The sequence below is a fragment of the Allofournierella sp. genome (assembly GCF_048388525.1).
Lineage (GTDB): Bacteria > Bacillota > Clostridia > Oscillospirales > Ruminococcaceae > BQOK01.
Window position 1 is genome coordinate 1 of the sequence record NZ_DBGCTQ010000032.1, and the last position, 40,550, is coordinate 40,550.

Annotated in this window: 35 protein-coding genes; 8 read left to right on the plus strand and 27 right to left on the minus strand. The window is 56.6% G+C overall.

Features of this window, described 5'->3' with window-relative positions; genetic code table 11:
• From ACMLHZ_RS02635 to ACMLHZ_RS02705, 15 genes are all read right to left on the minus strand, one after another.
• Window positions 1-1,076 (minus strand): hypothetical protein (locus ACMLHZ_RS02635; RefSeq protein WP_418666258.1); only part of this gene is annotated, 1,076 nt, incomplete at its 3' end.
• 34 nt (window positions 1,077-1,110) lie between these two features.
• Complete coding sequence (locus ACMLHZ_RS02640) at window positions 1,111-2,556, minus strand: lipopolysaccharide biosynthesis protein (protein WP_418666259.1); 1,446 nt, start codon at window positions 2,554-2,556, stop codon at window positions 1,111-1,113.
• The gene (locus ACMLHZ_RS02645; protein ID WP_418666260.1) at window positions 2,546-2,980 is read right to left on the minus strand and encodes an adenylyltransferase/cytidyltransferase family protein; all 435 of its coding nucleotides are present in this window, start codon (window positions 2,978-2,980) and stop codon (window positions 2,546-2,548) included. The genes ACMLHZ_RS02640 and ACMLHZ_RS02645 overlap by 11 nt, the downstream gene beginning before the upstream one ends.
• Window positions 2,964-3,914 (minus strand): hypothetical protein, encoded by a 951-nt coding sequence (locus ACMLHZ_RS02650; protein ID WP_418666261.1) that lies wholly within the window; start codon window positions 3,912-3,914, stop codon window positions 2,964-2,966. Before ACMLHZ_RS02650 ends, ACMLHZ_RS02645 begins: the two co-directional genes overlap by 17 nt.
• 11 nt (window positions 3,915-3,925) lie before the next feature.
• On the minus strand, window positions 3,926-4,762 hold the full coding sequence (locus ACMLHZ_RS02655; protein WP_418666262.1) for a LicD family protein: 837 nt from the start codon (window positions 4,760-4,762) through the stop codon (window positions 3,926-3,928).
• Window positions 4,763-4,776: 14 nt separating this feature from the next.
• Entirely contained in the window at window positions 4,777-5,424 is a 648-nt protein-coding gene (locus tag ACMLHZ_RS02660) for an HAD family hydrolase (protein ID WP_418666263.1), read from the minus strand.
• A gap of 24 nt (window positions 5,425-5,448) precedes the next feature.
• Window positions 5,449-7,035, minus strand: a complete 1,587-nt coding sequence (locus tag ACMLHZ_RS02665) for an aldolase catalytic domain-containing protein (protein ID WP_418666264.1) — start codon at window positions 7,033-7,035, stop codon at window positions 5,449-5,451.
• A gap of 1 nt (window position 7,036) precedes the next feature.
• Window positions 7,037-7,693: a cytidylyltransferase domain-containing protein gene (locus tag ACMLHZ_RS02670; RefSeq protein WP_418666265.1), complete on the minus strand. Its 657-nt coding sequence runs from the start codon at window positions 7,691-7,693 to the stop codon at window positions 7,037-7,039.
• 16 nt (window positions 7,694-7,709) lie between these two features.
• Complete coding sequence (locus tag ACMLHZ_RS02675; protein ID WP_418666266.1) at window positions 7,710-8,828, minus strand: polysialyltransferase family glycosyltransferase; 1,119 nt, start codon at window positions 8,826-8,828, stop codon at window positions 7,710-7,712.
• Between the two features lie 40 nt (window positions 8,829-8,868).
• Window positions 8,869-10,251 (minus strand): O-antigen ligase family protein, encoded by a 1,383-nt coding sequence (locus ACMLHZ_RS02680; RefSeq protein ID WP_418666267.1) that lies wholly within the window; start codon window positions 10,249-10,251, stop codon window positions 8,869-8,871.
• Window positions 10,252-10,304: 53 nt separating this feature from the next.
• Window positions 10,305-11,309, minus strand: a complete 1,005-nt coding sequence (locus ACMLHZ_RS02685) for a glycosyltransferase family 2 protein (protein WP_418666268.1) — start codon at window positions 11,307-11,309, stop codon at window positions 10,305-10,307.
• On the minus strand, window positions 11,275-12,132 hold the full coding sequence (locus tag ACMLHZ_RS02690) for a glycosyltransferase (protein WP_418666269.1): 858 nt from the start codon (window positions 12,130-12,132) through the stop codon (window positions 11,275-11,277). Before ACMLHZ_RS02690 ends, ACMLHZ_RS02685 begins: the two co-directional genes overlap by 35 nt.
• 23 nt (window positions 12,133-12,155) lie before the next feature.
• A complete protein-coding gene (locus tag ACMLHZ_RS02695; protein WP_418666270.1) occupies window positions 12,156-13,538 on the minus strand; it encodes an undecaprenyl-phosphate glucose phosphotransferase in 1,383 nt (460 codons plus the stop codon).
• A 40-nt stretch (window positions 13,539-13,578) separates the two neighbouring features.
• Entirely contained in the window at window positions 13,579-15,693 is a 2,115-nt protein-coding gene (locus ACMLHZ_RS02700; RefSeq protein ID WP_418666271.1) for a Helicase associated domain protein, read from the minus strand.
• Window positions 15,694-15,985: 292 nt separating this feature from the next.
• Window positions 15,986-16,810, minus strand: coding sequence for a tyrosine-type recombinase/integrase (locus ACMLHZ_RS02705; protein ID WP_418666272.1), 825 nt, complete (start codon window positions 16,808-16,810; stop codon window positions 15,986-15,988).
• Between the two features lie 213 nt (window positions 16,811-17,023).
• Between ACMLHZ_RS02705 and ACMLHZ_RS02710 the strand changes: the two genes are divergently transcribed.
• Window positions 17,024-17,293: a hypothetical protein gene (locus tag ACMLHZ_RS02710; protein WP_418666273.1), complete on the plus strand. Its 270-nt coding sequence runs from the start codon at window positions 17,024-17,026 to the stop codon at window positions 17,291-17,293.
• A gap of 57 nt (window positions 17,294-17,350) precedes the next feature.
• Here ACMLHZ_RS02710 and ACMLHZ_RS02715 read toward each other — a convergent pair whose 3' ends face one another.
• Together ACMLHZ_RS02715 and ACMLHZ_RS02720 are read right to left on the minus strand one after the other, a co-directional pair.
• A complete protein-coding gene (locus ACMLHZ_RS02715) occupies window positions 17,351-19,498 on the minus strand; it encodes a Tex family protein (RefSeq protein WP_418666274.1) in 2,148 nt (715 codons plus the stop codon).
• An 18-nt stretch (window positions 19,499-19,516) separates the two neighbouring features.
• Complete coding sequence (locus ACMLHZ_RS02720) at window positions 19,517-21,850, minus strand: YfhO family protein (RefSeq protein ID WP_418666275.1); 2,334 nt, start codon at window positions 21,848-21,850, stop codon at window positions 19,517-19,519.
• Between the two features lie 200 nt (window positions 21,851-22,050).
• Between ACMLHZ_RS02720 and yfbR the strand changes: the two genes are divergently transcribed.
• Window positions 22,051-22,647 (plus strand): 5'-deoxynucleotidase, encoded by a 597-nt coding sequence (gene yfbR / locus ACMLHZ_RS02725; protein ID WP_418666276.1) that lies wholly within the window; start codon window positions 22,051-22,053, stop codon window positions 22,645-22,647.
• 49 nt (window positions 22,648-22,696) lie between these two features.
• Here yfbR and dusB read toward each other — a convergent pair whose 3' ends face one another.
• The gene (dusB, locus tag ACMLHZ_RS02730; RefSeq protein ID WP_418666277.1) at window positions 22,697-23,671 is read right to left on the minus strand and encodes a tRNA dihydrouridine synthase DusB; all 975 of its coding nucleotides are present in this window, start codon (window positions 23,669-23,671) and stop codon (window positions 22,697-22,699) included.
• A 109-nt stretch (window positions 23,672-23,780) separates the two neighbouring features.
• Between dusB and ACMLHZ_RS02735 the strand changes: the two genes are divergently transcribed.
• Genes ACMLHZ_RS02735 through tsaD form a run of 3 tightly spaced genes read left to right on the plus strand, consistent with a single transcriptional unit; the run spans window position 23,781 to window position 27,827 of the window.
• Complete coding sequence (locus ACMLHZ_RS02735; protein WP_418666278.1) at window positions 23,781-26,303, plus strand: DNA polymerase I; 2,523 nt, start codon at window positions 23,781-23,783, stop codon at window positions 26,301-26,303.
• Window position 26,304: 1 nt separating this feature from the next.
• Window positions 26,305-26,784, plus strand: coding sequence for a ribosomal protein S18-alanine N-acetyltransferase (gene rimI, locus ACMLHZ_RS02740; RefSeq protein WP_418666279.1), 480 nt, complete (start codon window positions 26,305-26,307; stop codon window positions 26,782-26,784).
• A 29-nt stretch (window positions 26,785-26,813) separates the two neighbouring features.
• Complete coding sequence (gene tsaD / locus ACMLHZ_RS02745; protein WP_418666280.1) at window positions 26,814-27,827, plus strand: tRNA (adenosine(37)-N6)-threonylcarbamoyltransferase complex transferase subunit TsaD; 1,014 nt, start codon at window positions 26,814-26,816, stop codon at window positions 27,825-27,827.
• Between the two features lie 73 nt (window positions 27,828-27,900).
• Here the strand turns inward: tsaD and ACMLHZ_RS02750 are convergent, their stop codons facing one another.
• Window positions 27,901-28,320 carry an Hsp20/alpha crystallin family protein gene (locus ACMLHZ_RS02750; protein WP_418666281.1) on the minus strand — a complete coding sequence of 140 codons (420 nt, stop codon included), beginning with the start codon at window positions 28,318-28,320 and terminating at the stop codon, window positions 27,901-27,903.
• A gap of 318 nt (window positions 28,321-28,638) precedes the next feature.
• Between ACMLHZ_RS02750 and ACMLHZ_RS02755 the strand changes: the two genes are divergently transcribed.
• On the plus strand, window positions 28,639-29,976 hold the full coding sequence (locus tag ACMLHZ_RS02755) for a replication-associated recombination protein A (RefSeq protein ID WP_418666282.1): 1,338 nt from the start codon (window positions 28,639-28,641) through the stop codon (window positions 29,974-29,976).
• Window positions 29,973-30,857, plus strand: coding sequence for an NAD-dependent epimerase/dehydratase family protein (locus tag ACMLHZ_RS02760; RefSeq protein WP_418666283.1), 885 nt, complete (start codon window positions 29,973-29,975; stop codon window positions 30,855-30,857). The genes ACMLHZ_RS02755 and ACMLHZ_RS02760 overlap by 4 nt, the downstream gene beginning before the upstream one ends.
• Before the next feature lie 78 nt (window positions 30,858-30,935).
• On the opposite strand, the gene ACMLHZ_RS02765 is transcribed toward ACMLHZ_RS02760, so the two are convergent.
• From ACMLHZ_RS02765 to ACMLHZ_RS02790, 6 genes are all read right to left on the minus strand, one after another.
• A complete protein-coding gene (locus ACMLHZ_RS02765; protein WP_418666284.1) occupies window positions 30,936-32,150 on the minus strand; it encodes an NADP-dependent isocitrate dehydrogenase in 1,215 nt (404 codons plus the stop codon).
• Window positions 32,151-32,228: 78 nt separating this feature from the next.
• Window positions 32,229-33,416 (minus strand): PLP-dependent aminotransferase family protein, encoded by a 1,188-nt coding sequence (locus ACMLHZ_RS02770; protein WP_418666285.1) that lies wholly within the window; start codon window positions 33,414-33,416, stop codon window positions 32,229-32,231.
• Between the two features lie 25 nt (window positions 33,417-33,441).
• The gene (locus tag ACMLHZ_RS02775) at window positions 33,442-34,638 is read right to left on the minus strand and encodes a cation diffusion facilitator family transporter (protein WP_418666286.1); all 1,197 of its coding nucleotides are present in this window, start codon (window positions 34,636-34,638) and stop codon (window positions 33,442-33,444) included.
• Between the two features lie 97 nt (window positions 34,639-34,735).
• Window positions 34,736-34,945, minus strand: a complete 210-nt coding sequence (locus ACMLHZ_RS02780; RefSeq protein WP_177564071.1) for a DUF896 domain-containing protein — start codon at window positions 34,943-34,945, stop codon at window positions 34,736-34,738.
• Window positions 34,946-35,002: 57 nt separating this feature from the next.
• On the minus strand, window positions 35,003-35,185 hold the full coding sequence (locus ACMLHZ_RS02785; RefSeq protein WP_418666287.1) for a hypothetical protein: 183 nt from the start codon (window positions 35,183-35,185) through the stop codon (window positions 35,003-35,005).
• Between the two features lie 527 nt (window positions 35,186-35,712).
• Window positions 35,713-36,657 (minus strand): AEC family transporter, encoded by a 945-nt coding sequence (locus ACMLHZ_RS02790; protein ID WP_418666288.1) that lies wholly within the window; start codon window positions 36,655-36,657, stop codon window positions 35,713-35,715.
• Window positions 36,658-36,771: 114 nt separating this feature from the next.
• Between ACMLHZ_RS02790 and ACMLHZ_RS02795 the strand changes: the two genes are divergently transcribed.
• A complete protein-coding gene (locus ACMLHZ_RS02795; protein ID WP_418666289.1) occupies window positions 36,772-37,398 on the plus strand; it encodes an epoxyqueuosine reductase QueH in 627 nt (208 codons plus the stop codon).
• Between the two features lie 96 nt (window positions 37,399-37,494).
• On the opposite strand, the gene ACMLHZ_RS02800 is transcribed toward ACMLHZ_RS02795, so the two are convergent.
• Together ACMLHZ_RS02800 and ACMLHZ_RS02805 are read right to left on the minus strand one after the other, a co-directional pair.
• Window positions 37,495-39,774, minus strand: coding sequence for a M56 family metallopeptidase (locus tag ACMLHZ_RS02800; RefSeq protein ID WP_418666290.1), 2,280 nt, complete (start codon window positions 39,772-39,774; stop codon window positions 37,495-37,497).
• On the minus strand, window positions 39,771-40,157 hold the full coding sequence (locus ACMLHZ_RS02805; protein ID WP_418666291.1) for a BlaI/MecI/CopY family transcriptional regulator: 387 nt from the start codon (window positions 40,155-40,157) through the stop codon (window positions 39,771-39,773). The genes ACMLHZ_RS02800 and ACMLHZ_RS02805 overlap by 4 nt, the downstream gene beginning before the upstream one ends.
• Window positions 40,158-40,550 lie beyond the last annotated feature (393 nt).

Below are 40,550 nucleotides of genomic sequence, written 5' to 3' on the forward strand. Positions count from 1 at the left end.
CCCCCCCGTTGAAAGGAATGTATTATAAAAGCTGTACTGAATCCCATAAGCTCCGCTGTGCCGAGCCCCACGATATTAAAAAACAGCTGTTTTTTCTTTCCTTTTGCTAAAAGCAAATCCGTTAAAAGGAAGATCATTGATCCCAGGATGATCGTAGACAGATATTCGTATCCGCACAAGCTTTTAATGCAGATCGCTGCGAATGCGCCGCCCCAACAAAGGACTTTTTTGGTGGGACGATACGATAAATACAATCCGATGAGCATCGGCATGAACCATGTAAACTCTACCCAATACAAATTCCGTGCAAAATTTACTACAAAAGGGTACAGCCAGAATACCGCATACCAACATATTGCCATCAGCACATTATATTTTTTTCGCAAAACAAGGCAAATGGAAACAACTACGATTGCCATAAAAAGGCTATTCACAAAATACAAAAAAGGAATCACCGCTTCGCCCATTGCTTTTGTGCACCAATATGCCAGTTTCCCTTGCAGGCCGAATTGGCTCACATAGGGATCCTGCAGATATATCGCTGGCACACGCTTTCCCCAGAGATCGTATATTTTGTATTCCCATATTTGTCCACACCGCTCCGAATCGATCGGTTCCTTTTGCTCCAATCGGATGTACGTCTGCTCATCTTTTTGCCAAACGCTTTCAATGTTCCGGCGCTCTCCATTTTTGAATTCCACCGCTCCACCCGCCGTGATATACTTTTCTGTCCAAGGATTCGTTGGAATCGCCATAATTGGCTGCTCTAAGCCTATACCTGTTTTAAAATTCTTATCTGTCAGAAAATATGTATAGAGTTTCTCCGTGCGGCCTGTTACAAAATAGTCCCAATTTCTCTTTCCCACCACAGACTGCACGCGTCCTAAGCCATACCATTCCAGTGGATACGCCTCCCCTGCCACAGCGCTCACAATCGCTTGTCCCACAAGAGATTCCGAATCCGCTTGATAGGATGGAAAAGCTGTATTATAAGGATCAAAGGGGTTTTTCAGATAGGTGAATACTAACAAAAGCACCAGCCCACTTAAGATAGCGCACTTCTTTGCAGTTTTCATAATCCTCCAGAATTCAAACGCGAAACCTGATTTGTTAGCTTTTATTCCTGAATCGTTCGATCAGTAAAAAGATATTTTTTCGCTTATACAATATAATGCAGAATATACTTCCTATGAGCAAGTAGCGAACAACGGGCCAGTTGTAAACCAAAACCAACATTGTCATTAGAACTAAAACTATACCTACCAATATGGCTAAAAATCGAAAATCAAAATAGCGTTCTTTTACATTTCGCTTTTTCAAAATAAGCTTTACGCAGATATAATGGCAGACCATAAACATAAAATAGCTTGCCAAGGTAGTGTACCCCGCCGCTAAATAGCCGAAGGCCGGAATTAGTAATGCATTCAGCACCATATTCAGCACTGCCACAAAAATGGATGCAATCATGGTAAATCTGTTTGCTTCGTAAAAAAACTCGACATTAATAAATTGCTGGTAAATAAAATTAAATATCACCGCGATTGCAAGCGGTGGAATCACAAAAATAGCTTCGCTGTATTTTTGCGGTGCCATGACCCGAATAATTTCAGGTGCGAACAGAATTAAAAGCAGATTAACCACCGTCACTCCCAATGTAAGTGCTCTGTTTAATGCAATATTATCCTTCCCCTCTCCTTTGTCCATTTTTTGAAACAGCCAAGGGGTGAGAGACGAATTCAAAGCTGAATTAATAAATAGCAGGATCATGGCCGCAGAATGTGCAACGCTATAAATTCCCGCCTGCGATTTTCCGCAGTATGTTTCAATCATAATGCGGTCAATGTAACTTAAAAAAGTGGCTGATAAGTAGTAAGGAATCAGTGGGATATTCGCTTTTAAACCATATAGCCAATACTCTTTATTATAAAATGTTTTTCCCGTACCAAAAAGCAACACTAAAAATACAACCCCAGCTATGGACTCCACGATAGCTTTTGAAAAAATCGCCGCTTCAGCTTTATATTTAGTGAAATGCATGGCGACGATTCCTATAAGAGGAGTCACCGCTGATATTCCTAAAGTAACGGCAACCATTGCCTTATACTTATAGTTAAACCGTTGTTTGGCAGACCAGAATCGCAGAAAAGGCAAAAAGAACAAGTATGTCCATAAAACAATGCATAGGGCGTTGTTAAGTCCAAGCCATATTTGCCATATCTGCGGCGCCAAAATATAGCTTGCTGAAATTACTAAAGCGGTCACTATACACAACCCTAGTAGGGAAGAAGTAAAGCGGTCCCGATCTTGCTTAAACTTTACAAGTCCAACAGCAAACGTATTTCCATGTAAGTATAACGAAGTAAACACAAACAGTATTTCCACCCATGAAACAAATACAGAATAAGTTCCATACTGCTCTGTACTCATCACTCTTGTGTAAATAGGAATGACCACAAAGGCTATCCCCTTTTGCAGGAAACTGCAGATCATAAACCACAGCGAAGCTTTTACCGGTTCTCCCATGTATTTATATTTGGATATAAAATTATTCCTCATAGGCCTTTTTCCCAATCTGCCGCCGAATAATTGTTGAGGATACGCCTTTTGTATGGGGCAAAAATACAAGCTTTACACCTATTTTTCCTAATGTTTTTTTATATTCTTCGTAAAGCGCTGAATTTTCCCAGTCATCCCCATGAAACATCGCATCAAATCTTAATTGTTCCCATGCAGCGTATTTATTCATATCTTCCTGCCAAACCACACGATCCACATAGCGAATAGCTTGTACAATTTCAAACCGGTTTTCTTGGCAAATGATGGGGTATTTTTTTTTATACTCTCTCGCCAACGCATCCGTACTAACGCCTACAATCAAATATTCGCACTGTTCCTTCGCCCTGCGCAAAATATTCAAATGTCCAACATGGAACATATCGAATACGCCCGTAGTATATCCGATTTTATAAGGTTTTTTCATTGCTCCCGTCTCCTTCCGAAAACCCCAGATCGGTCAAAAAGGCATCTGCACCCTTTTCTTCCCATTCCCGCATTTCTTTGGTTTTATTGACAGTAGCCACTATAACCTGAGCTCCTACCTTATGAATCGCTTCGAATGTGTGCGGATTTGTAAAGGGCTTTCCGTGATCACAGGCTACCGCCTTAATTCCTGTTTCTTGCAAAAACAATGTTAGTTGTTCCAGCGGAATTTGAATGTCCCGCATACCGTAAATAACGCTGTGAAAAGAAAAATCGGCCATCATTTTATAAAAGTAAACAGGGCTGTGCGCTTGTGGAATCATTCTCTCCCAAATTCCCACGCCCTGCGTGCGGCATAGCATTTCCAACAGCGCAAACCGCGCGCGAACCGTTTCATCGTATATATAATGCAAGCTTTTCACTGAAACAATAAAATACGCGTCAGAATATTCTTTTGCTAACATGACCAGTCCGTTTAAATCCAAAGGCGTGTATGCGTCATTAAGCCGCACCCGCATAAAACGTGCGTATTCCATAGGCTTCTGTTCAGGAATTTCACGCACTGCTTCCGAATAGGGGATGAATCTGTTTTCGTCTATTTGCCGCCAGTCATGGCATAAAACCGGCAACCCTTCTTTTGTAAGGCTGATGTCCGTTTCGAAAACGCGGCAGCCTTTGCGATAGTTTTGGAGAAAAGCTTCTTTGGAATTTGTGTAAGCGATCCCATCTGCCGCTCCCATTGCATGGGCATACAATGAGCCTTTCTGCCAGGAATAATCGAATGCTTGTTTCAGATTGCCGTTTAAAATCAATCCCTTGCGAATTGTTAAAAGCTCTTCATATACTTTTCCCATCTCATAGCTTTGCTCGCTGATTGCCCGGCTGAGATAGCTCAGTTTTCTTCGTTTGTTCCAGAAGTAATTTTTTATCCCCATTTTATTTTTCCTCACAATTTGACCTGGAATGGCACATGTCCCCTACGTTGCTCTTCAGGCGGAAGCTTCATATAATCCCCATACAGTTGTCTCAGAACTTTATCCCACTCCTTGGGGGCACGATAAAGCTTTCCGCGGTAATATACTTTTTTGGCCGGCTCATACCATCCTTGCGGCATCGTTTGCTTTTTGAAGTCATAGTGACTTGCCCAACTCACGTAATTCTCTTCAGCTTTACCGTTCCAACTTTTCATTAGTTTTTCTGTATGAATACGCATGCCTTCATATGAAAAAAAGGATAGTAAAAAGTGCAGTATCTTCCCTTTGAAATGCAGTTGCTCATAACTATTACGCACTCTATTGTTTACCATACGTTTCATCAGTGCGATCCTTTTTCCCAAGAATTGATATCTTATTTTATTATGAACCGGGGCGTCATCCAGTGGAAAAATGTCAATCCATAATTCCTTGTATTTTAAATCAACGTTTTTTTCATGATGTAAACTATATAGCGTTCCACTTTTATTGAGTCGAAGTACAAACAATCGGAAACAAGGATCATTTTCAAAACAGTGAATATGAAAAGGTTCTCCCTCTGGTCGAGCAAGCATAAGCTCTTTAAAGTGCTCAAAATCATTTCGCGGCATCGCAACATCAATGTCATCGTCCCAGGGAATGGGCCCCTGATGTCTCACTGCGCCCAGCAGCGAACCTGCAATAAGATAATACTTTAATCGGTTGGCTTCACAAATCCGGGAAAACTCATCTAATATCTGCTGTCCCGTTTCATGTACTTGTTCGATAATTTTTTGATCCAAATGCATATTTCTTTCCAAAAAATGTTCCATGTTTTAAACCTCTTCTACAGAAATTTCAAAATATCTGCCGGGCATTGCGCTGCGCCCAAGGTCAGAGAATTCTGTGGAACATCTTTAACCCCTTTAAACCCATATCCATACGTAACGCCGATAAAGTTCACTTGTGCCTGGGCAGCGCCCTCGCTGTCATGCTGTGTATCTCCGACCAACACCGCCCGGCAGGGTTCTTCTATTTCCAGGCAATATAGGCATTCCAGAAGGATATCCCGCTTACTCTTAATTCCGAGATCATCCGCACCTTTCATCGCTTGGCAATACTGGGCAATCCCTTTTTGCTGCAGCAGTCTGACTGCATAGTCTTCTCGTTTATAGGTTGCTACGCCTATCTTTATATTTCGGCTTTTAAATTGATTCAAAATTGCAAAAACCCCATCATAGACATTGGCTCCTAACAGGTCCACATTGCTATAACGATCACGAAAAATGCCGGTAGCCCGCGCCGCTTCTTTTTCGGTGAGTCCGCAATATTTTATAAACGAATGTTTTACAGGCGGCCCAATAAACTTTAGAATTGTTTGTCTTTCTAATGGCCGGATTCCCATTGTCGCTATCGTGTATTTAACCGCGCTCAATACTCCGGGGGCAGTGTCCATAAGCGTACCATCCAAATCAAAAACCACTGCGGAATACACTGCAATCTCCTTTATTTTAAAATTTCACAGTTTGTAAAGCGAAGGAGTGATAAAGAAAAGTTCTGCCATCTTCGACAGTTCGTTTAAGCATTTTTGCGCTTTCTGATTGATCTCTCCATAAGCAGCCGGGTCCCCTCCCATAAACTGGTATTTATCAGAAAAATTTTCTGTTCCTGCACAAAAGCCATCCATACCTGCAACAGCGATCTTCTTTTGCCCCGCATGCACCAAGATATATAAAAGCACTAATGTAGTATTATCAATCGCAGCGCTGGTTTTTACAGCATTTCCTATACAGAAAAGCCCTTCTGGGCTTGCTTTGGCGTCCGGCATGTTCGAAGCAAGCAAGCAACTCACCATATTATTCTTTTCGCGGTGATATCGTTGATATCGCTTTTCGTTTTTAAAGAAGATCGCATCGGCAGGGATTCCGTCGTACAAACGATTCAGATGAATCACATAGGGCTTGGTTTTATGAATGTATTCTTTGATGCTTTCTGTGTTTTTTCTGACACTGTTCCCTGTTGCAACAATTAAAACCGCTCTTCCACCAATTTTTTTCAGAAGTCTATCATAGCTTTGCTTATCATCCCATTTTGGCTTCAATTGGGCCGCCGCATAGGCATTTTCAATATAATCTCTATCGAAACTCGTCCGTTTGGCGGTGGGAATAAATTGTAAAATTCGTGCGATAGAACGCACAGAGATCGTCTTTTTCTTAATAAGATGATCCACATATTTTGGGTGACAGCGATATACCGCCGCCAGATAATATAGAAAGGAGTATCCCCACTTTCCGTCTTGTTGGTATTTGCTGATTTCAGTATCAATCAATTCACTGGCAATTGATAGATCATATTTGTTTTTCTCCCTTAAATTACAGTAATTCATCAACAATTCAAGACCCGCATTCCCAGCTGATTTCCCCATCCCATACAGCGACGCGTCGATTATTATCTTGCGCTGGGTGTGCTGCTCTATTAGAGCTACCGCGTTTGAATAGGCCAACTGAAAGTTGTTGTGAGCATGATAGCCAATTACAATCTCCGCGGGTAAATTGCGATCGAATAGCGTATATAAATGCATAACATCATCTTTTTGCATAAAACCGTATGTATCCACGATTGAGACCGCATAAGGCCGCATTTCTTCCAGCTTTTTTAAAAGGGCAAGCAGCTCCAAATCTGAATAATCCGTAATAGAAACAGGCTGTGCAAACACTTTATATCCCCTCTGCTGAATCTGCCTGCACAACTCAAGCGCACTATCAATGTTTTCCTTTTTAAAAGTAACGCGGATGCCGTCCACATCTCTTTCGTCTCTGCTCCCAATTTCATCCATTTGGCACTGCCCGTAATCCAGAATCATGACTTTCATGGTATTTGGCGCGGATTTTCCCTCTAAGATCCATCGTGCATCCTGTGTGCAGGAAAACACAGAACGGTTTCGATCATAAATCGTTCCTTTACGGATATATCCAAGCTCAATAATATCTACTCTGGCATCCACAAGTCCACAGTACAAATTTCGGATAGCCGTTTCACCAAAATCCCAATTATTTATAAAACCGCCGTCCCGCAAGGTGCAATCAAGCAAGCATATTTTATTCATTTTATTGTTTCCTCAAAGTGTTCATATAAATAGCATTCGCTACTTCGAAGTCATCCGGGTAATCAATATCAATTTCCTCAAAGCTCCGCGCTTCACAAATATACGGCTTACATCCCACACGGCGCCCATATTTATGAAAAACCTCTTTCGTAAATACAAATGCATCCGAGGTTTCTACATATAGCGGCTCAAGATCTTGTGTTCTTGGCAAATGTGCAGGATCAAAATTCAAGGGTTTGTTCCCCGACCAAACAAACTGCTGCATTTTTTGCGCTATAAACGCTGAATCATATTCTCCGCTTTGAACCGCACGAATACAATTATCCAAGCTGCTGCTGCGTGTAAAAGGACCGGTCGCATGGGTTGTATAATAAATATCCGCATCTACCGTTTTGAGGAATTCTCTTAAAATATTATTTGAGTTTATAGAGTCTTGGTCTAAAAATTCCGGACGTTTTTTAAAGCAGACCCCCGGCAGTAAATAAGGAACAATTTCTTCCGAACTACAATAGACATATGCTTCTGTGGTCAGCCGGGAGCCTAAAACCGCTTTTTGAATAAGATGTATCAGTGGCGTCCCATCATCGAAACGTTTCATATTCTTCCCGGGAAACCTTTGACTGTTCAATTTGATGGGTATCATTGCGACTACTTTCATTCTGTTTTCCTCTTCTCTATATCAGGCTTTTTAAAACAATGGCAATCTGATCCTGTCCCCTGGCAATCTTCACCTTTGTGAGCAGGCCTTGCTGATTTTGGAACTGTTCAATCGCATTTTTTATATTTTGGGTTACTTTTTCAAATGTCTGTTGATCGGTTTTCGTTCCATGTATCTGTACACAGGGATATAAATAAAGAGCTGGTATGTTTTGCCTTAAAAGAGCAGAAGCCACGATTGGGCAACTTGAGCTCACAGCCATCAATACTTTATCGGAAAAATCAAAATTCAGCTGAACAACTTCCCAGGGGACGTTTCCATCCGAACTTGTTTTTATTCCTACCTTTTCATACCGATCGGATTGATGGCGGGGATGTGGCTTTACCAGCAGATTTTCTTTTCCCACAATCTCTGCAATTTTTTCCACCAACCTCTCTTCGTCGCATTCAAACCACCCTTCAAAATAAATATATTTCGCAGCATATTTATTTTCTGTAGGGATAAAATCAAAAATAGAATTGATTAATTTCACCAGTTCCTTATCGCTCGAAAAAATCGGTGGAATTTGCACAAGCTGATACGGCATTTCTCTCTGTATTAACCCAGGAAAAAAGCAATAATACTTTTTAAGATATTTTGTCCAATCTTTTTTAATCCCCAGTTTTCTTAATTTGAAAATGCTTTCCTTTCGGCTGAAACGTCCATTGCTCACTTTTTCTGTTCCATATGAAAGAAATCCCTCTTCAAACAGATTGAGCGTCAGCCTGGAATTGCTTTTTACCAACACATCAAACAAACTGATAACTAAAAGATCCAAATTATAAAAAAACAATCCGTCATAATTAGGAGTTTCCTCTATCTGTTTTGGATAAAAACGGTTTTCGCTGCTGAATCCTAATTCAAAAAAATCCTTTATCTTTTCTTTGGTCGTAGCTTCATATATCATTTTTCTATTGTATATCGAGAGCACCCGACCAAATACCGCAGCTTTTTTCAATCTTTGAGCAAGTTGCTCATTTCCCTGCGAATGATCTGTTATAATTATATCTACTTGGTCATCTTTTAAAAACGTTCTCCGTATTTGCACGGCAACAATCAGTTGATAATTTGTATTAATTACCATTAAATACTTCATGCAAGCAAATCTCCTGTGTTTTTTCTCGGCTCCTGAAAGCTTATAAAAAAGCCTCTTGTTTTCTTAAGGATATTTCTCTTTTTTTCGATCGAGCTGCAAAATAAAATCCCAATATAAGATATACGCACACATCGGACCCCTGAAACTGGATCATTCCCAAAAGCATATAGGTTCCCACGAATGCTGCATACGGGCATTGAACAATTTTATCCTTAAGGTTATGTATCAAAAACTTCAGCATCATATAAAGGTATATGCCCGCTCCCACTATCCCGCTATCCAACAAAAATTGAAAAATCAGGTTGTGTACATTGCTCTCCCTAAAACTAGTTTCCGGTGAAACCTTTTGGAGTGCAGCAATTGCATTTCCCGCGCCATACCCCCAAGGCCGTTCAAAAAATGCTTCAGGAACCAATTTCCACATCTTTATTCGTCCATTGGAACCTGGATCCTTGCCGATTGTCTCTAGTCTGGGATCCAGGTGGTATTCTATAATATTTCCATTTTCATCTTTTCTGTAAAAAGTGGCGGTTCGGATCAGAGGGCTTCCTTTAAGAAGCTGCATGTTTTCTACGTCGGGTTCCCTTGTATCGCTCACACTCAAAAGTGCTGTACTATTTATAAGCGGGAGCTTATAAAAAGAGAGATACCCCACCGTCAAAATTAAAATCACACAGAAGGAAAAGCGTATTTTGGAAGATGCATGAATTATCATCCAGACTGTAACGATTGCGCAGGCAACCAGTCCTGCACGAGAAGCATAAATCAGGCTGACCAACCAGGAAAACGCCATATAAAAACTGCTGAGCTTTGGCCGGGTGACTACAAGCGCGCCAAAAATTGCAAACCAACTTGCCTCTATATTGCTTCCTCCATAAAAGAACCATGGCATATCAGTGGGATGAAAAATATCCTCTTGATAGTTGGGATAAGTAAGTAAATAGTTTCTATACAAAATAATCTTAAAAAGCATTGCAACCATCAGAATAACCGCTGCCATCTGCCCAATACTCAATAGCTTTTTCAGGTCAAATCTTTCCGGCAGATTCATTAGTGCAATACAGATATATAAATCTAAAATATAAGAGAGAGCTGTGGCGGACACTCCCATCTGGGGAATATTTATAATGGATGCCCCAATCAACACCGCAAAAAAAGCCAATAAACTTTTAGGAGGCAATTTATACTTTCGAATAGGAAAAAATACTGGCAACAACAGAATAGGTGTAACATGGAACCAATTTATTCGTGTTAATTCGTGGAGCCTGCCGAATGGCAACGTTTGAAACATCGCAGATGCCAAAACGATAAAAATTGCTATATAATAATAGTTGCATTTTATTAATACAGACAATTGTAATTTTCTCAATGTGATGTGCCGCTCACTTTCCTCGTGTTTATAATGTATAAAATGTCTAGCCACAGCAACTTCACATCTCTTCAAGGACACTTTTGCAAAAAACATTAGAATCGTTTTTATCCAAGCTGTTTTCCGGTAAAACGAATCCCTATATTATAAGTAACGCGATACAGCTCTGGCGAAATTGACATCAGCAACGTGCGCAATCGCACATTTGTCAATGCACCCGAATTCTTTGCCGAACGAATTCCATTTTTTCTGAACCATCGTCGAATCCGCTTTTGCTGTTCCTTCAAACGGGATGTGGGCTTTTCTACGCGGTGAGCCATAAGATATACACTCATATATTCCCTGGCGATCAGACTATCAATATCTAATTTGATTTTTGGATACCATTGTTGTAGGCTTTGCGTGCATATGGTAATGGCCTCATAGTAATCATGACATTGCTTTTCTTCAACTTTTTTACGTGCAGTAATACTTCCTCCGTGCATTACATAATGATATAACACGGCATCAACAAAGCCTACTTTTTTACTCTCATGCAACAGCAGATATGTGTGACGTAGATCTTCATGCAACTTGCCTGTTTCGAATGGATGCTTTAGATATAAAGTTCTTCGTCCAAGCTTACCACAAGCAATTACTGAATTTTTTCTGCCCCGAGCCATTTCGGCGCAGGCCTGTTCAGAATCCCAGCTTTCTATCTCAGGTTTTCGCGGCTTCGGCAGACATTTCAGATTTTCTTTGGCCGGTCGCACCTTATCAAAACGCGCCACTGCAATATCTGCCCCTGTCTTACAGATGGTCAGATATAATAATTCCAGATAATACGGTTCTATATAATCATCACTGTCAATATAAGTGACATACTCCCCTAAAGCTCGTTCTGTACCTGCATTCCTTGCCGCTGACAAACCTACGTTTTTCTGATGAATCACGTTTATACGGCTGTCCTTTTGAGCATAGCTGTCACATAGCTTTCCACAATTGTCTGGAGAACCATCGTCGACCAGTAACAATTCAAAATTTTCAAAACTCTGCTTCAAGACGGAGTCGACACACTGCTCCAACCATTCCTCAGTTTTATATATGGGAACGATAACGCTGATCTGAGGCATTTCTAAACTCCCGTTTAATACTAGCTGTGAAAAAAAAGTAATGATGCTTCCAAAACATATAGGCAAGGCCCTTGATATGTTCCCAATTCATTCTGCTGAAAAATCTTTGCTTGGAGAGACGTTGCCATTCGTGAATAATTTGCGCTTGGGGACAAAATGCAACTTGATAGCCTGCTTTCCATACTCGAATGCAGTATTCTGCATCCTCCGGCGCATAAAAGATTTTCTCGTCCAGCAACCCCGCCTTTTTAATTGTTTCCGGACGTATCCACCAACAGGCCGACATCAAGTAGTCGACAGGGTAACTTTTTTCTTCGTGCTCTTCAGGCAGCCATTGCAGTCTCTCTCCCCATATTTGGCAACATTTGAGTGGTATTGCTTTAAAAAGCTTTTCTGTAAAGGTTGGAAACCGCCTTCCGGAAACTTGAATTTGTCCTTTTGAATTCATCATCCGCGGGCCAACAATTCCATATTGGGGGTTTCTCTCCAGTTCTTGCGCAAGAATTTTTACTGCTTTCTCATTAATTAGGGTGTCTGAATCCAAAATACAGATATAATCCACATCCGTATCTATGCTTTTTAACGCAGCATTTCGTGAAATTGTAGTTCCTTTGTTCCGTTTATATGTGATTACCCGTAAAGTGCACTGTGTTGGACATTTTTTGGCTAACCGCTCTAAAATAGAAGGAGTATCATCATCCGAACCATTGTCCACTACTAAAATTTGTGACTCATAATTTTTTAATGTATAAATGGATTCGATACAAGCTCTTATATACTTATCAGAATTCCAAGCTAAAATTATGAACGCTATCTTTTGCATTTTACCGAATCCTTTTTCCTTCCTTACACTTCTGCATTCATCATTCCTCCGAACAAGGTGCGGAGCAAAATGGTTATATCCAATCTTAAGCTCCAATTCTCGATATACCAAATGTCATACTTCACCCGCTCCTCAATGCTGGTGTCTCCCCGCAGCCCGTGCACCTGCGCCCACCCTGTGATCCCGGGGCGCACCTGCTGGCGCACCAGATACAGAGGGATCTCTTCCTTAAAATGATTCACATGGAACGGTACCTCCGGCCGCGGGCCGACAAGGCTCATCTGCCCTGCCAACACATTAAAAAATTGCGGAAGCTCATCAATACTGAATTTTCGGATAAAGCTGCCGAATCTTGTTTTGCGCGGGTCGTTTTTGGTGCTCCAGCCGGTATCTTCTGTGCCTGTTACGCGCATGCTGCGGAACTTCCACATTTTAAAGGCCCGTTTGTCCCTGCCCACCCGGTCCTGCTTGAATAAGATGGGCCCCGGGCTGCTCAGCTTCACGCCAATCGCCGCAGCCAGCATCAGCGGGCTCGTCAGCACGATCAGCACCAGCGCCCCCACAATGTCCATTCCCCGCTTCACCACGGCCCAGCCTAGGTTGTCCAGCGGGGTGGCGCGTATGTTCACCAGCTTTGTTTTTCCCACCGCATCGATGGTGGGATGGCTGGGGAAATAGTCGTTGTAAAAGGGAATGATGCTGATACGCACCCCCTCTTTGTCCGCTGCGACCAGCACACTTGGCATGTGTTCGATCTCCTGGGGCTCCAGCGCCACGACCAGTTCGTCCGGGTCGCGTTCCTCCAGGATCTTTTCCAGATCCCCGTAGCCGCCCAGGTGAACCCCTAGCCCCCGCTCTTCTTCCCCGCTCACATAGCCGTCCAGCATAAAGCCCAAGTGGGGGCTTGCCTGAAGATCCTGCGCGTACTGGCGGGCAAAATGCCCGCTGCCCACCAAGATCACGTGCTTTTGGTTATATCCCAACTTGCGGTAATGCCGCAGCACCAGCCGAACGGCCGTTCTTTTGCCGATCACGAACAAGCTGGAAAACATCCAGAAAAGAAAGACCGCCAGCCGCGGAAAATCTACGATCCGGGTAAAATACAGCAGCGCCATCAGAGCCAGAACCCCCACCCCGTTGATCAGCAGGATGGTCACGATCTCATCGCCCGGCTCCTTGAAGCGGTACGAGCCATACATGCGGAAGCAAAGATACGCCACCACCAGCAAAACGCTGTAACAGGCCGCCACAGCCACATAGGCGCCGCTGTGCAAAGGCAGAATGCTTTCTTTGCCGTTCAGCACCTCGAACCGCACCGTCAGGGCGGCAAAATAGGCAGCAAACACCAGCACCGCATCCGAAAGGACGTTGAACAAATTGATCAGTTTTTGATTTTTGCGTATCATTTTTGTCGCATCCCTTCATGGGTTTGAAGAACCCTTTTCCTTACCCCAGCCCGATCTCCGCCAGCCCCCGCACCCGGCCGGGCGTCAGCCTGCAGTTGCTCCTGTCCGGGTGTTCCAGGGCATACTGCTGGCGGCGCACCCATTTGCCCAGGGCCACGCCGTCCGGGGTGGTGTAGGCCACCGGCAGCTTTAAATTGCCGTGCTGTTCGTAATACCGGCGTGCCGCCTGGTACCCCCGGCTCCAACGGCGCTCGGCGTTTGTCTCCCACCGCATGCCGATGGCGTCCAGCCGGGCGATCTGTTCCTGGGTGAGGCCCGCGCCGGGCATGGTGCCCGCCCGCAGCGCCCGCTGCTTGAAGATCCATTTCCCCAGCGCAAGGCCCCCGGGCGTGCAGTAATCCAGCGGCATTTCCAAATCGCCGTGTTCGGCATAATACTCCGCCGCCGCCAGATAGTTCTGCTCCCACCGCAGGCTGAAAGGCCTCCAGATCATTCCGATGGCGTCCAGCCGGGCGATCCGCTCTTGTGTCAGCACACTGGCCGCCGTGTTGCCTGCCCGCCGCTGCCGGCAGTTGATGATCCATTTGCCCAGGGCAAAGCCGTCTGCGGCCACATACCGGGCCGGCACGTCCAGATTCCCAAATTCCTCAAAATAGGCGCACGCGTGGGCGTAGCCCCGCTCCCAGCCAAGCTCCAGCCGGTTCTCCCACTGCATGCCGATGGCGTCCAGCCGGGCGACCTGCGCTTGGGTCAGCACACCCGGCACCCGCCCGCTGCGCACCGCCCGCTGGGTGCCCAGCCAGCTGCCCAGCGAGAGCCCCTCCCCGGTCTTATAGCGCTTGGGCGCCAGCAAATCGCCGTGCTGCCGCCGGTATTCCACGGCCGCCGCATAATAGATTTCCCAACTGGAAGCAAGGCTCTCGCCCAGCTTCTGGAACAGTGCCCGGCACTCCTGCACCTCGTCGATGACCCGGAAGCGCTCGGTCACCACCTCGCCGCCCAGCCCCTGGCCGTACAGCAGCTGCACCGCCGTGCGCATCTCCTCCTGCATGGCGCTGATGCTGTACAGGTTCTCAAAGTTGTTCACCACGTCGAACACCACGGGCTGCCGCCCGCCGGCTGCCAGCGCGCGCCCCAGCTGCTGCTTGTACACAATGGGCGAAACGGTGGGCCGGAACATCACCACGCCGTCGATCCCTTCCACATGGATGCCCTCGTTCAGCATGTCGATGCACAGCAGCAGCTTCAAATGATCGCTGTCGTCCTGCTTAAAGTTCTGAAAATCCGTGCTGGCGTCCGGGTCGTCGGAATATACCCGGTACAGGTGCGGCGCCTCGTCCACGCCCGCAAACCACCCGGGGGCCGCCTGCGCCATCTCTTCCAAATGCTCGCGGCTGGCGCAAAAGCAGATGTATTTGCCGTTCCGGCGGGGGATATGCCTGCGGAACACCTCGCCCAGGCCGTCCGCCTTGTCCAGCGCGCGCCGCAGCGCTTCCAGATACTTTTCGTTCTGCCGCTCCAGCCCCGCGCCCCGGGCGCCGCGCACCCGCTCCTCCAGGCGCGCCAATTCTTTTTGGCAGGCATACACCGAAGTCACATACACCGGCGCGGGCAGAATGCCCCGCACCACCGCCTCGCCCAGGCTCATATAACTGGCGATCTGCCCGCCGAACAACTCCTCGGCCATGTCCCGCTGGTTATCCAGATAGCGCACGTTGGTGGCCGAAAGCCCCAAGAGCGGTGTGCGCGGATACTGCCCCAGCAGGCGCTGCACTCCTTCGCCCCACTTCTCTGCGCCGCACCGGTGAAACTCGTCCAGCACGATCCACTTGGGAGCCAGTGCATCCAGCTCCTCCTCTACCAGTGTCATGAGCTTTGCATAGGTAAGGAATTGAATGTTTTCAGGCTGCCAGCCGCTGGCGCGCTGCAAATTTTCCAGCTGGGTGCGCACGATATACTCGCTGGGGGTAAGCCACAACACCCGGTCGGTCGGGTGCTGCTCGGCCAGGCAGAAGCCAATAAAGGATTTGCCGGTCCCGGTGGGATGCACGATGGCCGCCTTTCCGCTCTGCCGCAGGCTGTCCATCGCCGCCCCATATGCTTTTTGGTTGTGTGGATACAGCTCCAGCGCCACCGCTTCCACCTCCTTCGCCATGGCAATGCCAGCCACATAATTACTGTTATGTGGCTTTGAACAATCTATAAGTACATTTATTATAGCATAAAACACGAAAAACTCCACCCTTTGTGTTTTAATTAGCACGATTAAACAAGAAAACAGCACACCAAACAAGCGCATATTCCCAATATGCGCTTGTTTGGCGTATCACTTTTTCCATCAGAACATTTCAGCGCCCTTGCAGATACAGCAAGGGCGCTTTTTTGTGGTAGCAAAGCCACATAACAGTAATTATGTGACAGATTTCGACAATCTTCCCCGCCATTTTCTACTGCACCAAGCACAGCCGTTCGATCTGCCGGAATTCCCGTTTCCCATCCGACAGGGTATAAATGCGGGTGGTGTCGATGCTGCTGTGCCCCAAAAGATCGGCCAGCCGCAGCAGGTCTTTGGATGAATTGTAATATGTGCGGGCAAACAGGTGGCGCAGGTTATGGGGGAACACCTTTTCCGGCGCCACCCGCGCCCTGCGGCACAGGCGCTTCATGGCGGCCCATATGTGGCTGCGGTCCAGCGGCGCGCCCCCCGCCGTAACAAACAGCGGGCCGGTGTACCGCCGTTTGGCCTGGGCGTACCGCTGTAATTTGCGGCACAGCGCTTTGGGCAAAAGCGCCACGCGGCGCTTGCCCTTGCAGGCGATCTGCACCCGGCCGGTATGCATGCACTCTGCCGTCACAAAGCGCAGCTCGCTCACCCGCAGCCCCGCGCCGCACAGGGTTTGAAGCACCAGCCATAGGGCGGTGCTTTTTTCTTTTGCCGCATCCAGCAGCCGCAGATATTCCGCCCGGCTCAGCTCCCGTTCCGTGGGGCGGAACAGCGGCCGCTGGATCTTCAGTGCCTTCACCCGGCACCCTTCCAATCCCGAAAACTGCAAAAACCCGTTCAGGGCCGCCAGCATACTGTTCACGCTTGCCGGCGCGTACCGCTGCACCAGCCACTGCTTATAGGCGATCACCCGCTCTTTTGTGACTGCCGCTTCCCCGCCCTGCCAGTTCAAAAACACACCCACATCGTGCCGGTATTTTGCGATCGTTGCCCTGCTCCGCTCCTGCCCGCGCAGATGCTCCTCATATTCTTCCAGTGTCTGTTTCATGGATGCCACTCCTTTTCTTTTGATTTCCCTCACATTGCTTTAAACCTTCCTTCTATTGTATTTGGTTCTTTTTTCCTTTCAACTTTATTTCCATAATTTGGCCTGGTTTTCCACGCGGTTTTTCGGCGCAAGGTTTCTTTGCGTGACTTATCCCAGCGCCTGTTTTATAATAAGATCAAGCAAAACGCAGCTTGTCAGAAGGGGGGGCGCGCCATGCAGCCCATTGGCAAAACCATCCGGGCGCTGCGCCTGCCCCTGCGGCTGCCCAGGGCTTGGCGATCCGCCTGCCTGTGTGTGCCCGGCGCGGTGCTTTTTGTATGGGCCTACACCGCGCTGCCCGCGGCCCTGCCTTGGCTGCCTGGTGGCGTCTTTCCCCTGGCTTATCCGCTTACGGTACATCTCTATTTGTATCACGCCGCCTCCCCGCTGTTCGCTCTGGCGGGCGCTGCTCTGTACCTGGGCGTTGCCCCAAAGCCCAGGTAAATCACAAAAACACCGGCCCGGAACGCATTCACAGCGTTCCGGGCCGGTGTTTTTTTCTTATTGGCTCAATCCCTTCATAGTCAGGGCGATGCGCTTTTTCTTCAGATCCACGTCCAGCACCTTTACCTTCACCACGTCCCCCACCTTCACGGCCTGGCTGGGGTGCTTGATGAACCGGTCCGAAAGCTGGCTGATGTGCACCAGCCCGTCCTGGTGCACGCCGATGTCCACAAACGCGCCGAAGTCGATCACGTTGCGCACCGTGCCCGTCAGCTCCATGCCGGGCTTCAGGTCCTCCATGCCCATCACGTCGGTGCGCAGCAGCGGCGGGGGCAGCTCGTCCCGCATATCCCGCCCGGGGCGCAGCAGCTCGGCAATGATATCCTTCAGGGTCGGTTCACCCGCTCCGGTCTCGGCGCACAGCCGCGCAAAGCCGATCTCCTTTGCTTTATGCGGCAGCGCGGCAATGGCCTCGGTGCCGATCTCCTTTGCCGCAAAGCCGCACAGTTCCAGCAGCTTTTGCGCCGCCGGGTAGCTCTCGGGGTGCACGGCGGTGCCGTCCAGCGGGTTCTTCGCGCCCGGCAGCCGCAAAAAGCCCGCGCACTGCTCAAAGGCCTTGGGCCCCAGGCCTTTCACCTTTTTCAGCTGGGTGCGGCTGGCAAAGGCGCCGTTCTCCTCGCGCCAGGCCACCACGTTTTTAGCTGTGGAGGCCGAAAGCCCCGCCACCCGGGCCAGCAGCGGCGCGCTGGCGGTATTCAGGTCCACGCCCACCGTGTTCACACAGTCCTCCACCACGCCGTCCAGCGTGTCGGCCAGGCGCTTTTGGGGCATGTCGTGCTGGTACTGGCCCACGCCCACGGCCTTGGGGTCGATCTTCACCAGCTCGGCCAGCGGGTCCTGCAGCCGGCGGGCGATGCTCACTGCGCTGCGCAGGTTCACGTCGTACTGGGGAAACTCCTCAGCGGCCAGCTTGCTGGCGGAATACACGCTCGCGCCCGCCTCGCTCACCACCATATACTGCACTCCGCCGCCCAATTCGCGGATCACCTCGGCCGCAAAGATCTCGGTCTCGCGCCCGGCGGTGCCGTTGCCGATGGCAATGATCTCCACCCCGTGCTGTTTGATCAGCGCCTTGATGGTGCTCTTGGCCTGCTCCACCCGCTTGAATTCCGGCACCGGGTAAACCACCGCTGTGTCCAGCACCTTGCCGGTGGGGTCCACCACCGCCACCTTGCAGCCCATGCGGTACCCCGGGTCCAGCGCCATGGCCACCTTGCCCTTGATGGGCGGGGCCAGCAGCAGCTGCCGCAGGTTCTCGCCGAATACCTGGATCGCTCCCTCGGCGGCCTGCTCGGTCAGGGCGGCGCGCACCTCCCGCTCAAGGCTCTGGTGCACCAGGCGCGCATAGGCGTCCTGCACGGCCTCGGCCACCTGTTCCGCGCTGGCGCCCCCGCTTTTCTTCACAAACATATACCGGGCGATGCCGCAGGCGCGCTCGGGGTCCACCTCCACGCTCACCCTCAAAAATTCTTCCCGCTCGCCCCGGTCCAGCGCCAGCACCCGGTGCCCGGCGATCCGGTTCACCGGCTCGGAAAAGTCGTAATATTGGGCGTAAACGCTGTCCTCCTCCTTTGCGGCCCTGCTCTTCACCAGGCCGAACGCCCGGTAAAACTTGCGCAGCTCGGCCCGCAGGGCCGCGTCGTCGCTCACCTGCTCGGCCAGGATGTCCCGCGCGCCCGCCAGGGCAGCCTCCGCGTCCGGCACCTCTTCGGTTATGTACCTTTCGGCCTCCGCCCGCACGTCCAGCCGGGCGTCCTGTGCCAGCAGCGCCTGGGCCAGAGGCTCCAGCCCCCGGGCCTTGGCCACGCTGGCCCGGGTCTTGCGCTTGGGCTTGTAGGGGCGGTAAATATCCTCCACCTCGGCCAGGGTCTTGGCTGCCGCCAGCGCCTTTTCCAGCTCTTCGGTCATGGCGCCCTGCTCGGCAATGACCCCTGCCACCTCGCCCTTGCGCTTATCCAGACCCCGCAGGTATTCCAGCCGCTCGGCCAGGGTGCGCAGCACCTGGTCGTCCATGGCGCCCGTCGCTTCCTTGCGGTAGCGGGCGATAAAGGGGATGGTGTTGCCCTCGTCGATCAGCGCGATGGCCGCCGCCGCATACTGTTCGGGCAGGTTCAGTTCGGCGGAAAGAATTTTTGCATACTCCATGGGTGATAAAACTCCTTATTACGCTTTTTGTTGCTTTTTGCGTTTGGAATGGATTTGCAGCGCCATATAGACCAGCCAGGCCGCCAGGCTGCACACCGCCACTGTCAGGCTGGCCCCCAGGCCCGCGGTGTGGTATTCCAGCCGGATGATATTTTCTCCCGCCGGTGCGGGAACCGCCATCAGGCCGCCGCTCACCTTCAGCACCGGCGCTTTTTGCCCATTTACCACGGCGGAAAAGCCCTCGTCCCAGGGTACGGCAAAGAACACCAGCTTTTCCTCTGCCAGGGTGATGCGGGCGGTCAGGCCGCGGCTGTCCAGCCGCACGTCACTGGCGGCCATTCCCTGCCGCGCCTCCAGATCCCGGTTATAGTTCTCCCGGGTCAGCGCGGTGCGCTCCTCTTCGGGCAGGTGCCCCACCCGGCCTCCATACGCGGTGATCTGCTCCTCGTCCAGCACCAGCGCCCGCATCAAAAGGTTTGCCCGCTGGCCCTTGCCCACCGCCTCAAACTCCTCCTGGGTCACATAGCTGTCGTAGGCATAGGCCATGGGCAGGGTGTTCTGGCTCTCATACACCGCCAGCTGGCCCTCGGTGCCCCACCGCACCCAGCCCTCGCCCGCCTTTTCTTCAAACTCCAACGCCTTGTTCACCGGGCACACGGTGTACCGCACCCCCAGCAGCCCCCGCAGGGCGTATTGGTCAAGGCTCGGTTCGCTGCGCACGTCCCGCTTCACGTCCACCTGCGGGTAAAATTCCAGGATCGAGGGCGCCACCGTGGAATTGAAAAACTGCAGGCAGCTTTTGCCCATCCACAGCCCCACGTTGTCGTAGCACTCGTAATCGTCCACACGGTACGCCCCCTCCGGCAGCTTTTCGGCCAGTGCGCGGGCGTCCTGGTACTGCTGGGCGCGCCAGTTCTTGTCGTTGTCCCACTGGGCGAACTTGCCGATGGCGATGTGTGTGATGCTGTAAAGGCAGCCGAAGGCCAGCACCGCGGCGGTCAGCCGCCTTGCCAGCACCGGCCTGCGCCTGCACTGCAGCCACAGCAGCCAAAAGATCGCGATCCCCAGCAGCGCAAGGCCCAGGTTCAGCCAGAACTTCTCCGGGTACTCGATCACCCCAATGCTCCAGCCCGTCTCCTCATCCTTCACCGGCACAAAGGCGAAGGCGCAGAACGCAAAAAGTACTGCCAGGGTGGGCCGGATGCCCTTTTGGATGTCCACGTTCACGTCCTCCAGGGCGTGCACCGTGGCGGCGCACATCACCAGCACCGGCATGTAATACCACCGGGCGTAAAAGCTGGAATTCAGCGCGTAAAAGCTGGAATTCAGCACCGGCACAAACGCCATCACCAGGCAGGTGCACAGAATGCGCTTGAAGGCGGTGCCGTTTTTGCAGCGGCAGTAGGCGATCACGCCCGCCATGCCGAGCAGAGGCAGGTAGGCGGTCATGCTGGTCCACTTGATGACCCCCTCGGTAAAGATCACCGGCATATAGGGGCTGTCCGGCGGGAAAAACAGGCTGTACAGAATGGCCGCATATTGCTGGGTCTTGCCGTACAGCAAAAACCCAAATCCGCTGGAAAGATCCACCGTGCGGGGGTTTTGGGCCAGGCTCAAAAGGGCGGGCCAGGCCAGCACGCAGCCCATGCCGCAGCCCGCCAGGCTCTCGAACGCCAAGGCCGCAAAGTCCCGCCCCTTTATCTTATAGCCGCCGCTTGCCAGCATGCAGATAAAATAGATCAGCAGAAACACGATCTGCCCGGCAAAAAAGAAGTAGTTGTTCAGCAGGTTCAGCGCCACCAGCACCGCAAAGGGCCCCCTGCGCTTTTCGTGCACCGCCTCGTCCAGCGCCCACAAAAGGTAGGGGAACAGCGCCACCACGTCCACAAAGTGGTTAAAGAACACATTGTACACGGTAAACCCGGAAAAAGCGTAGAGGCAGGCGCCCAGCACCGCCATATTGGGGTCTTTTGTGTAGCGGCGCAGCCACAGGTAAGCGCCGCCGCCCGCCACGGCGAACTTCAGCACCAGCAGCGGGGCCATCAAAAACGGCAGCCAGGCCGCCGGGAACAAAAGGCTTAGCCACCAGAACGGGCTGCCCACCAGATAAAAGGAATAGCTGTTAATAAAGCCGCTTCCCAGGTCGGTGGCCCAGCTGAACGAGCCCCCGCCGCTTTTCACAAATTCATTGGCGTAATAATAAAAGGGGATCTGCTGGCTGTTGAAGTCGCCCGCGTAAAGAAAAATCCCTCCATCCACAATATAGAACGGCAAAAACACCATTGCCGCCCCCAGGGCGCAAAGCCCAAAGGCCAACCAGTATTTATTCTGCGGTCTGTTCAGTGGCTGCATCCTGCGCTTTTCCGCCTTTCGCAAAAACTCTGTCTCTCTGAAAACGAATCGGCGGGCCGTTTTATCGCCCGCAGGGCAAAAAACCGCAAAATTCAAAAGCCCTGCTTAACGGCCCGCAAATATGCTATCATAAGGATAGCCAAAAAATGTGTTGGGTTTGTGGTAATTGTTCCCAACCCCTGCAAGGAGGTACCTTTCCCATGAAGACCTATCCCTTCAACGCCCTGGTCAGCCGCATGAAATACATCCGCCGCTGGAGCCTGATGCACGCCGCCCGGCCCGAGACCCTAAGCGAGCACACCGCCGAAACGGCCATTCTGGCCCACACCCTGTGCCTGATCGCGCAGCAGGTCACCGGCACGCCCGTGCGCCCCGAGACCGTGGCCGTGGCCGCGCTGTATCACGACGCGCCCGAGATCCTCACCGGCGATATGCCCACCCCGGTAAAATACAAAAACGAGCGCATCCACACCGCTTACAAGGCTTTGGAGACCGAGAGCGCGGTGGCCATGCTGGGCCTTTTGCCGCCCGCTCTGCGCCAGCCCATGGCCGGCTATGTGACCGGCCGTACCCTCACCGAGGCCGAGTCCCGCCTTTTAAAGGCCGCCGACCGGCTCTCCGCCCTCATCAAGTGCATCGAGGAGGTGCAGGCCGGCAACCGGGAGTTCGCCGCCGCGCTGGAACAGCAAAAAGGCGCTCTGGCCGCCATGCACTGCCCCGAGGCCGATTATTTTCTCGAGCGCATGCTGCCCTGCTACAGCCAAAATCTGGACGAACTCACCCAAACCGGGGACTAGCCGCCCTCCGGGCGGCCCTTTCCCCGCGGCGCCCGGCCAAACGGGCGTTTCACCGGTTGCCCGCCGCGTATACCTTTTCGATCAGCCGGTCCACATCCTCAAAGTGCTGCAATTCGCAGCAGGCGCGGCGCAGCGCCGCGGCCCCCTTCAGGCCCTTCATATAATAAAGCGCCTGGCTGCGGGCCTGGGGCATGGCCGTCCACTCCCCTTTTTCCTCGCACATCTCATAAATTTGTGTGCGCAGCGCCTCCAGCTTCTGGCGCAGGGTGGGCCGGGGCGGCGGCGGTTCGCCGGCCAGGGCCGCTTTGATCTCTTCAAACATCCAGGGGTCGCCCAGGGCGGCCCGGCCCACCATCACCCCGTCGCAGCCGGTGGCCGCCAGCAGGTCCAGCGCGTCCTGCGCGCTCTCAATATCCCCGTTCGCCACCACCGGCACCTTTACCGCGGCCTTCACCGCGGCAATGGCCCCCGGGTCCACCGTGCCGGGGGTGTACATCTGCTCCCGGGTGCGGCCGTGCACCGCAATGGCCGCTGCGCCCGCCGCCTCGCAGGCCTGGGAGGCCTCCACGGCGGTGATGTGCTGCGCGTCCCAGCCGGTGCGCATTTTCACGGTCACCGGCCGGCCGCCGCTCTCCTTCACCACGGCGGCCACGATCGCGCCGCACCGCTCCGGCTCCAGCAAAAGGCGGCTGCCCGCCCCGCTGGAGGTGATCTTGGGCGCGGGGCAGCCCATATTGATGTCGATAAACTCAAACGTATATTTTTGGATCAGGGCGGCCGCCCGCTCCATGGTCTCGGGCTCAGCCCCAAACAGCTGCACGCCATAGGGGGCGCCGCCCCCACCGCCGCCGATCAGCTGCGCGCTCTTTTTGTCCCCAAAGGTCAGCGCCTTCGCGCTCACCATCTCGCTGATGGTGTACGCCGCGCCGTGCCGTGCGGCCATGCGGCGGCAGGCCGCGTCGGTAAAGCCCGCCATGGGCGCCAAGGCCGCGCCGGGCGCAAGCTGGATGCTGCCGATCTGCATATTGTCTCCTTGCCAACTGAATTTGTGAACCTTATTATTGTATCATAAACCGCCGGTTTGTGGTATACTTTTAAAAGTTTCGAATGATCCCGGATGGAGGATACGCACCATGAAATTGTTGGTACTGGATGGCAACAGCATCGTGAACCGGGCCTTTTATGGCATCAAGCTGCTCACCACCAAGGATGGGCGCTACACCAACGCCATATACGGCTTTATGAACATCCTGCTGAACCTGCTCAAAGAGACCGAACCGGACGAGGTGGCCATCGCCTTTGACCTCAAGGCCCCCACCTTCCGCCACAAGATGTACGGCGGCTACAAGGCCACCCGCAAGGGCATGCCCGAAGAGCTCGCCCAGCAGCTGCCCGTTCTCAAGGAGCTTCTGGCGGATCTGGGCTTTGTGATGGTCAGCAAAGAGGGCTACGAGGCCGACGATATCCTGGGCACCCTGTCCGCCGCCGCGGCCGCGCGGGGCGACGAGTGCTTTATCGCCACCGGCGATCGGGACAGCCTGCAGCTGGTGGGTGACCAGGTCACCGTGTTGCTGGCCGCCACCCGCATGGGCCGCAGCGAGACCGTCCGCATGGACACCGCGGCCATCGCCGAAAAATACGGCGTCACCCCAAAACAGCTCATCGAGGTGAAAAGCCTCATGGGCGACGCGTCCGACAATATCCCCGGCGTGGCCGGCGTGGGCGAAAAGACCGCCCTGGCCCTGATCCAGCAGTTCGGCAGCCTGGCCGGGGTGTACGGGCACCTGGCCGACCCGGCCATCAAGCCCGGCGTGCGGGCAAAGCTCGAGGCCCACAAGGCCGAGGCCGAGCTCTCCCGCACCCTGGCCGAGATCGACTGTGCCGCCCCGGTGGACACCGCCCCCGGCGCTTACGCGCGCGGCGCGGGCGACCCGGCCGCCGCCGCGGCCCTGCTGGCCGAGCTCGAGATCCACTCGCTGGTGGGCCGCCTGGGCCTTGCTGCCGCCCCTGCGCCCGCCAAAAAAGCGGGCGCCGCCCCCCTGTGCGAGGTCCAGCCGGAGGCCCTGCCCCTTCTCGTTGAGGGCCGGGTATACCTGGCCGCCCAGGGGGCCGAGTGGTATGCGGTGCAGGGCCAAAGCGCGTGGCCCGTGCCCCCCGCCCGCCTGCCGGACCTTTTAGAGGGCGAGGCCGAACTCTATGTGTTCGACGCAAAGCCCCTGTACCACCTGGCCCTCGCGGCCGGCGGCGTGGGCAAAGCCATCCGCTTTGACGCAAAGCTGGCCGCCTACCTGCTCAACCCCGCCGCCTCCGGCTATACCGTGGAGCAGCTCGAGGCCGAATACGCGGTCGTGCCCGCCTTTTGCTGCGAGGCACTGCCCCAGGCCGGGGCCCTCGCCCCCCTGTGCGAGGGCCTGGCGGCACAGGTCGAGGCCGAGGGCATGACCCATCTTTTAAACGACATCGAGCTCCCCCTCGCCCTCGTCCTGGCGGACATGGAGCGCACCGGCATGCTGGTGGACCGTGAGGGGCTCATCGCCTTTGGCGAAGAGCTCAAGGTGGTGCTGGAGCAGTGCCTTGCCCGCATCTACGAGGAAGTGGGCTACGAGTTCAACCTGAACAGCCCCAAGCAGCTGGGCGAGGCCCTGTTCGTCAAAATGGGTCTGCCGCCCCGCAAAAAGACCAAGAGCGGCTACTCCACCGACGCCGAGACGCTGGAGAGCCTGCGGGCCTACAGCCCTGTGGTGGGGGACATCCTGCAATACCGCACCTATCAAAAGCTCAACAGCACCTACGTGGAGGGGCTTCTCAAGGTCATCGGGCCGGACGGGCGCATGCACTCCACCTTCAACCAGACCGAGGCCCGCACCGGGCGGCTCTCGTCCAGCGAGCCCAATCTGCAGAACATCCCCATCCGCACCGAGCTGGGCAGCCGCCTGCGCCAGTTTTTTCTGGCAAAGCCCGGCTGCCTTCTGGCCGACGCCGACTACAGCCAGATCGAGCTGCGCATCCTCGCCCACATCGCGGGCGACAAGACCATGCAGGATGCCTTTTTGACCGGGCAGGACATCCATCGCAGCACCGCCGCCAAAATTTACAGCATGCCCCCTGAAATGATCACCCCGGCCCTGCGCTCCTCGGCCAAGGCGGTGAACTTCGGCATCGTGTACGGCATCGGCGCCTTCAGCCTCTCCAAGGACATTGGGGTCAGCGTAAAAGAAGCCGACGCCTTTATCAAAAACTATCTGGCAAATTTCCCCGGCGTCAAACAGTATATGGAAAGCACCATCGCCCAGGGCCGCGAACAGGGCTATGTGACCACCCTGTTCGGCCGCCGCCGCGCCCTGCCCGAGCTCGCCAGCAAAAACTTCAACCTGCGCGCCCTGGGCGAGCGCATGGCCATGAACACTCCCATCCAGGGCACCGCGGCCGATGTGATCAAGCTGGCCATGGTAAAGGTTTGGCGGCGTCTGCGCGCCGAAAAGCTGCAGGCAAAGCTCATCCTGCAGGTGCACGATGAGCTGATCGTGGAAGCCCCCAAGGCCGAGGCAAAAGCCGTCTGCCGCATTTTGCAGGAGGAAATGCAGAACGCGGTGGAGTTTGCCGTGCCCCTCACCGCCGACGTGAACACCGGCAAGACCTGGCTGGAGGCGCACTGACATGCAGGCTTTCACCGTGCGGCCCCTGGCCGCCGCGGACCTGGCCGCCGCCGCCGCCATTGAGGCCACCGCCCCGGACCCCTGGACCGCCGGCCAGCTGGAAGCCGAGCTGGCCGTGCAGCTGGCCGGCGGCGCGGCGCGCCTGTTCGTGGCGGCGGGCGAGGCCGGCCCCGTGGGCCTGGCCGCCTACCAGCTGGCGGCGGGCGAAGCCAATCTCTGCACCTTCACCGTGGCCCCCGCCGCCCGGCGGCAGGGGGTGGGGCGGGCCCTGCTGGAACAGAGCCTCGCGGCGCTGAAAGCCGAGGGCGCCGGCAGCTGCTTTTTGGAGGCGCGCGCCTCCAACGCCCCGGCCCTGGCGCTGTACGGGCGGCTGGGCTTTGCCCGGGTGGGCCTGCGCCGGGGCTTTTACCGCGCCCCCGCCGAGGACGCGGTGCTCATGGCAAAAACGCTCGTCCCCCTCTCCGCGCCTTCAGCCCCATAATTCGTTAAAAAACGTGGTGATTTTACATAATGTATATTTTAGGCATCGAGTCCAGCTGCGACGAGACCGCAGCCGCCGTGGTAAAAAACGGCCGCCAGCTGATCAGCAATGTGGTGGCCAGCAGTGTGGCCGAGCAGGCGCTGTACGGCGGCGTCGTGCCCGAGATCGCCAGCCGCCGCCATGTGGAATCCATCAGCCCGGTGGTCGGGCAGGCCCTGGCCGAGGCGCAGCTCTCGCCCGCCGACCTCTCCGGCATCGCTGTCACCTTCGCCCCCGGGCTGATCGGCGCGGTGCTGGTGGGGGTCAACTTCGCAAAGGGCCTCGCCTACGCCGCCCAAAAGCCGCTCATCCCGGTGCACCACCTGCGGGGCCACATCGCGGCGCTGTACCTCACCCACCCGGACCTGGAGCCGCCCTTTTTGTGCCTGGTGGCCAGCGGCGGCCACAGCCACATCGTGCAGGTGCAAAGCTATACCCGTTATAAGGTGCTGGGCCGCACGGTCGACGACGCGGCCGGCGAGGCGTTCGACAAGGTGGCCCGCACCCTGGGGCTTGGATATCCCGGCGGCCCGGCCGTCAGCAAAGCCGCCCGGGGCGGCGACCCCAAAAAGTACCGCCTGCCGGTGCCCAGGGTCGAGGGCCCTTACAACGTCAGCTTTTCCGGTCTGAAAACCGCTGTGCTGAACGCGGTGAACCAGGCCGCCATGAAGGGCGAGCCGCTGGACATTTCCAGCATGGCCGCCAGCTTTGAGCGCCGCATCGACGAGATCCTGGCCGAAAAGCTGCTTGCCGCCGCGCGGGATACCGGCGCCTCCACCCTGTGCCTTGCGGGGGGCGTGGCCGCCAACGGCCTTTTGCGCAGCCTGCTGAACGAGGGTGCGCAAAAGCTGGGCGTGCGGCTGTGCCTGCCCCAGCAGCGCTTTTGCGGCGACAACGGCGCCATGATCGCCGCGCAGGGGTACTACGAATTGCAGGCCGGGCGCAGGGCGGACCTGTCGCTCAACGGCCTCGCCACCCTTCCCATCGACTACGACTGCGAATAAGAAAAAAGGCGGGGCCCGCACGAATATGTCGTGCGGGCCCCGCCTCTTGCTGAGGGGGAAAATCGTGAAAGGCTCACTCAATGGCGATGCTGCGGGCGGCGGGGGCCGTCTCGGCGCGCTTGGGCAGGGTCACTTCCAAAATGCCGTTGTTGTAAGCGGCGGTGATCGCCCCGGCGTCAATGCCGGAAATATCAAAGCTGCGGCTGAACGAGCCGAACTTGCGCTCCCGGCGCACATAATCCTTCTGCCTGTCCTCGGTCTCGCTGCTGTGGCGCGCGGTGATCACCAGGTTGTCGCCGTTTAAATCCAGGCTGATGTCCTCTTTCCGGAAGCCGGGCAGCTCTGCCTCCAGCAGGTAGTGGCCGCCCTTATCCTGGATGTCGCACCGGAACTGGCTCATGTCGCCAAAGCCGGTGAACAGGCTGCGCTCCATATTGTCCAGATAGTTCCACAAGCTATTCTCTTCACGGCCGAACGGGATCATACCAAACATACAAAACTCCTATTCTCCGCGCTTTAAAATATTTTTGTCGGCCGGCGCGCTTTCAGCGCGGGCGCTGCGTCGGGCCTGTCAAAAGGTTCCGGGGCCGGCTTCCCGGGGCGTTTGCCCCGGGCTCCCCGCCCTCCTGACAAGTATTACTATACCCCCGTTTTGTGTTTTATCTTTTTATTTTTTATGAACAAATTGTAAATAATTAGCACTCGTTATGTTTGACTGCTAACGCCCTCTTTTTGTTCTCTGCCCCTGTTGCGCCCGGGCCGCCGCGGGGGTATACTAAAGGCAGCCAAACACAGCAAAGGAGGCCCCGCCATGCAGCAGACCACTCTGTTTGAATCCGCCCAGGAGCGGCCCTTGGCCAGCCGGATGCGCCCCCGGGATCTCGATGAATTCGCCGGCCAGCAGCACCTGCTGGGCCCCGGCAAGATCCTGCGTCAGCTCATCGAGGCCGACCGGGTCAGCAGCATGATCTTTTGGGGGCCGCCGGGCGTGGGCAAAACCACTTTGGCCCGCATCATCGCCCGCCGCACCAAGGCAGAATTTGTGGATTTCAGCGCCGTGACCAGCGGCATCAAAGAGATCAAAACCGTCATGCAAACCGCCGAGCAGTCCCTGCGCTTCGGCCAAAAGACCATCCTGTTTGTAGACGAGATCCACCGCTTCAACAAGGCCCAGCAGGATGCATTTCTGCCCTATGTGGAGAGGGGCAGCATCGTGCTGATCGGCGCCACCACCGAAAACCCCAGCTTCGAGATCAACTCCGCCCTGCTCTCCCGCTGCAAGGTGTTCGTGCTGAACGCCCTCACGGCCGACGACCTGGCGGGCCTGCTGCGCCGCGCCCTCACCGACAAGCGGGGTTTTGGCGGCCAGAACGTGGAGATCGAGGAGGACGCCCTCTTTATGATCGCCAACTTTGCAAACGGCGACGCCCGCACCGCCCTGGGCACCCTGGAAATGGCGGTGCTGAACGGCCGGCGCGAGGAGGGCGGGATCTATGTGGAGCGCGGCCTTTTGGAGCAGTGCATCAGCAAAAAAAGCCTTTTGTACGACAAAAAGGGCGAGGAACACTACAACCTGATCAGCGCGCTGCACAAATCCATGCGCAATTCCGACCCGGACGCCGCGGTGTACTGGCTGGCCCGCATGCTGGAGGCGGGCGAGGACCCCCTGTACGTGGCCCGGCGGCTGGTGCGCTTTGCCAGCGAGGACATTGGCCTGGCCGACAGCCGCGCGCTGGAGATCACGGTGGCCGCCTACCAGGCCTGCCACTTTTTAGGCATGCCGGAATGCTGCGTGCATCTCACCCACGCGGTGGTGTACCTCTCGCTGGCGCCCCGCTCCAACGCCCTGTACAAAGCCTACGAGCGCGCCAAGGAGGACGCTTTGAAAATGCTGGACGAGCCGGTGCCCCTGGTGATCCGCAACGCGCCCACCCGCCTGATGAAAGAGCTGGACTACGGCAAGGGTTACGTTTACGCCCACGACACCGACGAAAAGCTGGCGGATATGGACTGCCTGCCCGAAAGCCTTCTGGGCCGCCGCTACTACGAGCCCACCGGCCAGGGCAGCGAGGCCCGCGCCAAGGAAAACCTGGACCGCATCCTTGCCCGCCGGGCCGAGATGCGCGCGGCAAGGGAGGGCAAAGAATGAAGGTTCTTGTGCTGGGCGGCACCCGTTTTTTCGGGGTTCGGCTGGTGGAGGCCCTGCTGGCGGGCGGCCACACCGTCACCCTCGCCACCCGGGGCCGCACACCGGACCCGTTCGGGCCGGCGGTGGAGCGGCTGAGGCTCGACCGCACCGACCCCGCCGCCATGAAGGCGGCTTTTTCCCATCGCCGGTTTGACGCCGTGTGCGACGACCTGGCCTACTGCTCGGGCGATGTAAAAACCGCGCTGGACGCGCTGCGCTGCGGCCGGTATGTGATGGTCTCCTCCACGGCGGTGTACGCTCTGCGCCCCGGTGTCTGCGAAGCGGACTTTTCGCCGCTGGCCCATCCCCTGCGCTGGGGCTGCCGGGCCGATTTTGACTATGCCGGGGGCAAGCGCCAGGCCGAGCGGGCGCTCTTTGGCGAATATCCGGGGCAGAACGCGGCCGCCGCGCGCTTTCCCTTTGTGCTCGGCCCCGGCGACTATACCCGGCGGCTGTATTTTTATGTGGAGCATGCCCTGGCGGGCCTCCCCATGGCCATCGACAATCTGCACGCCCCCCTGGGCTTCATCCACGAGCGGGAGGCGGGGCGTTTTCTGGCCTGGCTCGCGACCGAAAGCTCTCTTACCGGTCCTGTAAACGGCTGCTGCCCGGGCACGGCAAGCGTGGCCGACCTTCTGCGTCATGTGCAGGCCCGCACCGGCAAGGCCGCGCTGCTCTCCCCCTCCGGCGATCCGGCCCCCTACAACGGCACCCCGGCCTACAGCGTCGACACCCGCCGGGCCGGGGCCGCCGGCTTTTGCTTTTCACCGCTGCAAAGCTGGCTGCCCGCCCTGCTGGACCGCTATATCTGCCAGGCGCGGCAGCTCGCCGGCAAAGCCTGACCCCCACGCCAAAGGGCGGCACAGCAAACGCTGTGCCGCCCTTTTTCTTTTTTTCGCGCTTTCCACGCCGGGCGGCCCTCAGGCCCCCAGCTTTGCTTCCAGGTTTTTGCGGATGGCTTTGATGAACTCGCCGCTGGTCACCGGGGTCGGGGTGATGCCCTCGGCCAGGCCGCAAAGGTCCTTGGTCATCACACCGCTCTCCAGCGTTTCCAGGCACGCGGCCTCCAGGGTCTTTGCGAACTCCTGCAATTCGGCGCTGCCGTCCATTTCGCCCCGCTTTGCCAGCGCGCCGGTCCAGGCAAAAATGGTTGCCATGGGGTTGGTGCTGGTGGCCTCGCCTTTCAAATAGCGGTAATAGTGGCGGGTCACGGTGCCGTGGGCCGCCTCGTACTCATAGCAGCCGTCCGGGCTCACCAGCACGCTGGTCATCATGGCAAGGCTGCCGAACGCAGTCGATACCATATCGCTCATCACATCGCCATCGTAGTTCTTGCAGGCCCAGATAAACCCACCCTCGCTGCGGATCACCCGCGCCACCGCGTCGTCGATCAGGGTGTAGAAATACTCGATGCCCGCCGCGGCAAAAGCCTCTTTATATTCGGCCTCAAAAATTTCGGCAAAAATATCCTTGAAGGTGTGGTCATACTTTTTGCTGATGGTGTCCTTGGTGGAAAACCAGAGATCCTGCTTTGTGGCCAGCGCGTAGTTAAAGCAGCTGCGGGCAAAGCTGGCGATCGAGGTGTCCTTGTTGTAGGTGCCCTGCAAAATGCCCGGGCACTCAAAATCATACACGGTCTCGCGCAGCTCGGCGCCGTCCGCGCCGGTGAACAGCAATTCGGCCTTGCCGGGCCCGGGAATCCGGAACTCGGTGCCCCGGTACACGTCGCCATAGGCGTGGCGGGCAATGGTGATGGGCTTTTTCCAGTTCTTCACCACCGGCTTGATGCAGTCGATCAGAATGGGCGCGCGGAACACGGTGCCGTCCAGCACGGCGCGGATGGTGCCGTTAGGGCTCTTCCACATCTCGTGCAGGCTGTACTCGGTCATGCGCTGTGCGTTGGGGGTAATGGTGGCGCATTTCACCGAAACGCCGTATTTCTTATTTGCCAGCGCCGCGTCCATGGTCACCTGGTCGCGGGTGGCGTCCCGGTGTTCCAGGCCCAGGTCGTAATATTCGCATTTCAGCTCCACAAAGGGCTCCAGCAGCTCCTCCTTGATCATCCGCCACAAAATACGGGTCATCTCATCCCCGTCCATCTCCACCAGGGGGGTCGTCATCCTGATCTTTTCCATGGGTATCCCTCGCCTTTCTGCTCGTTTTTATCACTCCGCGCCGGGGCGCGGGTCCTTGCCTTTTTGTGCGGGCGGCCCTCAGCCGCCCAGCTCCGCCAGCACCCCGGCCAAAATCGCCGTGCCCTCCTCGATCTGGGCGCGGGTCGGGGTCGAAAAATTCAGCCGCACGCTGCGGCAGGGCGCGTCGCCGGTCATGAACGCGCTGCCCGGCACAATGGCCAGCCTGCGCGCAAGGCACCCGCTCACAAACCGGGGCACGTCCACCTTTTCCGGCAGGGTCAGCCACAAAAACATGCCCCCCTCGGGCCGCACGTAGCTTGCCCTGCCCCCCAGTGTGTCGTCCAGCCGGGCCATCATAAATTCCGCTTTTTCTTTGTAAAGCGTCCGCAGCGCCCGGATGTGCGCGTCCATGTCGGTCTCGGTCAGCAGCTTGTGGCACACCCGCTGGGCCCAGATGTTGGTGTGCACGTCGCTGCCCTGCTTTGCCACCACCATCTTGCCGATCAGCTCCCCCTGCGCGGCGCAGTAGGCCAGCCGCAGCCCCGGGCACAGGATCTTACTGAACGAGCCCGCATACACCACCGCCCCCTCGGTGTCAAAGTGCTTGATGGGGGGCAGGTCCTCCCCGGCGATCCGCAGCTCCCCGTAGGGATCGTCCTCCAAAATGGGCACGCCGTATTGCACCGCCAGCTCGTAAATCGCCCTGCGCTTTGCAAGGCTGGTGGTGTAGCCGGTGGGGTTCTGGAAGTTCGGGATGCAGTAGAAAAAGCGCGGCTTTTGTGGCGCCGCAAAAATTTTTTCCAGCGCCGCAAGATCCGGCCCGTCCGGCTGCACCGGCACCCCCGCCAGCCGCACGCCAAAGCTGCGGATGGAGTTATAAGCCCCCAAAAAGGCCGGCTCCTCCACCGCCGCCGTATCGCCCTCGTTGCACAAAAGCTTTGCCATAAATTCAATGATCTGCTGGCTGCCGCTGGTGATCAGGATTTCGTCCCCCGCCTTTACCACCGGCCAGCGCCGGTTGGCAAAGCTGCGGCAGGCCTCGCGCAGCGGGCCGTACCCCTCGGTCACCGAATATTGCAGCGCCCCCACCGGGTCCTGCTCCAGCAGCTCGGCGCTGAACCGGCGGATCGCCTCCACCGGGAAGCTGTCGGCAGCCGGGTTTCCCCCCGCAAAACTGATCAGCCCCGGGTCGCTCATCTGCTTAAGCAGCTCGCGGATGATGCTGGGCCGCATCCCCTTTACCTTGTCGGAATATTCCAGCTGCATTTTATCTCTTCCTCTCCGTTTTTGCTCAGCCGTGCGCCTTACCCCCGTGGGGCAGGGCCGCATAGCCGCACTCCACCGTGATCACGCAGAAGTACCTCGGGTCCTTTTTCCGCACCAGGTGCTTGATGGCCTGCTTTACGTCCAGTTCGCTCATGGCAAACCCGGCCGGCACCACGCAGTCGAAGATCAGGTTTGTGTGGGTGGGGCCGGGCACCATGCGCAGGTCGTGGATGGTGAGCGCCCCGTCGATTTCTTTTACCGCTTCGCTCAGCCAGCGCCGCATATCCCCCACCCGCTCGTCGCTGGTCACAATGGGGTCAAAGTGGATGACCACATGCAGGCCGTCGTTCTCCAAAAAATCCCGCTCGATGTTGTCGATCACATCGTGGCTGGCCATCACGTCGCCCTCGGCCGCCATCTCCACATGCACGCTGGCGAACTGGCGGCCGGGGCCGTAGTCGTGCACCATCAGGTCGTGCGTGCCCAGCACGTTCGGGTAGCTCATCACCCGCTCGTGGATGTACTTCACCAGCTCCGGGTCGGGCGCAAGGCCCAGCAGGGGGTCGATGGTGCTTTTCACCAGCCCCACGCCGCTGTACAGAATAAACAGCGCCACGGCAAGGCCCATCCAGCCGTCCAGCTCCACCCGCGCAAAGTGGCTGATCAGGGCGGCGGCCAGCACCGCGCCGGTGGCCAGCACATCGTTGCGGCTGTCGGCCGCCGTGGCGATCAGCGCGCCCGAGTGGATGCGCCCGCCCACCTTTCTGTTGAACAGGGCCATCCAAAGCTTTACCAGGATCGAGGCCGCCAGCACCCCCACCGTCACCCAGCTGAAGGTCACGGGCGTGGGGGCCAGGATCTTGCCCAGGCTCGTTTTTCCCAATTCCAGCCCGATCACCAGCACCATCACCGCCACCGCCAGGCCGGACAGATATTCAAACCGGGCGTGCCCATAGGGGTGCTCCTCGTCTGCCGGGCGCGAGCCCAGCCTGAACCCCAAAAGGCTCACCACGCTGGACGAGGCGTCCGACAGGTTGTTCACCGCGTCTGCCGCCACCGAGATGCTGCCGGACAGCGTGCCCACCATAAACTTGCCCACGCACAGCGCCAGGTTGCACAAAATGCCCACCCAGCTTGCCAGGTTGCCGTATGCGGCGCGCACCGCCGGGTCGTGGGTCTTTTCTGGGTTTTTTATAAAAAGTCGAATGAGTGCCTCAGTCACGGCAGGCGCCTCCCCGGGTGATTTTTCAAAGGTTTGAACGGATAAAATTATATCATAAAAGCCGCCCGTTTTCCACTGAAAAGGGCGGCTTTGCGCATTACGGCTGCTTTTTTTCCAGCGGGCGGCGCACGCCGTCCGGGCCGATCACCTGGGTATGGTCCAACTGCGCGCGCAGGCTGCTCTTGAAAGCGTCGATGTACTCGCGCCGCAGCGCCGCCTGCTCGGTCTTTTCCTGTTCGCTCAGCCCCTCCGGCGTGCGGCTCTTACGGGCCAGCTGGTTGATGCGGTCGATCTTTGCCTGCTCCATAGGGTCCTCCTGCAATTTTTTTGGTTGTTTTTCCGCACTTTCCCGGGGGGCGCTCCGCTATTTTGGCGAGTCGCCGCGCACCGTGGTGAACACCAGCACAAACACCGCCGCCAACATCAGAATCCCCGCCATGCGCAGCGTCCGGTCGGGCAGGGGCCCCCAGAACCGGTCCGCCGCCAGCGCAGCGGCCCAAAGCAGAATTGCCAAAAAGCCTGCCGCCCTGAGCACCTTTCTTTTCATTCGGTCAGCCCCCTTTTGTGCAGAGAAACATATCATGGCCGTTCTGCGGTTATTATACCATAAGCGCGCAGCGCGCATGGTATAATTGGCAACTTCGCCGGTTGCCGCCCCCGGCGGCGAGGCGAACGCCCTTTAAATAAGCTATAATAACCGTTCTGCGGTTATTATACCACACCTGCCCCCAAACGCAAAACCGGCCCGCCCTTTTGGGGTGGACCGGCTTTGCTCAGCAAATACGTTTGAGGAGGAATCATGAAAAAAACGATCTATGTAAACCTTCTCGCAAAGGGGAAGGGCGGTGGGTTGTCTGGGCCGCCCAGCGCCTTCCGGCGCCTCGCATGGGCGGCAGCCAGTATATACACAGCGGCAGGTGGCTTTTCCCGCCGCCGTGGTAGACGCACCGTTTTGGGAAGCTTTGCGGCCTCCCCCGGGCTACAGCTATATCATACCGGCCAATTGTGGAAAAAGCGTGATAAGCCTATAAACAAATTGCAAAAAAGTTACAAAAGCTTTGTGAACCTTTTCTCTCACAGGATCGCCAGGGTCCGCAGCAGCCAGATCCCCCCCGGCAGCGTGATGACCGACAGCAGCATCGACGCCAGGATCACCCCCGCGCACATCTCCCCGTCGCCCCCCATCTTTTTGGTCATGATATAGGCGTTCAGGGCCGTGGGCACCGCCATGGTCACAAACACCGTGGCGATCTGCTCGGTGTTAAAGCCCAGCCACACCGCGGCCGCCACGCACACCAGCGGCTGGGCCGCTGTTTTGAACAGCGCCGCCGCCAAAATGCCCAGCTTATCCCTGCCAAAGCCGTGCAGGTCAATGCTCGCCCCCACAAACAGCAGCGCCAGCGGCGTTGCCAGCGAGCCCAGGTACCCCACCGCCTTTTCCGCCGCGTAGGGGATATGCAGGCGCAAAAACGAAAAGGGAAGCGCCGCCAGCACCGCCAGGATCATGGGGTTTTTCAGCACCTGCCAGGCCAGGGCCCGCGGGCTGGGGCGGGCGCCGCTGGGGTCGTACCAGCTCAGAAGAAGCACCGAAAGCACATTGTAAAGCGGCACCACAAAGGTGACCACCAGCACGGTGGAGGGCACCGCCTCCGCCTGCAAAAGGTTCTGCACCAGCGGCAGGCCGATGTACACAAAATTGCCCCGGAACGCGCAGTGGGCAAACGCGCCGATCTTGCCCCTGTCCCGCACCAGCGCCACGCCCAAAGCCCAGGCCGCCGCAAAGCTGGTGGCGGTGGCGCACACCAAAAACAGCACATAGCGCCCGTCCAGAATGGCAAAAAAGTCGCTCTCGGCCACATCCAAAAACATCTTTGCGGGCAGCGACACATAAAAAACCAATGTCACCGCCACGTCAATAAAGCTTTGGGTGAGCACCTCCCTGCGGCGCAGGATATACCCCAGCAGCATCACCAAAAACACGGGCAGCACCGCGTTCACGCTGAACACCAAATTCTCCAACGTTCTTCCCCCTTTTTTCACCTGCTCCCATTATACGACTTCGCAACTTGTCGTACAACTTTTTTCTTTTGCGGAAATATGCTATAATGGCGGCACAGAAAGAAGGGAAGCTGCATGGAACCGCGCCCGAACTATGCAAAGCAGCTCAGCGCTGTGCTGGCCGGCCTTTCCGGCACGCGCCCGCGCCTTGCGCTGCACGCCTGCTGCGGCCCCTGCTCCAGCGCCGTGCTGGAAAAGCTGGCGGCCCATTTTGAGATCACGATCCTTTATTATAACCCCAACATCTGGCCGCCGGCCGAGTACCGCCGCCGGGCGGGCGAATTGGCCCGCCTGCTGGGGCAGCTGGCCCTGCCCGGCGTGCGCCTGGTGGAGGATGAATACGATCCCGCCCAGTTCTACGCCGCAGTAAAGGGCCTCGAGGCCGAGCCCGAGCGGGGCGGCCGCTGCACGGTATGCTACCGCCTGCGCATGGAGCGGGCGGCGGCCTGGGCCGCGGCCAACGGCTGCGGGTGGTTTTGCACCACCCTCTCCATCAGCCCCCACAAGGACGCCGCGCGCATCAACGCCATCGGCCGGGAGCTGGAAGAAAAATACGGGGTGCGCCACCTGCCCAGCGACTTTAAAAAGCAGAACGGCTATAAGCGCAGCCTGGAGCTCTCGGCCCAGTACGGCCTGTACCGGCAGGACTACTGCGGGTGCGAATTCAGCGCCCGTTCCCGCGCGGCAGACCCCGATGAATAAGCGGCAGCCCGGCGGAATGTGTTTCCGCCGGGCTGCCGCTTTTTGATGTCTCTTCTGTTTCGGGCGCCGCCGGCGCCGCGTTTTCCCCGCCCGGGCTCAGGCGGCGGGCTGCACCGCGCCGCGCACCTCCGGGTAAACCACGTCCCTCTCGCTGCTGTAGGGCAGATAAGTGCCGCCGAAGTCGCTGGTTTCCAGCGCAATCGAGGATTCGGGGTGTTGGTTGCCCGCCACCAGCCCAAATGCCCCGTCCCGCAGCTGCAGGTTCAGGTTGTGGTAGCTCACGGTATCCCCCTCGGCCACCCTGTAGTTGATGTTCACAATGCCGTTGGCGCGATACAAAATATCCGTCAGCTCCCCTTTTTCCCTGACCTGCTGCAGAAGTCCTTCCAGCTCCGGGTTCGAGGGGTTCGGGGCCAGCGCTTTTAATTGTTCCTCGGTGATCCTCAGGCCGCCGTATTCCACCGGGCCGGCGCCCGCGCCTCCCCAGTAAAAATAGTACGGCTTGTCGCTGGCTCCGGTCGTGCTGCCGTCCATCTCCAGCATGTCGTAGCTGTGCTGATACAGGCGGAACTGGCCCCCGCCCAGGTGGGTCAGCCCCCAGCCCGCCGGCATGCCGTAATTCACAAGGTCACCCCAGGTGCCGGTCTGGTTCACACCGCCCCAAAGCTGCACCCGGGCGCTGGCGGCCGTGCCGGCCGTTTCTTCCAGCCAGAACAGGGTCACGCCGTCCTCCATGGCCGCGGTCTGCAGGCTTCCCCCGGTGTAATTGCCCTCAAACAGCATTGATTCCTCGCCGTCTGCGGCAATGTAATAAAGCCTTCCATAGGGCAGCCCGTCGCCTGTCTCCCCGGTAAGCAGCAGGGTCTCGCTCTTTCCATCCCCGTTCAGGTCCGCGTCGATCCGCTGCACCGGCGCCTCGTTTTCCTGCAAAAAGTCAAACCGGCCATACACCACCCCTACCTGAACCAGTTCGTCCGCCTGGGAAAAGACGAAGTGCCTGGGCGCCGCAAGGCCGCCCTCCTGGGCCAGGGCCGCCGCCAGGTCAACCTCGGCCCACGCGCCGGTGCTGTAATCCCCGCTGCCGGGCACGCCGGGCAGGTTCACCTGCAGGTTCAGCTCACCGCAGGCGCGCGCCTCGCCGGCCGGGATGGAATAGCGTTTCCCCGCAGCCCAGGCATGCTCCGCGTTCTCCTGTTCAAGGTAGTGCACGCTCATGCCCATGCCGTCCACTTCCCGCCGCCCGCTGATCTGGATGTTCCAGTCCGCCGCGGGGCCCCCATAGCTCTCCGGTATGGTGAACCACACCGCGCCGTCCCGTTCTTCCAGGCTGAGCAGCAGGCTGTTGATCGCCGCCTGCGCATCGTCCCCGCGGGCCGGGTCCTGTTCATCGCCAGGCGGGGGAACTGAACTTCCCGCGTCCGCATCCGGCGTTCTTTGCGCGCCGGTAAAGGTACACGCCGCCGCCAGGGCAGCCAGCACCAGCGCGGCGGCCAGCGCCCATGCCATCGGTTTTTTGTGCCTTGCAATCGCCTCAATGCGCCGCTTCATCTGCCCCGCGTTGAAGCTCTGGGTGGTCGCTGCCACCAGCCGCTGGCCCGCCGGGGCGCGGGCGGGCACCAGGGCCACCAGGGCACGCCCGTACGCCAGGCGCTCAGCTTCCTCAAGGCCCCTCGTCACCGCCTCGTCGCAGGCAAGTTCGCAGTCTTTTTTCGAGGCAAAGGCCGCCGCCCACACCAGCGGGTCGAACCAATACGCCGCCAGGCACGCGCACCGCAAAGCCCCCCACACCTGGTCGCCGTGGCGCCAGTGGGCCTCCTCGTGCCGCAGCACCCAAACCAAGGTCGCGCCATCCGCCGCGGCTTCGGGGGTCAAATAGATCGCCGGGCGGAAAAGCCCGTGCAGGCAGGGGGTCGAAAGCCCCTCGCCGCACAGATACACCGGCAGCCTGCATCCCGATGCCGCAAAGGGCTGCCGGCTGCGTTTCAGCATGCGGCCGAACCGCAGGTTTGCCGCCGCCAGCCAGCCGCCGCACACCAGGGCCCCCAGCGCCCACCCCAATACCAGCAGCTGCCCCGCCTCAGGCCCTGTGCGCCCCGCCGGCCGCTCCGCGCCGCCCTGCGCGGGCGCTTCGGGCATGGCCTGGGCCGGCTGGCCCGGCCCGGGCCCGGGTTCCGCAAAGGCCGCGGCCGCCGGTGCGGGCAGATAGTTCATCACGCTGGCCCGGCTTTGGGGCAGCTGGAACGGCAGCGCCAGGCGCAGCAGCACCAGGCCCCACAGCGCGTATTGCAGCCGTTTGCTCAGCCGGTCTGCCAGCAGCCGCCGCACCGCCAGCACCGCCAGAATCAGCACCGAAGAGCTCACCAAAAGCTCGGTCATGGCTCGTCCTCCTGTTTGGCCTCGGCCCCCTCCAAAATTCGGAACAGCTCCCGCCGCTCGGCCTCGCTGATGCCCTTTTGCTGCACCAGCGCGTTTACCAAAAGGCCCAGGCTGCCCCCGTACACCCGTTCCAGCAGGTTTTCTGTCTCCCGCAGGGCAACGCCCGCCCGCTCCACCGCCGGGTAATACAGCTTCGCCCTGCCGCCCTCCTGGTGCCGCACCGCGCCCTTGGCCTCCAGCCGGTTCAACATGGTGATCACCGTGTGCTTGGTCCAGCCCGTGTCGGGCTTCAGTGCCGCCACCAGCTGGGTGATGGTGCGCGGGGCCGCCTGCCACAGCTGGTTCATCAGCTTCCATTCCCCCGCCGAAAGTTCCACGCTCATTGTTCTGCCCTCCCCCTAAAAGGTAATCATTCGTCTACCAAAAGTATCGCACAAAGGTATACGTTTGTCAACCTTATTTTTCACAAAAAAAGGCCGATCCTGTTGTGGGACCGGTCTTTTTTTATAAAACAAGGGGAAGGCACGCCCGCCGGGCTTTATTTGCGCCGCCCGGCGCCGCCGGAGGGCTTGCTGCCACCCGAGGGCCTCGGGCCCCCGGAGGACCCGCCGCTTCGGCGGCCCGCTCCCGCGCCGCGGCTCGAGCCGCCGCCAAAGCCCTTAAAGCTGGATCCGCCCGAAGGGCGCGAGGAACTGGACCCTCCGCCAAATCCGCCGAACCCGCCGCCGCTGCGGGGCGGGCGCGGCTGGGGGCCGGGACCATGCGGTCCCCCGTGG

Bases quoted from the DNA above. Each gene is read 5' to 3' on its own strand.
- ACMLHZ_RS02640 (WP_418666259.1), bottom strand. From the start codon at position 2,556: ATGAGGAATAATTTTATATCCAAATATAAATACATGGGAGAACCGGTA.
- ACMLHZ_RS02645 (WP_418666260.1), bottom strand. From the start codon at position 2,980: ATGAAAAAACCTTATAAAATCGGATATACTACGGGCGTATTCGATATG.
- ACMLHZ_RS02650 (WP_418666261.1), bottom strand. From the start codon at position 3,914: ATGGGGATAAAAAATTACTTCTGGAACAAACGAAGAAAACTGAGCTAT.
- ACMLHZ_RS02655 (WP_418666262.1), bottom strand. From the start codon at position 4,762: ATGGAACATTTTTTGGAAAGAAATATGCATTTGGATCAAAAAATTATC.
- ACMLHZ_RS02665 (WP_418666264.1), bottom strand. From the start codon at position 7,035: ATGAATAAAATATGCTTGCTTGATTGCACCTTGCGGGACGGCGGTTTT.
- ACMLHZ_RS02670 (WP_418666265.1), bottom strand. From the start codon at position 7,693: ATGAAAGTAGTCGCAATGATACCCATCAAATTGAACAGTCAAAGGTTT.
- ACMLHZ_RS02675 (WP_418666266.1), bottom strand. From the start codon at position 8,828: ATGAAGTATTTAATGGTAATTAATACAAATTATCAACTGATTGTTGCC.
- ACMLHZ_RS02685 (WP_418666268.1), bottom strand. From the start codon at position 11,309: ATGCCTCAGATCAGCGTTATCGTTCCCATATATAAAACTGAGGAATGG.
- ACMLHZ_RS02690 (WP_418666269.1), bottom strand. From the start codon at position 12,132: ATGCAAAAGATAGCGTTCATAATTTTAGCTTGGAATTCTGATAAGTAT.
- ACMLHZ_RS02695 (WP_418666270.1), bottom strand. From the start codon at position 13,538: ATGATACGCAAAAATCAAAAACTGATCAATTTGTTCAACGTCCTTTCG.
- ACMLHZ_RS02700 (WP_418666271.1), bottom strand. From the start codon at position 15,693: ATGGCGAAGGAGGTGGAAGCGGTGGCGCTGGAGCTGTATCCACACAAC.
- ACMLHZ_RS02705 (WP_418666272.1), bottom strand. From the start codon at position 16,810: ATGAAACAGACACTGGAAGAATATGAGGAGCATCTGCGCGGGCAGGAG.
- ACMLHZ_RS02710 (WP_418666273.1), top strand. From the start codon at position 17,024: ATGCAGCCCATTGGCAAAACCATCCGGGCGCTGCGCCTGCCCCTGCGG.
- ACMLHZ_RS02715 (WP_418666274.1), bottom strand. From the start codon at position 19,498: ATGGAGTATGCAAAAATTCTTTCCGCCGAACTGAACCTGCCCGAACAG.
- ACMLHZ_RS02720 (WP_418666275.1), bottom strand. From the start codon at position 21,850: ATGCAGCCACTGAACAGACCGCAGAATAAATACTGGTTGGCCTTTGGG.
- yfbR (WP_418666276.1), top strand. From the start codon at position 22,051: ATGAAGACCTATCCCTTCAACGCCCTGGTCAGCCGCATGAAATACATC.
- dusB (WP_418666277.1), bottom strand. From the start codon at position 23,671: ATGCAGATCGGCAGCATCCAGCTTGCGCCCGGCGCGGCCTTGGCGCCC.
- ACMLHZ_RS02735 (WP_418666278.1), top strand. From the start codon at position 23,781: ATGAAATTGTTGGTACTGGATGGCAACAGCATCGTGAACCGGGCCTTT.
- rimI (WP_418666279.1), top strand. From the start codon at position 26,305: ATGCAGGCTTTCACCGTGCGGCCCCTGGCCGCCGCGGACCTGGCCGCC.
- tsaD (WP_418666280.1), top strand. From the start codon at position 26,814: ATGTATATTTTAGGCATCGAGTCCAGCTGCGACGAGACCGCAGCCGCC.
- ACMLHZ_RS02750 (WP_418666281.1), bottom strand. From the start codon at position 28,320: ATGTTTGGTATGATCCCGTTCGGCCGTGAAGAGAATAGCTTGTGGAAC.
- ACMLHZ_RS02755 (WP_418666282.1), top strand. From the start codon at position 28,639: ATGCAGCAGACCACTCTGTTTGAATCCGCCCAGGAGCGGCCCTTGGCC.
- ACMLHZ_RS02760 (WP_418666283.1), top strand. From the start codon at position 29,973: ATGAAGGTTCTTGTGCTGGGCGGCACCCGTTTTTTCGGGGTTCGGCTG.
- ACMLHZ_RS02765 (WP_418666284.1), bottom strand. From the start codon at position 32,150: ATGGAAAAGATCAGGATGACGACCCCCCTGGTGGAGATGGACGGGGAT.
- ACMLHZ_RS02770 (WP_418666285.1), bottom strand. From the start codon at position 33,416: ATGCAGCTGGAATATTCCGACAAGGTAAAGGGGATGCGGCCCAGCATC.
- ACMLHZ_RS02780 (WP_177564071.1), bottom strand. From the start codon at position 34,945: ATGGAGCAGGCAAAGATCGACCGCATCAACCAGCTGGCCCGTAAGAGC.
- ACMLHZ_RS02785 (WP_418666287.1), bottom strand. From the start codon at position 35,185: ATGAAAAGAAAGGTGCTCAGGGCGGCAGGCTTTTTGGCAATTCTGCTT.
- ACMLHZ_RS02795 (WP_418666289.1), top strand. From the start codon at position 36,772: ATGGAACCGCGCCCGAACTATGCAAAGCAGCTCAGCGCTGTGCTGGCC.
- ACMLHZ_RS02800 (WP_418666290.1), bottom strand. From the start codon at position 39,774: ATGACCGAGCTTTTGGTGAGCTCTTCGGTGCTGATTCTGGCGGTGCTG.
- ACMLHZ_RS02805 (WP_418666291.1), bottom strand. From the start codon at position 40,157: ATGAGCGTGGAACTTTCGGCGGGGGAATGGAAGCTGATGAACCAGCTG.